The following is a 57,671-nucleotide window of genomic DNA, read 5'->3' as shown; positions in this document are numbered from 1 at the left end:
CATAAAATTCATCGTGTCCGCATAAGCTTTCGTCTCGAATTCGGGAACGAGCCGCCCCCCTTCGACGCCCCAATTGTTCGGGGTGCCGAAGTAGGAGCCGAGCGTCTTAAAAGCCCCGAATACGAGATCGTCGCGATCCGCGAGCCCGATCGTATCGGCGCGGCCGTTGCGGTCCGGATCGCCGTACGTGAATTGCCGCATGACTTCGTACAGCTCATCCAACGTCCCGGGCTTGCTCAGGCCCAGATTGTTCAGCCAATCCTCGCGAAGGATGACGCCCTGCCGCGAGGATGGACGCTCCGTATACAGGCCGTACAGCTTGCCGTCCACCGCCGTCTGCTTCAAGATGTCGCCGTTCAATCGCTTCAGGTTCGGAAACTCGTCCAAATAAGGGCCGATCTCCCAGAAGGCGCCGGAGCGGATCGCGTTTTTCATGATTATATAGTCCGTATACTTCACGAAAGTCGCCTTCTTGAGCGAATTCGTCGTCAGCGCCGTATTCATCTTGTCCGCGTAAATTTCATCCCGAACCCATTCGATCGACAACCGGGTGCCGGTCAGCTCTTCCAGACGGCGGATGACGTCCGCCGCCGGCGCGTTCGGAAAATGCAAAGGGGCCATAATCGTCACCGCGGGCCGGCTGTCGCCGTTCGAAACGTTCTCGTTCGTTTGCCGCAAAGAGCAGGCGGCGAGCACGGCCATCGCCGCAGCCAGCAGCATCCAGACGGCGAGCCGGCACCGAACAGCGGCGCGGCCGAAGAACCGTTCGCGCAACAAGGCCATCCCTCCTCGAATCTGTTCAAATGATTATCCGAACGTTTAATGATTATTGTCCCGCTGCAGCCCATGCCGTAAAATGGAGTAATCCCCGGAAGAAGGTGACTGGCGATGCGCGCTCCGAGCTTTCTGACCAAGATGACCGTCTTCGGCATTCTGTTAAGCACGTTGCCGGTGCTGTTCGTCGGCTTGTTCTCCTATGCGACTTCCTCGCAGGAAATTCAAACTCATGTAAATAGAGGAAAAACCCAACTTTTGATCCAAATTAATGCCAATGTAGAGCAAATTTTGACGACTGTCAATCACACGTTGAATCAGGTCATCAACTCCGCCGTCATCAAAACCGCTTTAAACGGGCCTTTGTCTGTAACCGATTTCAAGCTGTACGACAATGTCCGCGACGAGCTCCGGCATATGCAATCGTTCGATACCGAGCTGGAGGACGTCTTGCTCATCGACGAGCGCCACAACTGGATGATCAAAAACTCGGGCCTGTACCGGTTTGACGAATATGCGTATACCGATGAACTGTCCGGGCTCATTCACGGCCGGAGCGGCGATTCGTGGATGTTGACTCCTTCCCGCTGGTTCTACAGCGAAGAGAGCGCGAGCAGCGTCGTTTGCCCCTACAGCATCAGCCTGGCCAAGCGTCTCCCGGCGACCGGGCTGGCCCCTTACGGGCTGATCATGGCGAACATCCCCGCCTGCAGCCTCCAGTCGCTGCTTCAGAACGAGACGCAGAACCGGTCCGATTCGATCATGGTGCTGGACGACAGCTACCGCATTTTGCTGCATCCCGATCCTTCCCTCATCGGCCGGCCCGTGTCCGCGGCCGGGCTGGAGCGGACGGACGAGCTGACGCAATTGTCGGGCCATTTCAAAGCCCGCATCGACGGTCATTCGTATTCGGTCGCTTACTACAAGTCCCCCTACAACGGTTGGATATATTTGTCGTTCACTTCGATCGCCAACCTGACGAAGGAATCGAACAAGATCGGCTTGTACACGTCGATCGTCTGCCTGTTCCTGCTGCTGCTCATGATAGCGGCCGCCTGGCTCGGATCCCGGCGCATGTATTCGCCCATCCAGAAGCTGCTGAAGCTGATCGACGACCGGCTGCCCGGCGCCAAGCGGGAAGGCGCGAACGAATTCCAGGCCATCGGCGAGCAGCTGCACCATCTGTTCCAGTCGAATTCCCGTCTGGAGAGCGAGGTTCGCCGGCATCTCGAACAGGCGAGAGCTTTTTTCCTCGTCAGGGCGTACCAGGGCAGCGTCAAAAAAAGCGAATTGTCCGAGCAATTAACCCGCTTCGGGTACGGGCCGAGACTGGAGGAGTGGAACCGGATGGCCGTGCTTACGCTGCAGATCGATTCCCTGGAAGACACCCGCTACGACAAGAACGATTCCGACCTGCTTCTGTTCGCCGTCCACAACATGATCGAAGAGCTGGTGCCCGAGCAGCGCCGGTTCGCCCCGGTCACGATCGAGCAAACGGTCGTGCTGTTGTACGGAAGCGCTTCCGAAGATCCGGCGGAATTCAACGCCGCCCTTTACGAGCTGACCGAGCATCTCCAGCGCCAAATCCAGAACGTCCTGGAGCTGAAGGTGAGCATCGGCATGAGCCTTCCGATGAACGCGATCAAGCAGCTGTCCATCGCCTACCGCGAAGGGCTGGATGCGCTCAAGCACCGGCTGAAGCTGGGCGAAGGCATCGTCATTCAGTACGGGAACGTAAACTCCGGCAAGCATTACGTGAAGATCAATTACCCAACCCATCTGGAAAACGAGCTGCTGGACGCGATCAAGCTGGCGGACAAGGACAAAGCGAAGGAACTGCTGAACCGCCTTCTCCGCCCGCTGTTCACCGCCGACATGTCGCCGCAGGAGTATCACATTCCGCTCGCCCGCCTGCTGAATACGCTCCTGATGGTCATGCAGGAATCGGGCATCGGCTTAAGCCAGATTCGGCATGCGCAAGGCTCGCTGTTCGAGGAGATGCTCGAGCTCAATACCATGCCCGAGATCGAGGACTGGTTCTGGACGAGCGCGATTTATCCGATGATCCGGATTTTCCGGGACCGCCAGCAATCGCAGTATCAGAACATTTCGGAGAAAATCATCGATCTCGTGCAGCGCTATTACGACACCGACCTGTCTCTCGAGGAGTGCGCTTCCCGTCTGAACTACAACGCCAATTATTTGAGCAGCGTTTTCCGCAAGGAGACGAACGTCTCGTTCAGCGAATACCTGACCGCTTACCGGTTCGGGATGGCGAAGAAGTGGCTGGCTGAGACCGACATGCCGGTCAAGGACATCGCGCTGCGGCTGCGCTACAACAATCCGCAAAATTTCATCCGGTCGTTCCGCAAGCAGGAAGGGATGACGCCCGGCCAGTACCGGGAGAAGACGGCGAGAAGGGAATTTTCCGTTTAACCGGCCCCGCCCCTGTCCGTCACGTTTCCGTGATCGTGCCTCCGTTGACGTGCAGCACCTGGCCGCTCACGTACGAGGAATCGTCGGAAGCCAGGTAGACATAGGTCGGCGCCAGCTCGAACGGCTGGCCCGCTCGCTTCATCGGCCGATCGGTCCCGAACGTCGTCACGTATTCGGCGGAGTAGCTGGAGACGATCAGCGGCGTCCAGATCGGGCCCGGCGCCACCGCGTTCACCCGAATGCCGCGGTCGGCCAGCTGCAGCGACAACGAGCGGGTGAACGAGACGACCGCTCCTTTGGTCGAGGAGTAATCGACCAGCAGCGGCGCGCCCTCGTAGGCGGTAACGGAAGCCGTGCTGATGATGGAGCTGCCCGGAGCGAGATACGGCAGAGCCGCCCGGGTCAAATAGAAATGCGGGAAAATGTTCGTGCGGAACGTATTCTCGAGCTGCTCGTCGGAGATGTGCAGGACAAATAGACGATCGCCACGTCCGCGCCTTCTTTGGCGAAGGCGATCGAGACGGCACGGCCGATGCCGCTGTCTCCTCCGGTCACGATCGCGACCCGGCCCGCCAGCTTCCCGCTCCCCCGGTAACCGGGGTTGTCGGAGATGGGCTGCGGGATCATCAAATACTGCAAACCGGGCTGACGGTCTTGATGCTGGGGCGGAAAAGCGATAGGCACCTGCTTGCACTGCGTCGCATACCCCATGTATGGATAAGTCGGAACCAGCGGATATCCCTCCCGATAACATTCGTTGGCAGCAAGATATTCCGCAGCCGCCCAGATGTCGACAACAAAAGCGGCTGTCCGGGTATCGTTTTTCAGCCGGTCCCCCCATATGCGCGCGATTAAGCCTTATCCCCGTACCTCAGCTTCGCTTGTCAGCTTACCCGTTTCGTTTTGCGGCTCCCTCCCCGTACCTCGCAATGCGCAGGTCGTACTCTTCTGTGGAGCCTTCGTTTTGACACTCGCTGTCTCCTCTTATCCGATAGAACTCCGAGTCTTTGTTCGACGAGAAGAATGAAGTTGGCGCGGTTCCGACTGAGCAGCAGGGATAAGCTGGCAAAGTAGATCCATGTGCTATCCCCTCCCCCGAAGGAACCGATCGTAACGAACCCAAAAACCCTTATTCGCCTAAAAAACGCGTTTTTTCAATGGTAACGAATCGTGGTCACGCTATTACTCGGATTTGCTCCGATTGGTGCTTCTTTTCAAGTGATTAAGGGCTGTACGGTTCGTTACAATGACCAACGGGCCTCCGATCACAAAATAAGCACTGCACGGTTCGTTAGCCACAAAGAACCAAACCCGCCGCCTCGAAACTTATAAAAAAGCCGGGAAAAAGTCGCGAAACGCTTTCCGTTCCACGGCTTCCCCGGCTTTTCCCGGCTGTGCCTATCCGCTTATGTTACAGCAGCCCCGCATAAACGAGCCCGTTGCGAACCCCGCCTTCTTCAACGCGCGAAGTGACGTAATCCGCGAACGGCAGCAGTTCCTCGTGCGCGTTGCCCATGGCGATGCCAAGGCCGACCAACTCCAGCATCTCCTTGTCGTTGAGCCCGTCGCCGAACGCGACCGCATCCGCCGGGGTGAGCCCCAGCGCGCTCAGCAGCGCCAGAATGCCCTCCGCTTTCGAGCCGGTGCGCGGCAGCACGTCCATCGCCTTCGCATGCCAGCGGACGAACCGTAAGCCCGGCAGAGCGGCCGGATACAAGTGCTCCTCATGGCTCTCGCAATGAAGGAAAACCTGGAAAATGTCCTCAGACTTCCAGAAATTCGCGTCGACGCCCGGATGCTCGACTTTGAGCGATTCCACCGACTCGTACACGAACGGATGATTCTCCTGGTTGGCGTAATAAGCTTCCTTCCCCTCGAAAACGAGCGCATGCCCGTTCCGCGCGGACAGCTCGACAAGCTTCTCCAGGTCGGGCAGCGGAATCGTCCGGCGGTGCAGTTCCTTCCCCTTGTACACGACGTACCCGCCGTTCAGGCTAACCCAGGACTCGATGCCGAGCTGCTCCGCCAGCGGCTTGAAGAAATACGGCGCTCTCCCCGTGGCGATGACGGGCTCGACGCCGCTATCCTTCAACCGGCGAACGGCCTCGGCCGCGTCGCGAGGAACCTTCTTTTCCTCGTCTACGAGCGTCCCGTCTATGTCGAAAAACACAATTTTGTAAGACATCCTTCATTCTCCTATCCTTGGCTGTTGCAACAGCTTTTTTTGTCTCCTATCATCGTACAAATCGTCCGATCTGTAAACCGTTTTGCGGCGATTGGCCCGAGCACCTGCGCTGCAGCAGGAGAGCTTCGATCAAAATGATGACCGATCCGGCGCCGGAGCACGGCGTAGTCGGCTAAAAAAAACGTAAGAGACCCCGCTCGCGGGGCCTCTCCGGACTGTTGAAAAAACTTATTAGCTTTTTGTTGCCACTCGATTCGATTCTTTCATTCGATAGCTGAAGCGATAAGTCCCGGAGCCTACCGTCACGCGCAGCCCTTCCTCCGTCGGGGATACGGAACGGATACCTTCAGCGTCCGTCAATCCGCACCCGCTCTCCTTAACCGAATCGGCATCCGCTCCGTAAAGGATGACTTCCGCGCTTGCATTGGCCGGAATCGTCGCTTCTACCGCGACCTCGTTCCCAACCGCGCTCCAGCCCGATTCGATCTTGCCGTAGGGGGAGGATAGCGAAGCTCTCGCGTAAGCAAGCAGGCCGGACGAAATGCGCGGAGCGATGCGAATTCGCTTGTACGCCGCTTCCGTCTCGTCCAAGTCCAAACCGGCCACGTACCGGTACATCCAATCGCCGATTGCTCCGTAGGCGTAATGGTTGTACGAGTTCATATCGTCGCTCCAGAACGAGCCGTCCGGCTTGATGCCGTCCCAATGCTCCCAGATCGTTGTGGCACCCTTCGCAATGGAGTAGAGCCAGGAAGGGTATGTGTCCTGCAGCAGCAATCGCACGGCCGTGTCGTGATAGCCATTGTCCGACAGGGCTTGGCACAGATAGGGGGTACCGACGAACCCGGTACTCAGATGATAGTCGTTGCGAACGACCAACTCGTTCAAGTCCGCGGCGATCCGTTCTCGGGATTCGCCTTCGACCAAGCCGAAGACAAGCGGCAGAACGTGGGCCGTCTGAGTGCGGGCGGCCATCCGGCCTTCAGGTGTGACGTAGGTTTCGCGGAACTTGGCCTTAATCCCTTCCAGCAGTTCGCCGTAGACCCGAACATCGTCGTCTTGGCCGAGCACGGCGGCGGCATCCCGAAGCAGGCGAGTCGACAGCGCGTAATACGCGGTGGCCACCAAATGAACGGGCGTCGCTCCGAAGTAGCTGCCTTCGAACGCGTCCAGCGCGAGCCAATCGCCGAAATGGAAGCCCGTATTCCACAGATGCTCGTCATCGCCCTGGGAGCGGATGAACTCGACCCAAGCTTTCATGCTGCCGTATTGCTCGGCAAGAAGCCGCTTATCCCCATACGTCAGATAGATCGTCCATGGGCAGACGGTTGCCGCGTCCCCCCAAGCCGAAGACGTATAAGTTTCGTCGCCCCATTGCTCCGATGTATAGTCCCCGAGCGCGTTCGGAACGACGTACGGCACGCTGCCGGTCGGCCGCTGATCCGCTTTCAGATCGCGCAGCCACTTCGTGAAAAACGGTCCGACATGATAGTTGAAGGCCGCCGTCCGCACGAACACCTGTGCGTCTCCCGTCCAACCCAACCGTTCGTCCCGCTGAGGGCAATCGGTCGGCACGTCGAGGAAATTGCCCCGCTGACCCCAGACGATATTGCTCTGAAGCCGATTCACCATCGGATTCGAGCACTCGAAAGATCCCGTGGGCTCCATATCGGAGTGGATAACTTCCGCAACGAAGCGTTGAAGCAACTGTTCATCGTCTTCGAACGGATAACCTTCCACCTGAACGTACCGGAACCCCTGAAAAGTAAAATGCGGAGCGTACGTCTCGGTTCCGCCGCCCTTGGCGACATATTCGACGGTCTGCTTCGCCTTGCGCAGGTTGCCGACATAGAAGTTCCCGTACCGATCGAGCACCTCGGCGTGCCGCAGCCGAATCGCCGTTCCGGCCGCAACGTCCAGCGTTATCCGCATTCGTCCGACAAGGTTCTGACCCATGTCCAGCACAAGTTCCCCGGCGGGCGTGCGGATGACCCGCCGAGGCTTCACGGTCTCCGTGACCCGAATCGGCCAATTCTCTTGCGCGACCAGATGCGCGTAGGGAAGCTCGACCTCCTCGGTTCCATGCCAGTTCGCTGTCTCCTGGAATCCGGCCTCGCTCCAGCCCTGATGCTCCAGCCGCGCGTCGTACTTCTCGCCGTTATACAGTTCGGACCACAGGATCGGACCGGTCGAGCACTTCCATGACGAATCGGTCGCGATCCATTGTTCCGAGCCGTCTTCATATTGAACGTGCAGTTGCAGCAGAATCGCCCTTCGGTCGCCATAAATTTTCGTCTTGCCCAGCCATGTTAGCTCGCCTTTGTACCAACCGTCCCCGAGAAGCACTCCGATTCCGTTCTCCCCGCTGCTCAGGTATGAAGTCACGTCATAGGTTTGGTACTGTTGACGATGTCGGTAGCTGGTCCAGCCGGGAGCGAGAAGATCTTCGCCGACGCGGCGGCCGTTCAAATAAATCTCATAAACGCCGGCAGCCGTCGCGTAGATGCGAGCCGACACAATCCCCGTCTTCGTCTCAAACCTGGTACGAAGCAGGAAAACTTCCTTAGCATCCGGATCAAGGCTCTTCGAGTCCGGCGTTATCCACTTCGCTCTCCATTCTTCCGGCGAGAAAAGTCCGGTCTCCCACCAGTCCTGCTCGCTCCAAACGGATTCCCTTCCGAAGCCGTCCCACACCTTCACCCGGTAATGGTAGCGAGTGCGGGAACGGAGATCGGGTCCGCCGTACGGAATATGGATCGACCGGTCCGATTCGACGCGTCCCGAATCCCATAACGGCTCTTCGAAGTTCGCGTCAGGCCCCGCCACTTGAATCCGATAAGCCCGCTGAACCGTCCCCCGCATCTCCGAGATCAGCTTCCAGCCGAATCGGGGAATCCTTACATCCGTCCCCAACAAGCCCGTTCGATACTCGCAGGTCAAAGATTGCAATTTCAGTTCCTTCATATTGGCGGATCTCCTTTGGAAGTTAGGCGTTCGGGTAGACCATGACCTTCAGACTGCCGCTCTTGTTGTTCAGCGCCCTCTCCATGGCATCCTGCGTCCGTTCCAAGGGATAGCTGTCCGTGCATAACGGCTTGACGTCGGCGATGCCCGAAGCGAGAAATTCGATTCCGCTCGGATACGTGTTCGCGTACCGGAAGACGCCGTAAATATCGACTTCCCGGTCGGTAATGACATGGACATTAAGCGGAATCTCCGATTGCATCGGCAGGCCGACGACGGCCAGCTTGCCCCCGCGGCGCACGGACAGCAGCGCCGACTGCAGCGCCTTCGGATTGCCCGCCGTCTCCCAAGCCGCATCCACGCCGACGCCTCCGGTCCATCGCCGGATCGCTTCGACGGCATCCTGCTCGCGAACGTTGATCGAGTGGGTTGCGCCCAACTCCATTGCCGCCTTAAGGCGAAGAGGCTCCAGGTCGGAGACAAAGATTCGGCTGGCGCCGTACGCCTTCGCTGCGACGACGGCCATCAGCCCGACGGGCCCCATGCCCATAATGGCCACGGTCGAGCCCGGCTTCAGCCCCGTCCGGTTCGCGGCGTGGATACCGACGGAGAAAGGCTCGATGAGCGATGCTTCCTCATACGATAAGCGGTCGGGAATCGGGAACAGGAAATCTTCCCTCGCGATCACATATTGGGCGAAGGCTCCGTCCACGGGAGGCGTCGCGAAAAAGGCGACGTCCGGGCACAGATTGTACCTGCCCGATTTGCACGCGGGACAACGCCCGCACGTCGTTTGCGGCTCGACGGCCACCCGGTCGCCGACCCGAATCTTGGTAACGGAGCCGCCCACGGCGACAACTTCTCCGGCGCACTCGTGGCCGAGAATCATCGGCTTCTCCACGATGGCGTTGCCAATTCTTCCATGCTCGTAATAGTGAACGTCCGAGCCGCACACTCCCACCGCCATGACCTTGACCAGAGCCTCGCCGTCTCGCGGCGCGGGCACCGGCCGCTCTTCGAGGACTATTTTGCGGGGTTCCGTCATGACGGCCGCCTTCATGGTGACGGGAATACTCATCGGAATCACCTTCCATTTGTTCATCATATCCATTTCTTCGCGCCAATTCGCCGGAGTTCCGTCCAGACCGGCGCGCGAATTCGTCCGCTCGAAGTGACCTTCCGCCTTGCAGCCCGCCTTACGATACATCCCCCTTATTTTCACTGTAAGGATGATTCCATCTAATCTTAACCTCGGAAAGAGTATATTTCCTTTAGCAATTTGAGTGCACTTTTTTTAGACTCCTTGCCAAACTTTGCGGAACTCTATCTTGTCGCGGAGAGAGCGGAATTCTATTCCCTCCGGGTCAACGGCCAGCCTGCCGATTGGATTCCCGGCCAATCTTGGCCGGATCATCATAACGGCGCAGCGGATATTCGGCCGTTCCTTCGGCCCGGCGGGAATACGGTGACGTTGACGGCGGATCGCTTCGATGTTCTTCTCGAGGTCGAGCCGGTCTACCTCAGAGGCTCGTTCTCCGTTCGCGCGTCCGGCGGAACGTGGCTCGTGGAACCGCCTTTTCCCATAGTCGTCGGTTCCTGGACCGGCCAAGGCTATCCGTTCTATCCGGGAGCGTTCCGGTACTCGTATTCCGTCGCCGTGCCGGAGCAAGCGGCATCCGTTCATGCCGTGCTCCCGACCGCCTTCGAGGCGACCGGCTGCGCGATCTACGTGGACGGCCGGAGAGTCGGCCTCATCGGCGTCGATGACGGGGGCAGAGCCGATCTGTCGCCTTACCTGAAGGCCGGAACCCATGATGTCGCGATCCGCGTATGCGGCGGGCTCAAGAACCTGCTCGGCCCTCACCACGATCCCGACCGAAGCCGCCGGACCGCATGGCCGAACATGTGGCGGAAGGCTCCAAAGTTCGGCAGGCCGGCCGCGGAGAGCTACGACCTGATCGCTTACGGATTGGGCGATCACGTCCGCTTTGAAGCCGTTCTCAACTCATAATTCGGAAACGGAAAAGAAGAAGAGCGTCCGGACGACGCTCTTCTTTGTACATTTTATCGGCGTTCTATAGTATACTTTTTTTCGAGAGAGCGCTTACAGGAGGACTGCCGATGATTTACCGCAGCATTCGGGCGAAGCTGATTCTCGTCTTCATCGCCATTTCGGTCATCCCGATCTCGATCGTGACGATCGCCTCTTATAACAGCTATACGAAGCTCGTCGGCAAGCAGGTCTCGCTCGTCTCTTCCAATAACATTGACAATACCGTCGAACGGATCGATCATATTTTCCAGAATATCGACCGCATCACGCTGACCTTCCAGCAATTCTCGACCCAGCCCGGCGCCACGACGGTCGCCCAAGAGCTGAACAAGCTGAACAACAAGCCGAACATCAGCCAGTACGATCTATTCGTCGCCCGAACGAACATGCTCTTCTTCTTCAACAATCTGGTTCTGAGCAACAGTTACCTGAACGGCATCTATATCTTCCTGCCCGACGGCAACTCAATCAGCTACGGGATCGGCACCGACCTCGTCATCGATTATAAGCCTTTCCAGGACGAATGGTACCGGAGAACGCTGGAGAAGAACGGCGGCCTGTATATCAGCGACGCGGACACGAAGGAATTCATCATCAACGCCAAGCCGTCCATCACCTTCTCGCGGGCTCTTTACGACGCCGACACCCACAAGCTGCTCGGCGTGCTGATGCTCGACTGCGGACTGGACATCTTCAAGGGCATCGACAAAGACATCGTTCCGGATGTTACGAATATGTATCTGGTCAACGGCAAAGGAACGATCTTGTACGACAATTCACAGAACCGGATCGGCCAGAGATTGCCCGATTCCCTGAATGCCTTGATCTCGAACCGAACGGAAGGTTCGGTTCAAGAGACGAGGGACGGGATTTTGACGGTGATTCAATCGTTTCCGGATAACGATTGGAAGGTGGTCGCTTCGGTTTCCCTGTACAAGCTGTACAAGCAATACGGCGTGTCCAGGCAGCTTATTCTCTATATCTCCCTGACTTGCGCCATTATCTTCATCCTGCTCTCGGTTATTCTGTCCGGTCTGATCATGAAGCCGATCATCGAGCTGAGCCGGACGATGCGCAAGAACAAATTCCTGAATCTCGTCACGACGAAGAAGCATCTGAAACGGACCGACGAGATCGGCATTCTCTATAACGAATACAACAATATGATTCGCGACATCAACGATTACGTCAAAGAGATCTATCAGAACAAGCTGATCACGCTGGATTCCCAGATGAAAGCGCTGGAGGCCCAGATCAATTCGCACTTTCTGTACAACACGCTGGAGTCCATTAACAGTATAGCCGAGATCGAGGAGGTCGAGAGCATCGCCGTCATGACAAAAGCGCTGGGCGATATGTTCCGGTACAGCATCAAAACGGACAGCGAGCTCGTCGCGATCGACGAAGAATTGAAGCATGTGAACAATTATCTATCCATCCAGAAGATCCGCTACGAGAACAAGATCGACTTCCGCCTCCATATCCAAGACGGAATCGGCCAGATGAGAATTTTGAAGCTGATCTTGCAGCCGATTATCGAGAACGCGCTGTATCACGGGCTGGAGAACACGAAGAACAAAGGCACCGTCGCGTTAACCGCCTATACGGACGGCGAGCTCATCCGGTTCGAGATTGCGGACGACGGCGTCGGGATGAGTCCGGATCAGCTCGGCGAGCTCCGCAGACTGCTCCAGGATCCTCCCAACTTCAGCGAGCTCGGCCGCCGGGACAAACGGAGCATCGGACTCAAGAACGTCCATTCCCGCATCTCCCTTTATTACGGTCCGGAATACGGCTTGACGCTGGAGAGCGAGAAGGACAAGGGGACCAAGGTGATCGTCACCGTCCCGCAAATCGGATAGAGAGCGAGGCGCAACCGACAATGTACAAATTCATCATCGTGGACGACGAAGCGCTGATTAGAAGAGGAATGCTCAAGAAAATCCGCTCCTCCGATATCGGACGGGAGCTGGAATTCGCGGGAGAAGCCGATAACGGCGAGGACGGGCTCGCGCTCATCCGCAGCGCGAATCCGGATATCGTCCTGACCGACATGAGAATGCCGGAGATGGACGGCCGTTCGTTCCTGCAAGCGCTTCAGCAGGACTATCCGGACAAGAAAGTGATCGTCGTAAGCGGCTATTCGGATTTTGAGTATATGAAGGAAGCCATCTCCGCCAAGGCCGTCGGCTACTTGCTCAAGCCGTTCAGCCGGGAGGAGATCCAGGAGACTTTAAGTAAAGCCGTCCGGCTCATCGAAGCCGAGAGATCCGCGATGCAGAAAATGGAGATCAGCGAGCACGAGAAGGAAGAGATCAGCTACGGCGCCGATCTTCAAACGATGTGCGGCCTCATTCTCGGCAATCATCGCAAGGATAAGGCGCCCGTCTTCCGCTCGAACAAGATGCGAGCGCTCGCAGGCAACAAATGCTGCGTGCTGTTGACCTTGTACGCTTCGGACAAACTGGAAGCAGGACCGGAATTCCTTGACGACGGCCTTTACGTTCCGCACTCGCAGAACGATCGCATGGGATTTATCCTCCTGACGTCGTCCGGGAAGGAGGTCGAGCTGGAAGCATCGGCCCGGCGAACGGCAGAGCGAATTGTCGAATCGATGCCGCTCCATACCATCGTCGGCGTAAGCCGGGTCAAATCGTCTTGGAGCCAGTTGGAGGAGGCGTTCGGGGAGACGGTGGCGGCTCTGAACGGAAGGCCGGCCGGGGAAGTCGGCGCGCCGGTCGCGGTATATCAAGAGGCAAATATCCCCTCTTCGGATGAAGCGAGCTGGGATAAGATGGACGAGCTTCTCTTCTTCCTTGAATCCGGCAATGCCCGCCGAGTCGCCGAATGGACGGACAAGCTGTTCGCCTACTTCCGAAGCGTCCCCAGCCTGTCGCTGGCGGCGGTTAAAGATACGTGCCGGATTCTCATTCACGAAGTACGGAACGTTCTCCACCGGTATTTGTCCATTAACGGAAACCAGACATCCGCCAGCTTCGAGACCTTACTGGCGGCCTCGTTCGACCTGGAGTCGATCCGGGAGTACCTGATTCGGGTATTGCCCGACATCGCCGACATGTTGAACGAGCGGAGCGTCTATTCATCCGAACATGTCGTCGACAATATCAAAACATACGTCGAACAGAATCCCGACAAAGTGTTGACGTTGGAGAAGATCTCCTCCCTCTTCTTCCTCAACCCGAGCTATTGCAGCTTTCTGTTCAAGGAGAAGACCGGCATCAACTTCATCGACTATGTCAATCAAGTCCGCATCGGCAAGGCGAAGCTTCTCCTGCAGACGACCGACGACAAAGTGTATAAAATCGCAAAAGCGCTCGGATACGACAACACCAAATATTTTTTCCGCGTCTTCAAAAAGGTTGCGGGGCTCACCCCGGAGGAATACCGGCAGCAAGCAAGCCAAAAGGACAAACAAGCCTGAGAATCCAGGGCCTGTTTGTCCTTTTTTCGCACGGGAGTCGAATCAGCCTTTGACGGAGCCGACGGTCAAGCCGCCGATGAAAAACTTCTGCAGGAACGCGAAGATCGCGAGAAGCGGCAGCGCGCAAAGGAAGCATGCCGCGAACAGCACATTCCATGCGGTCGGGTTCGTCTGGTCGCCAAGGAATCCTAGCATCGCGAGCGGCAACGGAGACTCGGCCGTTTTCGTAATGAAGATCATATTAAAGAAATAGTCGTTCCAGATCCAGACGCCTTGCGTGATGACGACGGATACCGTCACCGGAAGAAGCAGCGGGAACACAATTTGCCAAAACCGGCGAAGCAGGCCGGCGCCGTCGATCAACGCGGATTCCTCGACCTCCAGCGGCACGCTGCTTTTGATAAATCCGGTGTACAGGAACGAGGAGAACGGAATGCTGCACGTGATGAACATCAGAATCGGAGTATACTGCGAACCCGATATATGGAGACCTTGCATCGTTTGCACGATCGGGATAATCACCATCTGGCTGGGGACGACCAAGCCGGACAAGAAGAAGAGATAAAGGAACTTGCTCAAACGATTGTTCAAGCGGGCGATCGGATAGGCCGCCATGGAAGTGAACAGCACCACGACGACCACGGAAATCACCGTCAACAGCAGGCTGTTCAGAAGCGCTTGCGGAAAATGCATTCTCGTAAACGCGGCCCGGTAGCTCTCCATCGTAAACTCGTTGAACAGCCGGAGCGGATTCGCCATGTTCTTGATCGAGCGGAACGAGCTCGACAAGGCGATGATGAGCGGCAGCAGGTTGACGAGCAGGAGAATCGAGATCCCGACATGGATCATGGTCTTCTTGGCGGCAGGATTCATGCGGAGACCTCCCTTTTGTTAAGCTGGAGAACGAAGATCGTCGTAATCAGGATGATAACGGCGAAGGAGACGACGGCCAACGCGGAGGCCAAGCCGAACTGCTGCTCCTTGAACGCCATCCGGAAAATATCGACCAAGAGCGTGCTGGTGGCGCGCCCGGGTCCGCCGTTCGTCATGATGAACGGATAGTCGAACGCCTTCAAGCCGTTTATGACGCTCAGCGTAACGTTGATCGTGATGGACGTGGCGAGCAGAGGAATGCGGATAAATCTCGTTATCTGCCAGGAGTTGGCGCCGTCGATCTTTCCCGCTTCCACCAGATCCTGCGGGACGGTCTGCAAGCCCGCCAGGAAGATGACGGTGCTCGTGCCGATATGCTTCCAGATCTCCACCGCCGTGATGGAATAAAGGGCGGAGTTGTAGCTGCCGAGAAGATTCAAGTTCGAGCCGTCAAGGCCAAACCAGCTTATAACTGTCGCGATTAAGCCGCTCTCGGGCATGTAGACGTAACTCCAAATAAATCCGACCACGATGGCGCTGAACAAGGTCGGAATATAGGCTGCTGTACGATAAAGGCCGGTGGCCCGGATTTTCATATTCAGGACAAATGCCAAGCATAACGCGATTACATTGCTGAAAACGACGAAGATGACGGTATAAATCAACGTGTTGGACAACGATTTGCCCGCGATGCCTTCTTGGAATAACTGAGAAAAATTGTCGAAGCCTATATAGTGGAATTCTTGCACGTATCCGTTGTAATCCGTAACGCTGTATTGGAATAGCTTCAAGATCGGATAAATCCAAAAGATTAAATACATAACCAGGGCGGGAACGACGAACCAATACATCGTTTTTTTCAAGACCGCTGAGTTCATGGTGGTTATTCCTTTCCCGTTCGAATTGGAAGGGGACCTATAAGGTCCCCCTGGACAGGCGATGCTCGGGCTCGAATTATGGATTCCAAAGCTGATCGAATTTGTCCTGCATCGCTTTCGTTACGTCCTCCGGAGTCGTGCGCTGTCCTCCAATGATCTCTCCGAATTTGACCTGAAGGATGTCGGCCACGCCGTTCGGCCACATTTGGTTCGCGAAGTAGATGGAGTTGCCGCTATTCTTGTACAGCTCGTAAGAGTCCTTATATAGATCGTTGGTAAGCGGCACGCCGTTAAAGGCGCTGATCGACGGATTCAGCTTCACCCATTCCTTGAACAGGTCGGATTGGTCGTCGAACCAATAATTCAGCACTTCCTTGACGGCATCCAGGTTCTTGGTCTTGGCGTTGACCCCCCACCCGGCAGCCGTCGCGACGGCTTGCCATACCGGCTTGCCTTTCTCGTTGCCTGGCAGCGGGAAGAAGCCGCGTTCGAAGTCGACCGCTCCTTTGGCCGTCAGCGTCGGGTAATCCCACGTGCCGTCGAACGTCATGGCCGCCTTGCCGTCGATAAACATCTGCGTCGCTTGCGGTCCGCCTAGACCGAGCGTGTTTTTGGCGATATAGCCTTTCTCGTACAGTTCCTTATACATCTCGAACGCTTGAACCCACTTCGAATCCGTGAACTTCCGTTCGCCCGCTTGAAGCTTGACGTCGAAATCCTTGTCTTCCGCATAGACGGTGTTCGCCGCCAGCTGGTACGCGCCGAACTGAATCCACCACGGGTCTTTGTCCCCCATAACGATCGGAGTCGTGCCCGCGTCCTTCAGCTTTTGGCAAGCGGCAAGGAAATCTTCCCAATTTTGCGGGACTTCGGTTATGCCGGCCTTTTGGAACAGATCTTTATTATAGTAAGTACCGAGCATGTCGATGCCCTTCGCGATGCCGTACACCTTGCCGTCATAAGACATATCTTCTCTCGCGCCGTCGCTGATCTTGCTCATGAAGGGCAAATCCGACAAGTCCGCCAGATAGCCGGCCTTCGCCAGATCGATCACGCTCGCGCCGCCGCCCATTCTCGGCCAAATCCGGAAGAAATCGGGTCCTTCGCCCGCAGCCAGCTTCGTCTTGATCGACGTGTTGTACTGATCGTCGGGAAGCTTCTGCACTTCCAGGGTGATGTTCGGGAACTTCTCGTGGACCATCTTCGGCAGCACGTCGAGCTCGAAGTCTTGGCCGTCGGCGGCTTTATTCCCGGACACGAGCATCGTCAACGTTATTTTCTTATCCTTGGAGTCGCCTCCCGCTCCGGCGTTGCCGCCGGCGGCATCGTTCGAACCCGAGTTCCCGCATGCGCTCAAGAGGGCAAGACAAGTGGCAAGCACTGTCGCGCCGGTTACAAACGTTTTCATTTTTCTCAATGAAATCAACCCCCTGCAAAGATGTCTTGACTTCTTCCTTCCGCTAGGACCCTATCGATACGCTGTGCACAGTCTTATCATAACCTTGCCCCGAGTGCATTAACTTTAGCACTTAAAGTATACTATCTTTAGAATCACTCCAAAGGGACGAACCCGTGCCTCGGGAAAGAAGAAGCGGGACAACAGCAAGCCTTCATGACAGCAACCGCACACAACCCAAAGAAGATCGCCCCCCACCTGGCCCAAAGAGCCAAGTAGAGGGCGATTGTGTTTAAACGGACGCCGAATGCTCACGAAAATCCATATGAGTCCATATTTAATAGTTCCGAACGTCCCTTTTACCTGCGGAACAAGCCGTAGCCGGGAAGCGGAACGAGCGGTTCGGCGTCGACCGTCAAGCCTTCCGACCGTCCGCGGAACGCGACGTCGACGAGCCAGCGCGTGAACGGCGCCACGTTCATCGTCTCCATCTCTTCCGGGCTGTAGAAGCCGGCGGCGTCCACTTCCACCCCGTCCGGGACGGGCTCGCCCGCGACGTAGTCCATGGAGAACGCCACGTACAAATTGTGCACGGCGCGCGGCTGATCCCGCACCGCCGCCACGCTCGCGACGACCGCTTCGACTCCCGTCTCCTCCAGCACTTCCCGGCATACGGTCTCGTCGATCCGCTCCAGCTGCTCGGCGTAGCCGCCCGGATTCGTCCAATAGCCCCTGCCCGGCTCCTGCGCCCGCCGCACGAGCAGCACTTTGCCGTCTCTCATCACCAGGGCGCCGACGCCGATGCTGTAATCGCCCCAATGCACGAAGCTGCACGAGGGACACGCCCTTCTCGGCGTGCCGCCAATATCGCGCGTCTCCAGCTCGCGTCCGCACGCCAAACAAAATTTCGCTTCCATGATCGGCAGATCACCTCGAGGTCCAAGCTGCGTTATCATCCGATTATACTGCGGAAGATCGCCTCTGCCTAGACTTCGGGAAGGCGGCTTGCCTCAGTGGGGATAGAGAGCCTCGAACTCCATGCCGCAAGGGCCCCCGTCCTCGTTCGCTTCCAGATCGACCGCCGTGCCGTCCGCGCGGAATAGCGGCCTGTAGAAATGGGAGATGCGCGCCGCCGATTCGTTGGCGTAATGGCAGATGAACGCCCGCCGGAAGCGGTCCTTCGTCTTGTTGCGGTAGGAGCCGTGAATGAGGTTCCCGTTAAAAAAGAGCACGTCCCCCCGCTCCATGACGACCGGCACCGCCTTCTGCTCCTTCGGCGGCTTGACGTAATGGGTCGTGAACGACTCCTTCGCGTCCGCCAATTCCGGACAGACGATGGCGTAATCGTTCGTCTTGGGCACGACGAGCAGGCCGCCGTTCTCCTCGTCCGCCGCGTCAATCGCCGTCCAGGCCGCGATACAGTTGCCCGGTTCGACCTTCAGGTAGAAGTTGTCCTGGTGAAGCGCCTGCCCGCGCGCTCCCGGCGGCTTGTAATAGAACATGCTCTGGGCGGCCAGCGCTTCTTCGCCGTACAGATCGGCAAGCACGTCCATGACCGGCGGATGAAGCATATATTTCTTGGACGTCTCGTCGAACCGGTGCGGGTGCATCACCCGCGGATAACGTCTCAGCGGATCGGCGGCTCCTTCGCTCAGGTCGGGCTCGAAATGGCCGGGGACGATCCGGTTCGCGATGTCCGCGAACGTCCGGTCGATCTCCGCCAGCTCCTCTTCCGCGAACAGGCCGCGGACGACCAGATAGCCTTCGGTATCGAATTTTCTCTTCTGCTCTTCGGTCAATTGTCGAAGCATGAGGGTTCCTCCTCGTCAGGGATATGCTCTAAGCTTAGCTCCATCCTCTTCCGAGAAGAATTCTCCATGCTGCCGAAAAGTCACACGATCCTGCTATCCTCTAGCCGGCTGCCGCCGATTCCGATATGCTGTTGTTAGCGAAAAGAAGAAGGGGGAGGCGCGCGTGAGGAACTTCGATCGTCCGTCGGCATACGGATACGACAGCGGGGGGACGCTCATCGCCGGCCATTTCCGCGAGCCGGATACGTATTCCGCCCATCGGCCCGCCGGCATGAACGATTGGCTTATCGCCTATACGCTCGGCGGCGAAGGCTACTTCAGCGTTCCCGGGCTGCAGACGCAGACGTGCCGCGCGGGGGACGTCGCGCTGCTGGGGCCGGGGACGCCGCACCGCTACGGGACGTCGCCCGGATGCACCTGGCACTTCGTGTGGGCGCATTTCTCCGCGCCGATGATCGAAGCGAACTTGCTTCCCGGCGAGCCGCTGCATATTCGGCCGGCCGGGAACGAATACGTGCGGCGAAGAATCGGCCGCGCGTTCCGGCGGCTGCTGTCGGATACGCGCGAGCGGGGCGACTACTGGCAGGAGCTGGGCGTCACGGCGCTGCGCGAAATTCTGATGCTGCTCGCCCGGAGCGAGCGGCGCAAGCTGGACGCCCGCGTCGAGGAGACGCTGCACCGGTTGTCGCTCCATATGCGCGAGCCGGTCCGGATCGGGGCGCTGGCCCGCTCCGTCGGGCTGTCGCCGTCGAGGCTGTCCCATCTGTTCAAGGAGAACACGGGCCAGTCCATCGTCGATGCGCTGAACCGGATGCGCATCCGCCAGGCCGCGCTGCTGCTCGAGCATACGGACCGCACCGCGTCGGAAGTCAGCTACGACGTCGGCTATTCGAATTACAACCACTTTCTCGCGCAATTTCGGAGACTGCACGGCATGAGCCCGAGCGAATACCGAAAGCGGGCGCGCTCGAACGGAAGCTAGAGCTATAAAAAAATCCCCGGAGGATGCCGCCTTGCCGGCTCGACTTCTCCGGGGATCCAATTGTCTCAGCTCAGACTCTTTGTCGCTTCCGGCGAGAAAGGAACGAGCTCGTCGGTGCGTCCGTCGCGCACTTTGGCCGCCCAGGCCGGATCGGCGAGAAGCGCGCGGCCGACCGCGACAAGGTCGAACTCTTGCCGCTCAAGCCGCTCCAGCAGTCCCTCCAGCCCGTTGACGTTCGCTCCTTTGCCTTCCGAGAACAACTGCGTGAACTCGGTGTCCAGGCCTACTGACCCTACCGTGATCGTCGGCTTCCCGGTCAGCTTCTTCGTCCACCCCGCGAAGTTGAGGTCCGAGCCTTCGAACTCCGGTTCCCAGAAGCGGCGGGTCGAGCAGTGGAAAATGTCGACGCCCGCGAGCGCCAGCGGCTCCAGAAACTTCTCGAGCTGCTCCGGCGTCGAGGCCAGCTTGGCTTTGTAATCGAGCGGCTTCCACTGGGACAAGCGCAGCACGATCGGAAAATCAGGGCCGACGGCGCGGCGGCAAGCTTCGATCACTTCGACCGCGAACCGCGTCCTCTCCACCAAGCCGCCGCCGTAGCGGTCCGTCCGCTTGTTCGTCTCTTCCCAGAAAAACTGGTCGATCAGATACCCGTGTGCGCCGTGAATTTCCACGCCGTCGAAGCCAAGCCGCTTCGCCTCGCCGGCGGCTCTGCCGTAGGCTTCGACCAGGTAGGCGATCTCTTGCTCGGAGAGCGGCTCGCCCGTCTTCACGTTCGGAGCGGAATAGCCGGAAGGACCGACCGGCTTCGTGTCCGATTCCGGGAACGTGGCCGGATTGCGCGACATGCCGACGTGCCAAATTTGCGGAATGATGCGTCCGCCCGCTTCATGCACTTCCTTGACGACCTGGGCCCAACCCTCCAAGGCACGCTCCCCGTAGAAATGAGGAACGTCCCGGTCGGCCGCGGCCGCGGGATGGTCGATGACGGTTCCTTCCGTGACGATCAGCCCGACGCCGTTCTCGGCGCGCCGGCGGTAGTAAGCGGCCACGTCCGGACCGGGCACGCCTCCCGGCGAGAAGCAGCGGGTCATCGGCGCCATGACGATGCGGTTGGACAACTCCAGCTTGCCGCCGGAGAAAGGTTGGAACAGCAGTTGAACGTTCGGAGACGTTGTTGGCATATGAAATCCCTCCTGGAGAAAAACTCGGAATAGTTTACCCATTCTCCATTATATATCTATATTTATAGATATGTAAATGCAACGGAGTGACCGACATGCACGATCGCGCCCGTAAGTTGGCCCGGGGAGATCGTTCTCGGAACCGATCGTAACGGACACACAGGCCGCTATTTGTCGAAAAATCACGTTATCGGCGATCTAACGGACCGTCATTCCGTTATCGCTCGGATTTTCCTCGAATAACGCTCCGCTTCAAGCGAATAAAGGCTTTACGGTCCGTTGCGCTTCCCCAAAACGCTTTCGGCCGCGAAATAAGGGATTCACGGTCCGCAAGCGCCAAAAAAAGCCCGGGATCTCCCGGGCCTCGTCGCTATCCGCTATAAATCCGCCTTCAGGCTGCGGACGAACTCCTCGATCTTGGGCTCGTTGCGGCGGTAATACGTCCATTGGCCGATTCTTCTCGATTCCAGCAAACCCGCCTTCTGCATCATCGCCAAATAGCCGGACACGACCGATTGCGCCAAGCCGCACTTCTCCTGGATGCTGCCTACGCACACTCCGCCTCGGAACTCGCATCCGGCCGGAAAATGCTGCGGCTCGAAGTTTCGTTCCGGATTCTTGAGCCACTGCAAAATGCTGAGGCGGGTTTCGTTCGACAGCACTTTCATAATAGTCAGGTTGCTCTGTTTGTCCATTCCCGACGACTCCGCTTTCCTAAGAAAATGGGGAGCAGCCCGCCCGCCGTTCGATCGGGCGTCCGCTCCTTTCATTATAACATTGCCGCCGGGAATTTCGCGACGGGCGGTGCGCTATCGCTCCCCGGCATGCTCCGCCACGATGCCCGGCAGCTCGCTCCAGGAGACGATGCGCGGAAAGTTGAGATGCCGGTTGTAGGAATTGTCCCTGACATATACCCGCAAAGTCAAGTCCGAGAGCGTATCGAGTACGGCGGGCTTGTCGTCGAAGTAATAGTCCAGACCAAGCTTGCGGATGATATGAACCTTCTCCGTATCGCCCATCCCGCAATAGAAGCGGCCCTCCTCGACCGGGAAGCCGGCTTGAACGATCCAGGCTTTCGTCCGCTCGCAATGCTCGGCCGTCCGCGCGGTAATGTAGTACACTTCGTGCCCCTGGCGCACGAGCTGCTGCAGCGCCTCGACCGCACCCGGAAAAGGCGGGCAGTCCGTATAATAAATTTCGTCCCGGAGGCTGTTCCACATCCGGCCGCCTTCTTCGGCCGACAACCCGAACAGGCTGTGAATGGGCACGCATGTCAGCTCGTGGAACCGCTCCGGCTCGACGGCCCGGTTCAGCTTCTTCTGGTACAAGCGAAAGGCGTGTTCCCTCAAATTAATCAGCGTATCGTCTATGTCGAACCCGAATTTCATGCCTTCTCTCCTTGTCCCGCATATCGAACTGCTTCCATTGTACCAGAACGGGGGGCAAAATGCCGGGTGGAAGGCGTCAACCGATTCAGCCCTTGACGGCGGAGCTGGAGATTCCTTGAATGATATATTTCTGGCCGATCAGAAAAATGGCGATCATGGGCAAAATCGCCGCCGAGGCCGCCGCCATCATCCCGTTGTAATCGACGTTGTTCTCGAGAATGAAATTTTGCAGGCCGAGCGGAATCGTGTACAGCTTCGGACTTGTCAGAAACACGAGCGCATTCTCGTAGTCGTTCCATTGCCAGGAGAAATCGATGATCGCGAACGTGGCGAGCGCGGGTTTGGCGAGCGGCAGGTTGAGCCGGGAGAAAATTTTGAAATGCCCCGCCCCGTCGATGAACGCGGATTCGGTGATCTCCTTCGGAACGCCCATGAAAAATTGCCTGAGCATAAACACGCCGAAAATCGAGAACATCCCCGGAAGAATAAGCGCCCAATGGGTGTTGTAAATGTGCATCCAGTTGAAGAGAATGAACTTCGGCACGAAAATGACCTGCGGCGGAATCATCATCATCGACAGATAGACGAGGAACAGCGCGTCGCGCCCCTTGAATTCGATCCGGGCGAAGCCGTACGCCGCGAGGGAGGACATGAACACGGCGCCGATCGTTCCAATCACCGACACCTTAAGGGAATTCAGGTAATACGAGACGAAGCTGTAGCTTCCCGTCCAGATCCGGACGTGGTTGCTCCAATCGAGCCGGGAAGGCAGCCAGCGGACGAAAACTTCGCTCGGGGTCTGGAAAGACGTGCTGATCATCCACAGGAACGGAAGGATCATGAACACCCCGGCGACCAGCATCGCAATCGTTGCTGGCAGCTTCACCTTCGGATTGCCGGCCGAATCGCTCATCCGGCATCGCTCCTTTCCAATTCGTATGTCCTTCGGCGCTTTCATGCGCGATCCGTGACGTTGCGTTCGAATTGCTTAGTAATGCACCCAGCGCTTCTGGCCGATCCACTGAACGACGGTGACGGCCATGATGACGGCGAACAGAAACCAGGAGATCGTCGAGGCGTAGCCCATCTCGTAATAGCTGAATGCCGTTTTGTAGACGTACAGGGACAATATCGTCGTGCTGCTCCCCGGTCCGCCCTGCGTAATCGCCTGGATCAGCGCGAACGACTTCATCGTCATGATGAGTCCGGTGACGAGCAGCAGGAACGTGGTCGGACTGACGAGCGGCCAGACGATCCGCCACGTGATCGTCCGGGTCCGCGCGCCGTCGATCCGGGCCGCCTCCAGCTGCTCGGGCGATATTTCCTGAAGCGCCGCCAGATAGATGATCATGTTGTAGCCGAGCATGAACCAGATCTGGACGACGTCGATGGCGTACATCGCCGTGTCCGGGTCGGCGAACCAGCCCGGCGGCGAGGCGACGCCGATCCCGCGAAGAATCTCGTTGATCGGGCCGTTCGTCGGCTGGAACAGCAGCATCCAGACGAATGCGACGGCAACGCCGCTGGAGACGTACGGGAGGAAAAACATGCCCCGAAGCAAGCCTTTGAGATAAACGCTGCGATTCAGCACGAGCGCCGTGGCGAACGCCAGCACGAGCGATACGGGGACGGACAGCAGGAAGATGGCCGTATGCCGGATGGCGCCGTAAAACTGCTCGTCATGGAACAGACGCCTGAAGTTGTCCAAGCCGGTGAACGACACGTTCGGGTTGGAAAATTGGTAGTCGGTGAACATAAGACCGAAGGAGAACAAGGCGGGCAGGATGAAGAACAGCAGTATCCCCAGCATGTTCGGCAGGATAAACGCGTAACCCATCCAGCCCTGCTTCCGTATCCAGCTTCGCTTTCTCACGGTATCGCCGCCTTTCGAATGCCCGTTCCGGGCGTAAAAAAGAAGAAGGAAGCGCGCGTTCCTTCTTCTCTCACGCCGCGGAACCTTATTTTTGCTGAAGCAACTTGTTGTGACGATCCGCCATGTTCTTAAGCGTCGTATCGAGATCCTGCTTGTTCAGGAAGTACTTCTCGTACTCTTCCTTCCGGGCGTCGATAACCTGCTGCGGAATGTCGAGCTGGAACGATTCGAACTTGCCGAACACGACATTGTCGAGCGACTCCCGGTCGTACTTGTCTTCGACGCCCTTGAGCAGAAGGTCGATCGCCTTCGCGCTGTCGACGCTCTTGGAGGAAGGAATCCGTCCGCCGCTGGCCATCGGCAGCATGCCGCCGTCCGCGTACCATTTCACGAACTTCCACGCGGCTTCCTGATTCTTCGACTTGGCGTTCACCGACAGCATGTCGCCTACACCGCCGGCGTATTTGTAATTTTGCTGATCCGCGGAGATGCGCGGAATCGTCGCGAAGGCGATCTTGAAGTCGTGCGGGTAGTCCTTCAGGTTGTTGGCGTTGCGGAAGATGAATTCGCCCGCGTTCAGCATGGCGGCTTCGCCCTTGAGGAACATCGTGTCGACCGGCATTTTGCTGGTGAGCTGCTCGCCGTATTCCGGCGTCGATTTATCCTTGTACATCATATCGTGGTTGATTTGCAGCCACTGCTTCCACAGCGGGTTGTCGAAGTTGGACGTGCCGTCGGCTTTCGTCACCCCGAGACCCGCGATCGTGCCGTCGATGGCGGCCGTGAAGCTCGCTTCGTGCTGCAGGAACCCGTAGACGCCCGGTTTCGTCAGCTTGGCGGCGTATTGCTCCAGGTCCGGCCAGGTCCAGTCCAGAGGCGGCACCGGGAGACCGGCTTCGTCGAGCATGTTCTTGTTCAGCCAGATGAACGACATATTCTTCTTGGTCGGAACGCCGTAATACTTGCCGTTGATTTTCCACTGCGCGGCATCCGGCCCCATCTGCCCGTCGATGTCGTAATCCGTCCGGGCGGTCAGATCGGCGGCCACCCCGGCGTCCACCCGCTTCTGCAGCCGGCTTAGCACGTAGCTGAAGTACAGGTCGGCATCCTGTCCGGTCATGAGCGCCGTGTCCAGCTTCAGGTTGCCGGCGTCGTCGTTGACGTACCGGACGTATTCGACCTCGACATCCGGATTCTCCGCGTTCCACGCGTCGACGACCGCTTGCGGGCCCGCTTCGGCGGGAACGGCTCCCCACAATTTCAGCTTCACCTTCTGCGCCGGCTTCCCGGAGGACGCTCCGGCCGTTCCCGGCTGGGCGTCGCCCGTATTCCCGTTGCTTCCGCATCCGGTGAGCAGAACCGCCGACAGCGCGACGGCCAGCGCGGGCGTCCACCATCTTTTCCCTCTCATACGCTTAATCCCCCTTGCACTGATGTCTCGCATTACGATTCCAACTGTACCATCCGGACGGCGAAGAGGGGATGAACGCCTTTTGGCGATTCATAGAACGAATTTTAGCCTTTATTCGGACAGCCTCCTCCGGTATTCGCTGGGTGTCGCTCCGCACCATCTTTTGAAAACCTTGATAAAATAATTGTCGTTCTCGAAGCCTACCTGCCGTCCGATCTCGCTGACCGTCCGGTCCGTCTCCGCCAGCAGCATCTTGGCCGCCTGGATTCGGCGCTTCTGAATGTAATGGGTCAGCGTCGTTCCGGTCTTCTTCTTGAACAGATCGCTGACGTAGCTGGCGTCCATCCGGATCCAATCGGCCAAGCCCTTGAGCGTAATGTCTTCGGCGTAATGCTCTTCGATATGGCGGATCATCCGGTTCAGCTCCGGGTGATCCGTCGGCTCGGCCTTGTCCGGAAACCACTTCTCGACCTTGCGGAGCCGCTCCCGCCGTTCCAACTCGCCCGCCACCTTGTTCATCGTTTGCCGAAGGCCGCCCGCGTCCATGGACAGCTTGAGCATGTAGCTGGACGCTCCATACTCGACGGCTTGACGCGCGTATTCGAATTCGCCCATGCACGTCAGCATGACGAAGCGGCATTCGAACCCTTCCTCCCTCGCCAATCGCAGCAGCGTCACCCCGTCCATGACGGGCATGACGATGTCGGTGATGACGACGTCCGGGCGCAGCTCGCGGATCAGCGCGAGCGCCTCCTGCCCGTCGGCCGCCTCCCCCACGATCTCGAACGGGACCTCCGCTTTGCCCATCAGCTTGCGCAGACTCGCTCTTGCGGGCTGCTCATCCTCAACGATCAGCGTTCGCCACATATCGGATTTCCCCTTTCTCATACGGCTTCGACAGCAGCAGCGGGAAGTGCATGACCGCGGTCGTCCCTTCGGCCGAAGACTCCAGCGCGAGCCCGGTGGGCTGATTTTTGAACAGGAGCTCCAGGCTTTCCCGAACGTTCTGCACGCCGATCCCCTTCCGTTTGCGCGGCCGCTTCGATTGCTTCGCTCGTTCGATGCCGATGCCGTTGTCCGCCACCTCCAGATAAAGCTGGGAGCGGCGCGCCGTTGCCTTGATCGCGATCCGTCCCCGGACTGTGGCCTGCCGGAAGCCGTGAAGAATGGCGTTCTCCACCAGCGGCTGAAGACAAAACTTCGGAACGAGCGCGTAAAGAAGCTCTTCGCTCACTTCGTACGCCAACTCGATGCCGGGGCCGAACCTCGCGTTTTGGATTTCCATGTAGGAATCGATGAGCGTCATCTCGTCTTTCAGCAAAATAAGATCGACTTCCGTATTCAGCGTCGTTTCCAGAATTTTGCCCAGCGACACGCAAATGTCGTAAATGTCGTCCTGGTCCCTCTCGAGCGCGATGCTCTTGACCGTGTTCAACGTGTTCAGCAGAAAATGGGGATTCATCTGCGCCAGCAGCGCCTGGAACCGCACGAATTGCTTCTGCCGCTCCTCCAGCTTGAGCCGTTCCAGCAGCGCATGGATGTCGTCGATGATCGAATTGAAGCTGCGCGTCAGCGCCAGAATCTCGCCTCTTCCTTGTTCGGGCAGCTTCACCTTCAGATTGGCTTTGACGGATGTTTCCATCCTTTTTTGAAAGCGCTTGAGCGGAACCGTAATCGTCGAGGAAATCAGATAGGTGAGCATGACGAACAGCAGCAAAATGACCGCGAACCCCAGCAGGAAACGCTGCTTCTGCCGATCCACTTCCTTGAAAAGAAGGGACAGCGGCACTTTCTTGACCAAGTAGCCGTTCAGCTCCGGGATATGGCTGTACGTATACAGCGCGCGTTCCCGCTGCTGAATCAGCGAAGACGTCGCCGCGGAGCTGTCCGAACTACGGACGATGGCGGCCGATACGGACGGTTCGAACGGCTCCCCCGCGACCGACTGCAAAATCGGCTTCCCGGAGGAATCGAGAAGGAAGTAGGCGCCTTCGCCCTGGCGGTCTTTGGTCGTGCGGTAGAACCATTCCTCGTAGTCGATGCTGAAGCGCCCGTAGGCGAAGGGCCTCAGCGAATCGTCACGCAGAAGCTCGTACAGGCTCAGCATGTTCCGGCTCGTCGTGCGTTCCCTGACGACGTAATTGGTATCCGCCGGGTTCCAGAAATAACGGTCTCCGTCCTTGCGCTGCAAGGCCTTGACCCAGGGCTCGTTTTTCAATTCCTCGTAGTTTAAGGGATTGCGGGGGGAGAAGGAGGTGTAAACGTGCCCGTAAAAATCGATCAAGGTGTAGTAAACGGTCGTCCCCGTAAGGAAGAAGCTGTTCTCGATGCCGGCAAACTTGTTCTCCACGATCGCCTTCCGCTTCAAGGTGTCGTATTGCTCGGGATGCTGCAGCGCCGAGCGCAGCGTCTCGTCCTGCTCCAGCAGCAGCCCCGTCTTCATGACCAGACTCATCGCGTCGACGAAGCTCTTCTGGATCTCTTCCAGCTGCTCCATGTTCTTCGTCGCGGCATTTTCCTGCAGCACCCGTTCCGTCTCTCCGAAATTGTAAACGACGAGCCCGGCGATCGGTGCGAGCACCAGCAGCAGAAACGCCAGCAGAATCCGGTTTTTGAGCGTCTCGGGCGTCAGTCTTCGGATCCACTGCCGCATAAGCCCCCTCCTTCGCGCGATCAAGCGATGGTTTGATTCTAATCTAAAATATAAAACAAAATGCCATAACGCTTTCAATATTAATCGAACGAACTCATTTCGACAGCATTTTTCCGTATCATCAAATCGATCTTGCAGCGCGGTCTGCGACAGCTCCAAGGAAGCCGATGGCCGTCGCTTGCCCATAATCAAAAAATGGCGACGCAGGATCAGCTCCCTAACGTCGCCATTTTCTTTCAAGCGCCTATATCTCGGCTGTCTGGTTTCCGGCCGGCTTATTCCCTTTGCGCGGCGGCAATGTCGCGAACGAACGCTTGCGGATCGTCGACCGCCAGATAGAAACCGTTCACTTCGCGCGGCAGGAACAGCAATCCGTCCATCGTCTGCGGACGCTTCAATTCGATCCGCACATTCGGAGTGCCGAGCAGCGGCGTCGCGAAGCGCTTGCGTTCGGCTGCGTCCGGCTCGAACGACAAAGCCGCGGAGACGGCCGCGATGCTGTCGAGCGGCACGTCCGCCTGAATGCGGAGCCCGTAACGGAGGCGAATCGTTCCGGCGGTCAACCGGATCGGACAAAGCGCCGATGCGCGGCAGTCCGCCCAGAGAAGCGCGACGATCCAGACATCCGCAGCCGTCAGAACCCAAGCGGCGATCGGCGACCATTGCTGCACGAGCAGATGAAGGAAGACCGCTTCGAACACGACGATATGCGTGATCAAGCCAGCGTAGAGCGTCAACGACGTCTTTCGATGGTAGGAGTACGCCGGCGTGCCGTCTGCCGCTTCGGCGGCGCGCTTCCGCTTCCAGGAAAACAGGAGGTAATAGACGACGCTGACGTCATGCTGCACCAAGGAGGCGATTCTGGAAGCGCCGAAAGCTTCCTTAGCCGCTATGCGGAGCGCCTCGCCCATGTCGGGCTCGAAACGCTTCGTACGCCTGAAGCGTTGGACGAACCGATACAACATTCGAAGCTCGTAACCGATCAAGGCGATCTCGACGGCTGCGATCAGCAGTTCTATCGGCCACACGACGTCCCACACCTGGCCCCGGAGCGAGGCGGGAAGCACGAGCCATGCCACCACTGCGCCCGCGATCGTGAAGGGAGCCGCTTTAAGAACGGATTTTCCTTTGCACCGCGCCACCAACAACCAGTACAGCAGCGGAATGACGATCGCGAAGTCGAAGACCACCGCGTACCCGAGAACGCGGTCCGTATCGGCCGAAGGAAGCGAAAGCACGGCAGCCGAGTCGAAGAGCAGTATGAAAGCGGCCAACCAGATGAACCAAAGCGCGGAACGATTTCTTCCAGCGAGAGCCATCGCATTGTCCTCCTTGGAATAGCTTGCTTTCATTATAAAGGAGGAACCTTTTGCTCGAATCTCTCCCTTTTAACAAATTAGGGAATTTTCCAATGAAATCGGATATGTTTGGGCTTTACCAATCAAATAGCCCTCCGTAAGTCGTCGACGTTCGCTTCGCATTCAGTTTAAAGGGAACGCCGAACAAAGGGAAGACCGGATGCCCGAATTCGAACACCCGGTCTTCCCTCTACTCCGGCTCAGGCGGGCTTTGGCTGGGTCGCACGCTCCAGCAGCCAGACGGCGGCCCACACCGCCGCCGTGGCGAGCGCCGTCCCGAGGAACGATCCTCCGGCGTGCAACAGCAAAGCCGGAATCCATAGCAGGCTCAAATAAAAATGAGCTTTGCGTAGCCACTTGTTGCGGACGCGCTTGATCAGGAAGCCGTAGCCGGCCAGAGCCAGCAAGATGAGAAACGAGGCGAGCCCTGTGTAGATTTTGTGGTCGTTAAGCTTCGTGACGAGAAAATACGATCCGTGCGCCGCGATCAGAAGGAGCGCGGCCCAACCCGTAAACGGATGGACGCGGTAAAGAAGCTTGGCCAGCTTCTTCACAATCGGCGACGGGGAGACGAGCTTCTTCTTGAACCTCAGCCAGGTGAAGCTGACGGCCCCGCAGACGACGGCCAACGTTCCGAACAGCGTAAACGGATCGAGTCCTTCTTCCCGCTCCCCGCCGGGAGGCCGGGCCCCTGCCGCCGGCATGTTCGGCGGATGCCCTCGGCCGCGGGAAGAAGCGTAGAAGGAATAAACGATCAAGGCAATGCTCGCGAAGGCGACAAGGGCCGCCGGTATGAACGCTTTTCTGGAATGATTCATGGCAGAGACAACCGCCTTCCTGGCTGTAAGCTAAGAGCCGTTCTCTCCGCTTATTCTAACGTTCGACTCTTAACTAAAAATAAAGATCATATTAAAGTTTGCTGAAAGCGGATAACCGGCAGCGGAGCCATTGTCGTGAACGCGCGTTTATGCTAACATGGTTGGGTCTCGAAATCCGCAGTGTCGCAAAGACAACCAGAGGTGGCTTGCATGGTAACGAATCGCGAACTCGGCCTGTTCCGTCTGACCTGGCCGATTTTGCTGGAAAATTTGCTGTTTATGCTCATGAGCTCCGCCGACACCTTGATGCTCAGCGGCGTGTCCGACGAAGCGGTGTCGGCGGTCGGCGTCGCTTCGCAATTCATTTTTATCGCGGTTCTCATCATCGGCGTCATCAACAACGGCGCGGACGTCGTCGTCTCCCAATATCTCGGTTCCGGGCGGAGAGTCGAGGCGTCCAAGATCGCGGCGCTGACCGTCACGATGAACCTGCTGGCGGGAATCGCGCTCAGCCTGCTGTTCGTCGCGCTTACCGAACCGCTCATGCGGGCGATGAACCTGGAGGGCAAGACGCTGGACATGGCGGTGTCTTACCTGCATATCGTCGGGGGATGGATTTTCTTCCAGGCGGTTATTAACGCGCTGTCGGGGATTATTCGCACGTACGGTTACCCGAAGGAAGCTATGTTCGTCTCGCTCGGCATGAATGTCGTTCATATTGTGCTCAACTACGTCCTCATTTTCGGGGCGGCGGGATTGCCTGCGCTCGGAGTGGACGGCGCGGCGCTGTCGACGGTCATCAGCCGGGGAACGGCGGCCGTCGTCTTCTTCTGGATGATGTACCGGATCGTGGACGTGCGCATCGGTCTGAAGGATTATGTGACGTTCGTCAAGGAATACATGGAGAAAATATTCAAGATCGGCATCCCGACGGCGTTGGAGCAAGTGCTGTATCACGCCTGCCAGTCCGTCTTTCTCTATTATGCGACGTTTCTGGGCGAGACGGCGCTCGCTTCCCGCCAGTACGCGATGAACATTTCGTCGTACGTGTTCCTCTTCAGCGTCGCATGCGGCACGGGCACGGCGATTCTGGTCGGCCGGCTCGTCGGAGCCGGGCGCAAGGAGGACGCCTACCGGCGGGTATGGGCCAGCGCCCGCTGGTGTCTGCTCATCACCGTGGCAATCGATCTCGTCGTCATCTTCTTCCGCCACCCGCTCGTCGGCCTGTTTACGGACGACCCGGCCATAGGGAAGCTGACTGCGCAGATGATGACGCTTAGCATCGTGCTGGAGACCGGCCGCTCGCTCAATCTTCTGCTCGTTCCCGCCCTGCGGGCGTCCGGCGACGCGAAGTATCCGGTTTACTGGGGCGTCGTGTCCATGGTGTGCATGAGCTTGCCGCTCGGCTACCTCTTCGTCTTCGTGCTCGACATGGGACTGGCCGGCGTGTGGCTCGCCATCGCCGCGGACGAATGGACGCGCGGCATTATCATGTTCTTCCGCTGGCGAAGCCGGGCATGGGAGAACAAAGCCCTGGTCGGCGCGGCGGCGGCTTCGCGGCCGGGCGCCGCTGCCGAAGCCGGGTAAGCCGCCGCTTAAGAGCCGCGAGAAATCGAATAAAATGTCGACAAGACGTCGGTTTTGGGCCGAAAGGCAAATCCGGCGTCTTCTTTTTGCCCGAACGGCCGCAACCTTCGCATAAATTATTGTATATTAAGAAGAGATAGAAGTAGGAAAACATTCCTACGCTATTTTTGCAGTGAAAGGAAGTGCTTAGAGGTTGGATACGAACAATCGGAACGACGCGCATTTAAGCCAGCTTGCTTCCATCGGCCAAATTGCGGCAGGGATCGCTCATGAGATCAAAAATCCGTTAACGGCCGTCAAAGGCTTCTTGCAGCTGTTAAAGGAACGCAATGAGAAGCATTACATCGAGATCGCCCAATCGGAGCTGGAAAATGCCATCGGCATCTTGCAAAACCTGCTTCAGGTATCGCGCCCCGACGGGGAGGACGAGCCGTTCGAATCGATCGACTTGACGGTGGAGCTGGAGTCGCTCATTCAGCTGTTCCAGGATCAATTTTATCGGGTGAATTTGATCAAAGATATCCAAGATCCCGGCAACTTCATCTACGGCAAGCGCAATCAACTGAAGAAAACGTTTTTTAACCTGCTCAAAAACGCCTTCGAGGCCATCCCGGGAAAAGGCACCGTTACCGTGGGACATAAAGCGACGGAGAACGAAGTTATCGTATACATAGAAGACAGCGGCAGCGGTATTCCCAAGGAGAAGCTCGGCATGCTGGGAACGCCTTTTTTTTCGACGAAGGAGAACGGCACCGGCATGGGCCTTACGCTCGTGTTCTCCGTCGTTTATCAGCATAACGGCGAAATCAAGGTCGAGAGCGAGGAACATGTAGGAACGAAATTTACGATCGTCTTCCCCAGAGGAACCGGCGTTCAGCGGAAAAGCGAGAGGGTCCGTTTGGATTCGAACGCGTCCCAGTCTTCCAGCTTGGCCGATTTTTTTATCCAAAACCGGGAGACTTTCGAAAAGCGACTCCTTATGGAAGCGGTTAACGCCCAGGACAAAATCGACGAAATGATGAAGATCGGCAATATCGACCTGTTGGCCAACGCCTACAAGCTGGTCCTCTACATCGTGCAAGGCAAGGAGTACGAGACGGTATCCTTCGCCAAGGCGGAAGGCGTGAACTGGGCCAAGCATTCGCTTAACCTCGCCTTCAAGCTGGAGTGGATTCAGGCGGTGCGCCGCGTCATTTGGGATTTCCTCTACCGTTACGACCGAATCAACGATCATTTTACCGACAAAGAACAGTTTTACGTCATGGAAAAGCGAATCAACGAGCTGCTCGATCTGTTCCTCAGCCACTTCTTCATGAGTTACTCCCAGGTGAAGGACGATTTGGCCCGGGCGCACAAGGAGATGGCCGAAGATTTATCCGTGCCGATTATTCCCCTTACGCCTTCGATCTCCATCCTCCCTTTGATCGGAACGGTCGACAAGACCCGCTCGGACATCATCGAGGAGAAGGTGCTGTCCCAGATCGGCAGCAGCCGAATCGAGAAGCTGGTCATCGATTTGTCCGGCGTCATCGAGATGGAGCCCGACATCGTGAAGAGTCTGATCGGCCTGATCGACGGGATCAAAATGATGGGCTGCCAAACCGTCATTACCGGGCTGAGGCCGGAAATCGTCAGGACGATGATTCGATCGGGCTTGTCCTTCGAAAGCAAGGCGACAACCAAAGGGACGCTGCATCAAGCTCTGGTCGAACATCTGGCGCCGTCCCCAATCGCTCATTAGCCTCCTAAACGTTCAACTATCGGGACGCTTCTTGTTTGTCCCTTGAGACCTACTCGACTCAGCAAGACGGTTTTGCCGTCTTGTTGGGGGCGGCGAGGGGCGCAGCAGGCTTCTGCCCTGAGCTAACGGTGTTGGCCAAGCCGTTCTCGCCCCCCCGGAAGCTTCCGGGCGTCTGGCCGACGACCTTCTTGAACACCTTGTAGAAATGCCGCGGGTTCAAATACCCGACGCTGACCGCCACCTGCTCGAGCGGCATGGCGGGCTGGCTCCTCAGCAGCTCTTTGGCTTTCTCCAGCCGTACCTGCCGCAAATATTGGACGAACGTCATGTCCGTCTCCCGCTTCAGCACGCCGCACACGTAATTCGGATGCAGCCCGAGATGCTCCGCCACCTGCTCCAGCGACAAATCCGTCATATAGTTGTCCTGAATGAATGCCTTGAATTTGCGGATCGCGGCATGATGAGCCTGCTCGGAATCGGCCGCAGTCCCGGCTGCATCCGCTTCGGCCGTTCGGCCGGCGCTTCCGCCGCGTCCCTTGTCTCCGACGATGTCCAGAGCCGTCTTCCGGAGCAGTGCGGACAGCTCCTTCCGGTCGATCGGCTTGAGCAAATAATCGGCGACCTGGAGCCGGATAGACTGCCGCGCGTATTCGAACGTGTCGTAGCCCGTCAAGACGACGAAGCGCATGTCGCGCTTGCGCTGGGCCTCCCGGATGAGCTCCAGGCCGTTCATCTCGGGCATCTGAATGTCGGTGATCATCAGGTCCGGCTTGTGGCTGTCGAGCATCTCAAGCGCCTCGATGCCGTCGGAGGCGCACACCACATCCGTAAACAACGTTTTCTCCTGGCCGATCATATACTTTAATCCGGTCAGAATGGCCGGTTCGTCATCCACCAGCATAAGCTTCAGCATGATGCAGCCTCCTCGCCGCGGTTTTGTCCAGCCGAACGGTGAATCGCGTTCCCTCGTTCTCCGCGCTGTCGACCGAGATGCCCGACCGTCCGCCGTAAAACGAACGAATCCGCTCGCTTACGTTGATCAGCCCGATGCCGCCGGTGCCGGATGAGACGGGCTGTTCCCCGGCGCCGGCCAGACGCTCGCGCAGAGCGGCCAGCTTCTCCTCCGGAATGCCCGCCCCGTTGTCGGACAGCCGTATGACGACCGCATCCGCCGCGTCGCGGACTTCCACGCGGATCCGCCCCGGCCTTCTCGACTTGCCCAATCCGTGCAGAATGCTGTTCTCGACGATCGGCTGCAGGATGAACCGGGGGCAGGGGAGGCCGAGCGCGCGGTCGTCCGTCTCGAATTCGACCGTGAGCCGGTCCCCCATCCGCTGCTTATGGATCGCGATATAGTGCCGAATGTGGTTCAGCTCCTCGCCGAGCACCGTCTCGTCCTTGTTGCCGGAGAGGCTGTAACGCAGCAGCTTGCCGAGCAGGAACGACATCTCCGCCACCTCGTGATCCTCTTTGACGAGCGCCAGCATCCGCATCGTCTCCAGCGTATTGTAGATGAAGTGCGGTTTGATCTGCGCCTGCAGCATTCGCAGCTCCGCCTCCTTCTTGAGCAGCTCCGTCCGATGCACCGCTCCGATCAGCTCGTCCACCCGCCGCACCATCGCATTGTAGGACGAGATCAGAAAGCCGAGCTCGTCGTTGCCGCTCTCTTCCGGGTAGAGCGCCAGCTGCGGGCCCCGGACACGCTTCATGTGGCGCGAGAAGCGAAGGATTCTGCGGGTCAGGGAGGACGCGATCAGAAAATAGAATAGCGACAAGATCGCCAGCAGAGCGACGCCGGCGGCGATCGACCAGCCGACGTTGCCGTTCAGGCCGAAGACGCTCGTGACCTTCCGCACCGCCACGACGCGAAGATGCCACTTGTCGACGCTGAAGGCGTTCACCAGGTACGCATGGCGGCGAACGAAGAAGCTGGACATGCCGGAAGGGGCGACTCGGCCGGCCACGTCCGCCAATTCTTCGCCGGTCCAACCGGCCATCGGCTCGGCGTAGACGATGCGGCCGCCGTCGTCGACCATGAAGATGCCCGTCCCACTCTCCCCGCTCTTCAGCGTGGCGAACAGTTGGTCGAACAGCCGGTCGGTGGCCGTAATTTGCAGCAGTCCCAGCTCCTGCACGTAATTGTCCGTATACAGCTTGTGCATGTACGTCAGAACCGGCAGCTTCGTCTTCGCTTGCGGCCGGAACGTCCACAAGCCCTTGTTCGGGGCCAGCGCCTTCGCCTCCGCCTCGTGCGCCGGATCGGTAAAGGACCGGATGTCGACAATGTCGGGAGCGAGCTCGAGCACGTCCGGATTTTCCTTGTAAATGCGGATGTCGCCGACAATCGGGTTCGTGAGCGAGGCGAACGAGAACGTCGGGCTGATCTCCTTCAAATAGTTGTATACCATATCCACGTCGGTCGAATACGCACCGCTCAGAAATTCCGTCAGCTTGGTATTGTTCTGGAACAGCGGATAGACGGATTCGAGCTTGGACAACTCGACCTCCAGATTGCTGTAGGCCTGGGCCGTAAACTGCTCCTTGCCGTTCTTGTACTCGCTTAGCATATTGCCGTACATCTGGCGGTAGAAGACGTAGCCGAAAATAACGAACGGAATGCAGATGAGCAGCACGTAGCCGATGAACAGCTTCGTCACGATTCTCGTCTGCTTCCGGCTCCGGTATTTCTTGCAGATCGGATTCATCAGATGGCACCGCTTTCATTTCGCTCTCGCCCTATTATACCATCCCGCGTCGTCTCTCCCATCTTCTCGTCCCGCCCCAATGCGAAAGAGCCCGACGCGGCGATGCCGAAGCTTCGCCGCTCGTGGCCCCGGGCCGCCATCGCCGCCGATGGCCGGCCGCTTGACGCTCTGCTCTGCCTTTATTGCTGGAACTGCTGCTTCACCTGGGCGTACTTGTCGTTCGCCCACTTCTCCAACTTGGCCATGCCGATCTTGTCCGCCTGGGCGACCATAGCCGCATAAGCCGTCTTGGCGTCCTCCTCCGACTTGGCCAGAAATACTTTGGTCTCCTCGTTCTTCATCATGTTCGTAATATTGGTCTCGATGATTTGCTCCTGCGAGTCAGGATCCGGAACGACGAGACCGATCGCCGAATTGAACGTCGTCAGCGCACCGCGTAATTTGGGTGCTCGTCACGACGAGGTCGGGCAAATCGCCGGACGCGATCATGAGCGGCAGCTGCTTCTCGTCGGTCGCTACCGTTATGTTCAGCTTGACGCCGGTCTTCTTCGTAATCTCTTCCGGAACGGAGCCGGACCAATCCTTGAGCGGCCACCACGGCTGATCGACGAACAGGTTCAATTCAACCGGCTGCGCGCTCCCGCCGGAAGCGGAAGCCGAGGCGGAACCGGACGGCGCGGAGGCTTCGTCGTTCGATCCGCACGCGGTCAGCGCGCCGAACGCGAGCGCGGCTGCGGAAGTTAAAAGGGCGGTTCGTTGCAGCGCTTTCAACATCTCTTGTACATCCCCTTTTCATAAGTTTAACATGTATAAGAACCGGCGGGTAATCCGCTGGGAACGGACGCGCCGCCGAGCCTTATCAGCCTTTGACGGAACCGAGCATCATGCCCTGAACGAAGTGCTTCTGCAGGAACGGGTACACGCACATGATCGGGAACACCGAGATGACCATCGCCGTGACCTGCACGGAGAACTGGGTGACGCCGAGCTTCGAGGTGAACTGCGCCGCTTGCGAGTCCGAGCCGATCATCGTCTGGTTGACGACCTCCATCATCCGGTAAGCGAGCGTCCGCAGCGACTGATCCTGCACGAAGTAGGCGGAATCGAGCCAGGAATTCCATTGGCCGGAACCGAGGAAGAGCGCCATCGTCGCCAAGAGCGGCAGCGAGACCGGAAGAACGATTTTCAGGAAAATGAACGTCTCTCCCGCTCCGTCGATCCGCGCCGACTCGGCAAGGTCGGATGGAATGTCCCGGAAGAACGAAATGGCGATCATCAGGAAGAACAAGTTGAGCATCGTCGGGATGACGTAAACGCCGAACGTATTGAGCAGCCCGATGCCGCGCAGAACGACATAGTAGGCGATCAGGCCGCCGGAGACGTTCATGGCGACGACGACGAGCAGGAAGTAGAGCTTGCGCAGCACCAGATCCGGCTTCGCCAGGCCGTAGGCGACGAGCGAGGTGAACAGGACGCTCAGCGCCGTTCCGACGACCGTCCGCAGCGCCGTGACGCCGAATGCGTCGATCCACTTCGGATCCTTGAAGAAAAAGGTATAGTTGCTTAGCGTGAAGGCGCGGGGCAGCAAGTACAGGCCGCCCTTCGCCGTGTCCTCTCCGAGGTTGAAGGAAGCGATCAGCACGTAATAGAACGGATACAAGGTGAGGAACGCGATCATGCCGAGCAGCGTATAGTTGACGCCGTCCACGATCCGGTCTTCAGTCGTTTTTCTGCCGTACACGGCTTGTCCTCCTTTGCTCTGGGGTGTGGCTGCTTCGCTTAGGCGGCGTCAGTACAGGCCGGATCCGGAAAAGCGCTTGGCTGCGGAGTTGGCGGACAGCATCAGCACAAGCGCGATGGCCGACTGCACGAGATCGATCGCGGTCGCGAACGCGAATCGGCCTTGCGCCAAGCCGACGTTAAACGCGTAGCTCTGCAAGATTTGCGACTTGTCGCTGTTGAGCGGATTGCCGAACAGAACGGCTTGCTCGAAGTTCGAGCCGGCCAGCCCGCCCCCGAGTATGTTGCCGATGGCCAGGATGAGCATGACGACAATCGCGCTCTTCATGCCCGGCAGCGTAATATGCCAGATCCGCTTCAGCCGACCGGCGCCGTCCATGGCCGCCGCTTCGTACAGCTGCGGATCGATGCCCGCGATGGCCGCCAGGAAGATGATCGTCCACCAGCCCGTCTCCTTCCATACCGCCGAGACGACCGCCAGGCTCATGAAGGAATCCGGATCGGTCAGCACTTCGAGCGGCTTCTTGATCAAGTGCAGCGACATAAGCAGATCGTTAACGAGACCCGAATCCGCCGAGAAAAGCGCGGTGGCGATGCCGGAGACGACGACCCAAGAAATGAAATGCGGCAAATAGCTGGCCGTCTGCACGAAGCGCTTCACAGCCGAGCGGCGCACCTCGTTCAGCATGACGGCGAGCAGCACAGGAACGGGGAACGAGAAGACGAGCTTCAGCAAGCTCAGCTCGATCGTGTTGCGGACGAGCGTCGGGAAATTGTAGTCCTGAACCATCTCTCGGAAATAGGCCAGCCCAACCCACGAACTTGTGAAAATGCCTTGAATGCCCATCGTGATGCGATAATCCTTGAAAGCCATCAAAATGCCGAACAGCGGCGTATACGAAAAGACGAGCAAGAAACCGATGCCCAGCAGCACGAAAATTTGAAAGGGCAGCTGCTTGCGGAATTGCCTGAAGAAGCCGTCCGGGTCCGAGGCTCGCGGCTTCGTCTGTTCCGGCGTCGACACGGTTGCTGTTAGCGGCTTGCTCACGCCGGCTCCACCTCCTGTCATGCGATGACCTCATTATAAAATCGCTTACATTCGTTGAATACGGATCATTATTAACGTCCGGAGTGTCCTTTTTTAAGGTGCGAAGACGGCAAAAAGACCATCGCCCAAAGCGCGGGAGCCCGTTCGCTCCCATGCCCCAAGGATGGTCCGCTTGACTTATGCTGTTGCGATCTGCCGGTTCAACCGATCAGGTTAAAGTCCGTGAAGTCCTGCTGACGGGCGGCGAAAGCCGATTACCGCCCGTTCGGGTAGACAACGACTTTCAAGCATTCGCTCTTATGGTTGAGCGCCCGCTCCATCGCTTCCTGCGTTTGATCGAGCGAATATTTGTCGGTGACGAGCTTGCCGGCGTCGACCAGGCGACGTCGACGCCTTTCCCGTTCGTGAAGAAAGGAACCGTCTCGCTATGTCCGTCTCCTTCGGGATAATCGAATTCGCATCCGGGGCCCCAATGGGTAAGCGCGCCGTGGACCCATAACAGCTCATGTGATCCGGCCGAAGCGAATCGATATCGAAGTAGATGATTCTCATTGCGCTATTAACTCCTAGTATTTTAATGTGATTTATAAGATATTCCAAATTCTATCTCGCCTTGCGCTGCGGGACAAGGTTGAAGTTTTCTCAACCTTTTTCGGGGAAGGGAAAAAGCGAACGGCAGCCTCCGCCGCTTCAGGCGCTTCGGGCTGCCGCTTGACTGTTTGCTATTTACCGGCCGTGAGGTTATTCCCAGTCCGCCATGCCGCAAAAGTCCCGGCGGACATTCCGCCGGGACTGGCAAACGAGGCTTGCAACGCGTTTATTTCTTCACCGTGCTGTTGTATTGCGCCAGCTTGTCCGTAATTTGCTTCGCGGCGGCGTCGAGCGCGGCCTTCGGCTCCTGTTGGCCGTTCAAGGCGGATTCGATGGCGCCTTCGACGATCTGCCGCGCTTCGGGGAACACGCCCATGAGCGCGCCTTGCGTCGCGGTCGAGTCCGCGGATGCGTGCAGCTGGTCGACCGCCGTCTGGAACTGCGGGAACTTGGCCATGTTATCCTTCAAAATGGGCTGGTCGTACGCCGCCTTCGTGATCGGGAAGTAGCCCGTATTCACGTTCCAGTAGGCTTGCACTTCCGGCGTCGTCACATATTTGATGAACTCCCAGGCCGCCTTCTGCTCGTTCTCCGGCTTGTTGTTCAGAATGTACAGGCTGGCTCCTCCCACGACGACGCCGCCTTCCTTGGCGTCGGCCGGACGCGGCAGAAACCCGGTGCCCACCTCGAACTTGCCGCCGACCGAATCGACGATCTTGCGCAGCGATGCGGTGGAATCGATCGTCATGGCGATTTGCCCGGCCGCGAAGGCGGCGTCCGTGTCGTCCGTCTTGCGCCCGAGGTTGGAGACGACCTTCTCGTCGATCATCTTTTTCCACCAGGTCAAGGTGCGGACGCCCGCTTCGCTGTTGACGAGCGACTCCGTCGCGGGAGACGTTCTGCCGTTGCCGTTGTTGACGTAATCCGCGTTCTGATTGGCGAACAGCTGCTCCATAAACCAGCCGTAAATGGCGATGGAAGCGCCCTTCTTCCCGTTCTTGCTGAGCGCCTTCGCGGCCTGCTCGAATTCTTCGAACGTTTTCGGCGGCTTCTCCGGATCCAGACCGGCCGCCTTGAAGGCATCCTTATTGTAATAGAGAATCGGATTCGAAGTGTTGAAGGGCATGGCGTTCAGCTTGCCGTCGATCGTGTAGTAGCTCGTAATGTGGGGTTCCAGTCGGCTCAGGTCGTACTGATCCTCGTCGATGAACTTCTGCATCGGAGTGATCGCCCCGGAGTCCGCCATGAAGCGGCTGCCGATCTCGTAAACCTGCACGATGTTCGGGCCTTCGGATGAGCCCATCGACGCTTTCATCTTGTTCAGGCTGTCGTCGTACGTTCCTTGATACACCGCCTGAACTTGAATGTCCGAGTGGCTCGCGTTGAAGTCGGAGACGATTTTATCGATCGCCTGCGCCCCCGGGCCGGTCATGGAGTGCCACCAGACGATTTTTACGGGGCCGGCGCTGCTTGCGGACGGTTCGCTCGAAGCGGCCGATTCGCTGCTGCCGGACGAGGAATTGCTGGCGGAAGCCAGGCTTTCGGTCGGCGCGCTGCCGGATTCGGAGCCTCCGCCGCCGCAGGCGGTCGCCGTCAACAGCAAGGCGGCGGAGGAAGCGATAAGCAACCCTTTCGAATGAAGCTTCTTCATAGTAAGGTACTCTCTCCCTTGTCTACTTTTTTATCAATCAACTGCTTCTCGCAGCGGATCGCTTCCGTTAGACCGATTAACCCTTCAACGCCCCTACGGTCATGCCGCGCACCAACTGCTTCAGACCGAGAGCGAGCAGCAGCAGCGAGGGCAGAATAACCAGCGTAATGCCCGCGAACACGAGATTCCACGAAGTCGTCTCCTGGAACTGCAGCATCGAGACGCCGATTTGGACCGTTCTCATCTTGTCGCTGTTCGTCACAAGCAGCGGCCACAGGTAGGCGTTCCACATGTTCAGGAAGGAATAGACCGCCAGCGTCCCGAGCGCGGGCCTGGACAGCGGAATGACGTGCGAGACGAAATAACGGACGTGTCCGCAGCCGTCCATGCGAGCCGCTTCGAACAGCTCGGCAGGCAGCTGCATGAAAAATTGCCGCAGCAGGAACGTGCCGAAGGAAGCCGCCAGGAACGGCACGATCAGGCCCTGGTACGAATCGAGCCATCCCCAGGCGCGCACGGTCAGGTAGTTGGGAATGATCGTCACTTCCCACGGAATCATCATCGTCGCCATGAAGAGGGCGAACAGCAGGTTTTTCCCTTTAAAGTTCATTCGCGCGAAGGCGTAAGCGGCCATGCTGGAGGTGACGAGCTGGCCGATCATGACGACGCCCGAGACGAGGAAGGTGTTGCCGATAAACGCCGCAATCGGGACGAGGCCGAACACGTCGATGAAATTTTGCAGGTAGAAGCTGCGCGGGAACAGGCGCGGCGGATACTCGCTCGCTTCCGCCGGCGTCAGCAGCGCGGTCGCGAACGTGTACAGGACCGGGTACAGCACCGCCAGCGCACAGACGGCGAGCACCGCATACAAGACGGCTTCCGGGAGAAGCTTCCGAATCCGCGTCATTGATAATGCACCTTCTTCTCCAGCCATGCGAACTGCACGAGCGTCAGAATGAAAATGATCGCGAACAGCACGAGCGCCTGCGCGCTGCCGGAACCGAAGCGGAAATTGACGAACGCTTCCTGATAGATGGAATAGACGAGCACGTTCGTGCTGTTCATCGGGCCGCCGCGGGTCAAGATGTTGATTTGCCCGAACGACTGGAACGAACCGATCACGGAGACGACGGCGAGGAAGAACAGCGTCGGCGAGAGCAGCGGCAGCAGAATGCGCCCGAACAGCCGCAGCGGGCCGGCTCCGTCGATTCTGGCGCTCTCGTAAATTTCGTCGGGAATGCCCCGCAAGCCGCTGGACAGAACGATGTATTGGAAGCCGAGATTCATCCATACGGTCATGATCGACACGGAGACGAGCGCCCACTTGGGGTCCACGAGCCAGGACACCGGAGCGATGTGCAGAAGGCTCAGAAAATAGTTCAGCGTACCGAGGGTGGGATGGTACAGAAACATCCATATGACCGAAGCCGAGCCGACGGACAGCACGACCGGCAGCGAGAAGGCGAATTGGAACAGCTTGATCCCTCTCGTCTTCCCGTTCGTCAGCGCGGCCAGAACCAGCGCGAGCGCAATGCCCGTAGGGACGGTCAGCAGCGCGAACAAGGCGGTCACTTTCAATCCTTGCAGAAATTGCGGATTCCGAAACAAATACGAGAAGTTATCCCATCCGACATATCCGGCGACGCGCCCTGTCGGATCGGTGGTGTGAAGGCTCAAATAGACGGTTTTCAGCATCGGATAGAAGAAGAAGATGGCGAACAAGAGAAGCGAAGGACCTAAAAAGGCGTAGGCCAGGACGTTCTCCCTCCATTTCAATCCGCTCAGCGTTCCCGTTCGCCGAAGCCGCACGGCCCGGGCGCGAACCGGATCGCGGGGCAGACTCAGGCTTTTTTCCAACCCGTCCATCGCGTTTGCTCCTTTCGGGGTAAAGACTCTCCGGCAACCAAGCCAGGCAAATATCCCCATCTAGCATAGGCGATGTGTATCATCAGGGAGTTTCGTCTGTATTAACTTTGGGTTAACTTGTCTTCCTATTTAGTGGGCTGTCGATCACGCTTGTCTACAAAAAGGGCAACTTGGCGGTTCATCTACCCAATTTCCGACACCCCTCGCTCGGGCAGCTTCAATTCGAACATCAATCGCTTACGGTTGTCTAAAGATTTACGCAGCGCAAAAAACAGCCGCTTCCTCTAACGGCTTAACCGTCAGGAGAAGCGGCTGTTTGGCCATCGTGGAACCGACTCAGGAATAGCTTACCGAATACGAATTGCAGGTGAACGACGCATTCGGCGACGAGGTGATCTCAAATCCGAACTGGACCCGGTTGACGATTTCATTGCCGATCCAGCCCTTCGATTTGATCCAATTCAAAATCGCAAGCACATCGACGGTTCCGGAGTTGGTATTGCTCGTGCGGACGAACGAAAAGACGTCATTGGAGCCGTTGCTGCCTTTGTACACGTTCCAGGTATGTCCTCCGACGCTGACATTCGTGTAGGCAGGAACCGGATTCCCGTTAGCGTCCCAAGAAGAGGCAATAGGACTGACCGCTCCGTATTTGTTCATCCACAACATGATTTCATGCGCGTTATTGCCCGCCCAGATGTCGTAGGCGGATTCAAAGCTCGATCCGCTGGTGGGAACGGTTACATTAAAGGAACTGGTGAGGCTGTGAAGCGAAGTTAGCTGAGTGTTGATTTCCTTCGTGCTGTTGGGATAAGATTTAACGCCTCCGGTATTGGGCTGATTCGAGGTCACGCCCCAGTTGCTGTAGGAGTTGGCCCAAATGGTCTGCGGACCGGCGCCGCTGCCCCAAACATCGTTATAAACCGTGTAACCGCCGTTGGACCAGCTTGCAAAGTTATCCGAGGAGCTCCAGACAGCGGCAAAAGCCGTGGCGGCAATCATCAGCGAGATCAGCCCGGCAACCAGCAGCGATACAAATTTCCGCTTCATTCCCTTCATGATCCTAATCCTCCCGTTTTGGATTGGGTCTATCCCTTGCAGCTGATGCCAAGATGAACATGACCGTATATGGCCGACTTTTTAAATGTCACCCCCTTGCAAGGAATACGAAAATTGAAAAAAAGACTTGGCAAACAAATACGCTAGGAGCAACATTCCATCTCTTTGTAAGCGCCACCAAGTCTTTGCAAGCGAATTATATCATGTTGATTTTGGCAAAAATACCAGATGAATCCGACCAAGAATACCCTAATAACTAGCGCTTCCGCGTTCCGAATCTATCGACTTGCGGATGAACTCCGTCTCGCGCTTGGCGTGTTCGCCCCCCCCCTTCGCCAAGCTTTATATTGCGAGATGCGTACCCAAGCCCGCGGCGATAAAGCTATTGCCACGAACGGCGTCTCTGCCCAATAATGGAGAGGAACCTTCATAAAGGATGGGGAATCATGGATTTCAAACCGTTATCCCAATTTATCGACCGCATCACCTCCTGGCGCATCCCATGGGCGGAGGTGCTTGTCATGCACCGCAACGAAACGGTTTTCCGTTACCGCACCGGCTACGCCAACCTGGAAGAGCAAATCCCGATCGACGATCGGCGGATCATCAATCTTTACTCCATGACCAAGATCATGACGTGCACGGCGGCGCTTCAGTTGGTTGAAAAAGGCGCGATGCTGCTGAGCGATCCGCTGTCGGCCTATCTGCCGGAATACGCCGAAATGACGGTACGGAAGACGCTGCCGGACGGCGGAATCGCGATGGAGCGGGCGGAGAGGCCGATCACGGTGCGCGATCTGTTCGCCATGACGGCCGGCTTCTCCTATGACCTCGGAGCGCCTTCCATTCGAGAGGTCGTGGAACGCACGAACGGCAGGGTGCCGACCCGCGAATTTGCGGCGGCGCTCGCGAAGGAGCCGCTGCTGTTCGAGCCGGGCACCCGATGGAATTACAGCCTGTGCCATGACGTCCTCGCCGCTCTCGTCGAGGTCGTGGACGGGAGGCGATTCGGCGCGTATGTGCGGGATGAAATTACCGGGCCGCTCGGCATGCGCGACACGGGCTTCGATCTGTCGGAGGAGCAGCGAAGCCGTCTGGCTCCGCAGTACGAATATAATGACGCGCTGGGGAAGCCCGTACGCAAGGACGGCAACGGGTACCGGATCGGGACGGAATTCGAGAGCGGCGGGGCAGGGCTATTGTCGACCGTGAGCGACTACGTTCTGTTTCTGAACGCGCTGACCAATCGCGGAACAAGCCCGGATGGCGTGCGCATTCTGTCGCCGGCGGCGGTAGACCTGATGCGGACGGATCATCTGACCGAGAGTATGCGTGACGACTTCTCCTGGGTGCAGCTTGCCGGCTATGGCTACGGGCTGGGCGTCAGAACCCATATTTCCAAGGCCGGCAGCGGATCGCTGAGCCCGCTCGGCGAATTCGGCTGGAGCGGCGCGGCCGGATGCCTGGCGATCATCGATCCGGATTCGCAGCTGACCGTTATGTATGCGCAGCATTTGCTCAACAATCAGGAGCCCTACGTGCATCCGCGGTTGAAAAATATCGTGTACGCCTGCCTGTAAAGCGACAGGGGGCAGCTTGATTTTTGTCCAATGAAAATAAAGGGTTTGACCGGTTCTTTTTATTTCACTATCGTACCCGTTAGCGGAAAAGTTAGAATCACCCCGAAAGAAGAACATTCAAAACAGGTCTATCTTCAATCAAAGAATTTTCCGTCACCGGCGCCTGTTTTGACGTGGGAGCGAAAAGGAGAAACATTTCACTAATTTCCATCGTCTAACAAATATGTTTATTATCGATTAATTGATGGACGGAGAGGAGACAAGGTCGATGGATAAGGGATGGGTACCGACGCTGCCTGCCGTCGTACTCGTAATGATGGTAGCCGGCTGTATGGGGCAACCCAACGCAGCCGAACAATCGCTGCAGTATGCGCCTGCAACTCCTATTTCGAATCAGTATTCGCCCCAGGAAGCGTCTGTCGAGGAGGGCGTTGGAAAAAATGGGGCGGACGCTCCCAAGCCGGCTGACGAGGTCTCTGAAGCAGAAGAAACACGTGCGCTTGAGCCGAGTGCCCACGCACCCGAAGCGGCGAAGTTATCGATTGTGGTCGGTGACGACGTCAAGTTGGAAACCACATTGGAGCACGAAACGGCGACGTTCGATGGAACGGAATACACGATCGAGCCCTATGGCGTGACCTTCGCGTTGCGAACGGATATGGGTGAACCTGTTGTAGAGGGCGAGAGAATCGTTTTTTCGACAGATTTGTTGGGAGAAGCAACCATATCGTATGAAGTGATGGAGAATACGTCTTTGAATGAAGCAGTGGACAAGGAGCTGCAAGATCACGAGGACTCTTTCTACGGTGAGTTTGTCGAGACCACCTCGAAAAGCGGCCTGAAGGGCAAACAGAATAATTTCAAAGATGAATCTGTCTATGCCGGCGTTTCTTTCTACGAGTTCGATCGACATGTTCTCCGGATCGAGTTTCGATCTCCGATGGACGCCGTCGACGCAATGGTTCGAATCGTAAATGAAACTGTGGATTCGGTAAAGATGTGAAAATAATCTGCCCGTTAGCGGAATTCGTATCTTCAATGACAGCTGCATCAGAGAGATTGTATATTTTCTAGCTCGGCGACCGTAATAAAGGTCATATTCAGATATGCTGAAGAAGAAAAAGCTGTTGGAGTAGGCGCCCCAACAACTTTTTCCAAAAACAGCAAACGAATTTCAATGCTCTCACCAAAGGTTTGGAGCACTTTTCATATTTTCAAAGAGCGGTACTTTCGAAATTCAGGTTAAATAACAATCGTTAATCATAGATTCGGGTCAGAAGTTCTCCCAGTTCTTCCATAGCTTTTCGCTCCTGATCGCCATCAATCTCGAGCGTCACTTCGGCATTGCAGGCAAGTCCGAGGGACATGACGCCTAAGGAGCTTTTACCGTTTGCCCTTTTGTTGTTATGGACAAGAAATATTTTGCAGGGATATAACGTCGCTTTGTCGACAAATATTTTCGTCGGACGCACATGAAACCCTTGGGGATTGATGATTTTAAATGTATGCGCGATCATGGATCTTACTTCCTCTCGTTTATATTCACTCCCGCGGTTCATCCAAATAGAAAACTCCGCTTTCTTGGATCATTCGAAGCATTTCCTCCCGAGAGCCGGCATGAATGAGTTTATTGACTTTCTCCCGTGATTCAATCAATTCCGACACTTGAGCAAGAACGGATAAATGTTGAGAACCGCACCCTGCCAAGGCAATGAGAAGATAGACCGTATTTCCATCACCAAAGTCAATACCTTTAGGATATTGGGCAAAAGCGATTCCCGGCTTTTTCACTCGGGGACTGTTGACGTCGATCCCGTGCGGAAGGGCCACACCGTGCCCCAGATACGTTGAAAGTACATATTCACGCTGCTTCATTTCCTCGATGTACAATCTATCCGCATTTCCCGCTTCGACTAGAGCGGTCCCCACTTGTTCAATGGCCTCCCACTTATCCTTTGCTTCCATGCGGATAAGAATATGATCCAAGGTTAATCTCATAGGCTCTGCATCTGCCGCATCTTGCCATGCATTCTTATTCTCCTGATGCCGTAGCCGTGAAATCAGTTCCTCATAAAAGGCGTCTTCATCAAACGACGTCAGGGAAAGATGCTCCGCAAACGGCGCCGCCTTCCTCGCGCGAGAGGTTAAACGATTTTGCGTGATCACCAAATCGGCATCTTCCGGAATCGCATCTACGGATGCATGATTCACCGGGATATCCAAATTCGCTTGTTTCAGTTTTTTTCGCAGCATGGCCGCCCCCATGGCACTGGAACCATATCCGCCGTCACATGCAAAGACAATTTTTTTGATCGGCTTCACCGACTTCTTGTCTTCGTCCGGATTTTTGGAAATGCCGGTTTCACCCGGCTCATGATGATCGGCTATCTTTGCTTGTTGAACTAGAAGGCGAGTAACAAGATCTTGATAAAATTCGTCTTCATCAAACGAAGAAAGAGAGAGATGCTCGGCGTAAGGTGCCGTTTTGACCGCACGATGGGTTAATTGGCTATGCGTGATCACCAAATCGGCATCCGCGGGAATGTCATCCACTGAAGCGGGATATACCGGAATGACCAGATCAGCTTGCCTTAGCTTTTTCCGCAGCATCGCAGCCCCCATGGCACTGGAACCGTATCCGGCATCGCATGCAAAAACAATTTTTTTAATCGGCTTGATCTCTTGCTTATTTTTTTCTTGTATTACGCTCATGTCCCATTCATGGTTAGGCTGAATCAGTTCATCTAGTCCTACTTTTTCCCGGGAAAGTACGTACATCGAGCCTAGGAAGCTGACGAAAGCGGATGCCGCGACCACCGCGAATACAGCCATGTAGGATCCTTTAGGAGTCATCATCAGGACGACGAGTATACTGCCGGGGGAAGGAGTGGCAACCAGTCCCGCTTTTAGCAGATAAGCCATCAAATCCCCCGTCATTCCCCCGGCAATCAAGGGAATAATGACCCAAGGTCTCATTAGCGCATAGGGAAAATACACCTCATGAATGCCGCCCAGCACCTGAATGACCAGAGAGGATTTGACCGCCTCCTTTTTTTTCCCTTTCAAACGCAGAAAGTAGGCTAACAAAAGGCCAAATCCGGGTCCGGGATTCGCTTCCAGCAAAAAAAAGATGGACTTTCCGAACACTTTGGTTTGCTGAATTCCCAAGGGCTCTAAAATTCCGTGGTTGATGACATTGTTAAAAAATAAAACCTTGCCCGGTTCAATAATCAAAGCTACTAGCGGCAGAAGTCCCGATTCGGCCAAGAGAGCCGCCCAGGTAAATACGAAATGCACCCCTTTATCAAGAAATGGAGTAATGAATAAGATGCCAAGGGTCATGCAGCATACCCCGATAAGACCGGCAACTACATTATACACCAACAGTTCAAAGCCTACAGGTATCCGGTCCTCCAGCCATTTGTCCGTTTTGCTGATCAGGAAACCGATGAACGGACCGATGGCCATGGCGGGCAGTATCAGCGGATACGAATCAGTGCTCTCCGCCGCCATCCCCATGATGACAAAGGAGGCGACCACTCCTCCCCTTTTGCCTCCGATGATTTTGCCGCCCGTATAAGCAAAAAGAACAGGAATAAAGTACTGAAGGATGTGGTTGACCACCTGATAAAAATGAGGATTCGGCCACCAACCGGAGGGACCGAATAAAACCCGCATCATCCCTAAGGCAATCAGCCCGGATATGTTTTGATATACGATTGTGCTTAAGAAACGGCCTATTTGCTCGAGTTTCATCGGCTTCCTCGCAACAATGCGTTGGTTTTTTCCAAATACCCTTTCCCTAAAACGGCTTTAATCCCTCTCTTAACTTCCTCAAAATCACCATATTTCAATGTTGAAACAAATTCTTCTTCAATCAAAACCGAACTCACTTCGCCCATGAGCTCGAGATGTTCTTTAGGCGCTTGGCGCGAAGCAAGTAAAAGCAGGACTGTACGTACAGGAATCGGTTGATCGTCATTTCCCCAGTTCACGTCGTTCCGTAACCGAAAGACGGCAATACACATGCTTTCAACAGCATGGCTGCGGCAATGGAAGATGGCAAACTGCTCTTTCCTGAGAACCCATCCGCCCAACTCTTCTCTCTTTTTCAGCTCCTTCTGAAGCAGTTCCCCTTGCACCCCTGAAAATTTGGTTTGCACGAATGTCGCCGCTTCTTGAATGAGCAGTTCTTTCGTCAGGGCTTGCACATCTTGAACGAGGAAAATGTTTTCCAAAATATGGGTCATCGCTTCTCCATATCGATTCATTTTGCTGATGGTATCTTCAATTTCCGTATTGTCCTCCACAACCGCTTTCTTCCTTTCTGCCCGCTTCAAATTTTTTAATTGGCTTTTCATCAATTCAAGATCCTGGGGAAGAAGAAAGGGATTCACCACGATAACCGGATAATGGAGATATTGAAAAGGTACCGTGGAGATAATCAAATCGACGGATACCCCTTTCTTCATCCACTCCTCAATATGAAGGAGAGAAACAATATCGACGACATGAACATGAGGCAATTCTTTCTCAATTTGCGTAGCCAGCAATCGTGAAGTCCCGATCCCGCTCGTACATACCAGCAAAACGCGATGCCGATATTGGTCAAACTCCTGCCTTCTTACGACAGCCGCCCCAAAATGCATCGCGATATAGCCTACTTCTTCTTCTGGAATGGAGCACTGTGTTTGTCCTTCCAAATAGATAGCGGCTTTCCTGGCGGCCGCAAATATGTCCGGATATTTTCCTTTAATATGCTCCAACAAAGGATTGCGAATATCCATATGAAGCTTGATCCGTTGAATCGCCGATTCCAAATGCGTGCCTAAATGCTGGATGAGGGCCAGATCATTTTCCAAGGATAGCTTTAGCTCGTCCCCCACGATACGTACCATTTGATGCACATAGTCATCAATATCGTGAGGGAGCGTTGAATTAGAACGAATCTTTCTCGCTTTCACACCTAATAAATGAAGGGTAATATACCCGACTTCGCTCTCGGGGATAGTCATTTCCAATAAGGAGCTAAGCTCTTGAACCATTCGATGAGCCCAATGATATTCCGGAGTATCCTTCAACTTTTGTACCGTATCGAAGTCGATCGTAATGTGCTCGCCGTGCTTTAAACGCTGCACCGCCAACGCGATGTGAACGATTAATCCCACATAAGCGCTATCGGTCCATTCATATCCCCGATGAGCTACACTTTGAACCACTTGTTCAATCTTGCTGATGGAATCCGGATCGATGAAATGCAACAGGCGATTCCTGATCGAGATTTCCAATTTCATTCTGTTTGTAAACGAATACGTATACGAGGACAGCATATCCATTAATTGATCTTGGGAAAAATGCTGATAGAACAAATCGATGATGGCCTTGCGAATGTTTTGTTCCTTTCCCTCCAAATATACGCCTAATCCCGGTTTTCGCACGAGTTGAATCTGATGCTTTTCAAACCACGGTTCGATTTTCAGCAAATCGTTGCTAATGGTAGCTTCGGTGACCTGAAATTTATTACTAAAATAATAAAGCTTGGTAGGCTCCTTCATGGTCAGAAGCAGTTGCATGAGAATACTTTGACGTTCCTCAGGCGTGAAAATTTTATGGGATTTGCCTACCGTCAGAAACCGCACAAAATTGGCCTTCGCCTCTTCGTTACCTTCTATGGATAAACCGACGCCGGTTTTTTTCACGGAAACAAGACCGTATCGATTCAGGACATCATCCAAACCATCGAGTTCTCTTTGAATGGTCCGGATGCTGATCTGGAGCGCATCGGATATCGCCTTTAAAGTGATAAAAGATGGAGACTGGAGGAGGAATAGTAGAATTTGCTGCTGTCTAGAATTCAAGGATAAATTCTCCTGCGCGTCCACCACAATCACTCCTGAAAACGTTTTTATGATATTTATAACCAAATAAGATCCAATATCAATCCGAATTGGAGGAGCCGAAGATTAAATCAAACAAAGCCCCGCAAGATCAGGGCTTTGTCGACAGTCTACTGCCGCTTTGCCAGCGGCCGCTTTTCTTCTTACAACTTAATTTGCACTTTCAGCAAATTCGGATCCTTTGGCTTAGCCAAGAAGTCAACCGCTTCCTCTAAGGAAATGACTTTGGAAATTAAGGGGATGACATCGATTCTTCCTTCTTTGATCCACTGGAAGGCGGGCAAGAATGTGTAGTTAATGGCCATAGACCCGATGATGGTCCAATCCTTGTTATATAATTTGAAAGGATTCAATTGGATTTTGGCATGCGGAGCCGTAACTCCAAACTGCAAAAATTTCGCTGTCGGGCCCATGTATTCAAGCGCTTTTTCGATCACAGCCGGAATCCCCGTGACATCGACAACCACATCGAATCCGTGGGGATAGGCACCGCGGCTCAATACAGTGTCCATATCTTTGCTGAGAACGCCTTTGGTCGCCCCGAATTGCAGTGCCAAATCTAATTTATCCTGGGATACATCCACGACCACCAGCTCCGAGGCCCCTGCTCTCGATATCGATTGGATCAATTGTTGGCCCATCGCGCCAGCCCCGAACAGAATCACCCGGTTTCCCACCTGAAGCTGCAGGCGATTCATTCCGTGAACCACACAAGCCATGGGCTCGATGAAAGCCGCCTCTTCAAAGGACATCGTATCTGGAATTTTGACCACATTGCGTGCGGGAACCGACACGTATTCCGCCATGCTTCCATTCACGGTATTTCCCAACGCCCCCCAATTTTCACATTGATTTCCGCGATGAGTTAAACAAAACTCGCATGCGCCGCAGAATAGGGAAGGATCGGCGCTGACCCGATCGCCAGGCTTAAAGCCGACAACGCCTTCCCCCAGTTCAAAAATGGTTCCCGAGAATTCATGGCCGGGAATAATGGGATAAGGAGAAATGAATTCGCCTTCAAAAATATGGAAATCTGTGCCGCAAATTCCCACATTCTCGACTTTAATCGTTACTTCACCCGGCGCCGGTTTCGGATAAGGCACCTCTTTCACAACAGCTCGATGCGGCGCTTCGATGACCAATGCTTTCATTTATAGTTCCTCCCCGGGATAGATCATAATCTTGATGCTGCTTTCTTTTTGCGTTCTGGCCGTTTCAACCGCTTCCTTGATTTCGTTTAAGGAAAAACGGTGGGTAATGACCTTCTGAACGTGGTGTTGACGCCGGCTTAACGCTTGAATGGCGAGCGGATACGTCTGGGCATAACGAAAGACGCCGTACAGATCAAGCTCCGCATCAATCAATGCCGGAATGTCCAGTGGGATCGAATCCGAGGCCGGCAATCCCACGAGCACAATCCGTCCGCCTCGTTTCACGAGGCCAACGGAATCCGATATGGCTCTACCGCTACCGGATGTCTCAATAAGGACATCCACTCCTTCCCCCTCCGTCGACTCGTCCAATCTTTCCTTTACCGAACCGGCCGACGGATCGAGCACCCCGGCAGCGCCCATCTCCAAGGCCAACTCTCTTCGGCGCCCAACTATGTCGCTGCCATAAATTTCGGTGACGCCGAACAATTTGGCCGCTTCCATAGCCAGCAGACCGATCGGTCCAAGCCCCGTTACAAGCACACGGTCGGAAGGCTTCACCTGCGCTCTCCGTATCGCGTGAATTCCTACCGATAACGGTTCCAATAAAGCCCCTTCTTCAAAGCTTAACGATTCGGGCAGCTTAAAAAGAAAATCGCATCGGACCGCGACATATTGTGCCCAAGCTCCATGATGAGGGGGAGTGGCCATAAATACGACATCAGGACACAAGTTGTATCTGCCGGATTTGCAGTATTCGCAGCGGCCGCAGGTAACGCCGGGCTCGACGGCCACCCTGTCACCCACCGCAACGCGAGTTACTTCGTTTCCGATCTTCACCACGGTACCCGCCAGCTCATGCCCGAGAATGATCGGCTGCTTCACCTCGTATCTGCCGATTCTGCCATGCTCGTAATAATGCACATCCGATCCGCATATTCCGATGCAGTGCACTTGAATCAACGCTTCGTCCGGACGCGGCTCGGGGATCGGAACTTCCTTGATCCCGATAGAAAGAGGACTATCCAGCACCGCCGCCTTCATCGTTTGCTTCTCCACGCCATTCCCTCCGATGCATCCAATTATTCAGGTTATTGAAACCGGCTTCGGGCACGTTATCCTTTTACCGCTCCCATGGTCAAACCGCGAACAAGCTGACGCTGCGTAAACCAGCCAAGCACAAGCGCCGGCAATACGGCCACGGAAGCCACAGATGACATTTTGGCCCAGAACAGCCCTTCCTGCGTCATAAACGAGGCCATGTATACCGGCATTGTCACTGCACTCGTGGACGTCAGACTGACGCCTATGAAAAATTCATTCCAAACAAAAATCAAGCACAATAATGCCGTTGACATGATACCGGGGCGCACTAGCGGCAGCGTGATTTTAAAAAAACCTTGCAGTCCTGACGCGCCGTCAACGCGATACGCCTCGATCGTATCATAGGGTACGTCCTTGAAGAACGAACGCATCATCCAAACGACCAGCGGCACGTTCATCGCCGTGTAAAGCACGATTAAAGCGATTAAGGAATCCAGCAAATGCAGCTGCTTGATGATTAAATAAAGCGGGATAATAATTCCGACAGCAGGAAGCATCTTCGTCGAAATGAACCAGAATAAAATATCGTCCGCTTTCTTTAATTTCAGTATGGCAAGCGCATATGCAGCCGGCACGCCAAGCGCCAAAGCCAAAAATGTGGATAGGATGGAAACGACCGCCGAATGCCCCAAGTAGGATCCCGCTCCGGATTCCAGAATCATCCTATAATTATCCAACGTCGGTGTAAAAATAATGGAAGGAGGCATAGCGACGGCATCCCCCTCGTTTTTGAACCCTGTCAGCAAAATCCACAGGACGGGAGCGAAATAAATCAGCGCAAGCAAATACGTAATCGATGTCAGCAGCGAAGGAAACAACTTTCTCACGACAGCCCTCCCCCGAATGTTCTTCGCATAAATTTAAATAAGATCGTCATGAAAATCGTCGTCAGCACAACCATAATTACACCGACTGCCGAAGCGCCACCTACGTCCCACCCTTGAAATCCTAAACGGTACAAGTAGAACGACAAGTTTGTAGAAGCATAGCCGGGTCCGCCGGAAGTGGTCACATAAATTTCGCCGAACGTTTGCATGATAAAGATTAATCCGAGCAGTAAAGCTACTTCTATATATCTTAACAAGTGCGGTATGGTCACATGAAAGAATTGCTGCATCTTCGTTGCTCCGTCCAGGAGCGATGCCTCCATCAAGTCAGGTGAAACAGACTGCAGCCCTGCAAGCAGCACCAGCATAAAGAACGGTATCCATTCCCATGCTACCACGAAAACGATAGTCGTAAGCGGCCATTGCCCCAACCAATCCGTAGGCGAAACGCCCAGCTTTGAAGAAAGATACGCCATGAAACCGAAATTCGGGTTCAGCAAGACTGTTTTCCAAACGATGCCGGAAACGGCAGGCATAATAAAAAAGGGCGATACGAACATGGTACGAATAATACCTTTGCCAAGGAAATCACGGTTCAGCAGCAGCGCCAGCGCCATACCGCTAACCAGGCACATCCCTAAGCAAAACACGGTAAACAAAAACGTGTTTTTCAACACTTCCCAAAACTCAGGCCGCTTCACAATGTCTACAAAATTGGAGATCCCGGAGAACGTAATCCCCATATCCGGCCTCATTAAATTCCAATTGTGCAAGCTTAAATAAATCGTAACCAAGAAAGGAATCTGTGTAATTAGAGCCAAAAAGATGATGCTGGGCCAGAGCAGCCCTCTCGCTATGAGCGGGCTATCTCCCGACCGTTTGGCTGCCGTTTTGGAATATGATGTCATATCGGCTCTGCTCCATTCTACCGAATTCATTCGCCTCTCACCAGTTTGAATGTAGCGGGAAGAGAAACCTGAACGAAAGCTCCTCTTCCCTAAAAACGAATATTATTTCTTATACTTGCCTTCTACAGCCACCTTCTCAGCCAGCTCTTGCGATTTATTCATCGCCTCTTCGACACTGATGATGCCGGTGAGTGCGGCGGAGATGTTCTGGCTTACATCCGTTCCAAGCTGCTGGAACTCGGGAATATTAACGAATTGGATGCCCTGGTAAGGTACCGGGTCTTTGGTCGGCTTGCTGAAATTGGCGGCAAGCAGAGATTTCAGCACGATATCGGCAAAAGGCGCCGCTTCCTTGTATTTGGGATTGTCATAAGTCGATTTGCGCGTCCCCGGAGGCGCAACGACCCAACCTTCGCTTTCGCCGACTTTATTGATGTAATCTTTGCTGGTAGCCCAAGTAATAAACTTGAACGCCGCATCTTTATTTTTGCTGGACTCTTCGATGGCCAGGTTCCATGACCACAGCCAACCGTTGTTGTCTTTCGCCGCTGTCGGCGCCATTGCATATCCGATTTTCCCGACAACTTGCGAGTTTTTCGGATTGTTCAGGAAGCCTGCGGCTACAGTAGCGTCATACCACATTGCCGCTTTGCCCGTAGACATCAGGGTCAGAGCTTCAGTGAAACCGGTTGTCGTCGCGCCAGGCTCACCCGCATCCTTCAACAAATCCGCATAAAACTTAACGGCTTTCACCGTTTCCGCACTGTTCAGCTTGGCATTCCAATTCATGTCGTACCAAGAGCCGCCAAACGCATTAATGATCGTATCGAGCGGCGCCATCATTTCTCCCCAGCCCGGCATCCCCCGCAGCACGATTCCCGGCACATTGTTGGCGGCCTTCACCTTTTTGGCGATTTCGGCGACCTGATCCCAGGTCGGGTTATCGGGCATCGTCACTCCGGCCTTCGCCAACATATCTTTGTTGTAGTAAAGCATGCTGCTTTCACCGTAAAAAGGAAGCGCATACAACTCATTGTTATAAGACAGCCCGTCGCGAATCGCAGGGAAAATATCATCGAGATCATATTTCGCCTTTTCATCGGCAGGCATCTTGTCGAAGTAAGAGGTCAACGGTTCGATCCACTTGTTCTTGGCCCAGATCGAAGCGTCATAATTGCCGATGGTAACAATGTCGAACTTCCCGCCGCCTATGGAAACATCGGTCGTCACTTGCTTACGAAGGTCGTTCTCCGGCAATACGGAAAAATTGACCGTAATGCCCGTTTCCTTCTCGAAATCTTTGGCCAGCTTTTGCATCACGACCATATCGGGATTGTTCACCGTCGCCACGGTCAACTCCACTTTCTTGCCGCTGCTTGCAGGTGCGGGGGTACTTTCGGCATTGTTGCTGTTCTTGCTTGGCGCTTGAGTTGCCGGAGACCCGCAAGCGGAAAGCGCCAACATCGTTGTCAGTGAAAGTAGAGCCAGTGATGTGTTTCTTTTTTTCAACCTTATTCCCTCCCTGTTTTTGTTTGGGACCCCTGCTTGCTCTCAATAGCATGATCATGCCAAAATTCATTTTTCTGATCCCCGGTTCTTATTATAAATTGACAAAATCCCTAGGTATATGAATAGATATATAACTTTGTCAGCAAGCCATTCACGTCATAATTAAATAATGCGGCCAATCATGTTAGTTGAGTCCGTATAATTGTGTAAAATGAAATATCTCCTAAAAAG

General features: G+C 55.9%; 46 protein-coding genes and 2 pseudogenes (1 of these 48 running past the window's edge). 9 read left to right on the top strand and 39 right to left on the bottom strand.

The window, feature by feature from the left end; genetic code table 11:
* Window positions 1-783 carry the 5' portion of an extracellular solute-binding protein gene (locus G485_RS0105315; protein WP_240489068.1) on the bottom strand. Its footprint begins 759 nt before the window's first position, so 783 of the gene's 1,542 nt are visible here — the first part of the coding sequence; it begins with the start codon at window positions 781-783; its stop codon lies beyond the left edge, outside the window.
* A 105-nt stretch (window positions 784-888) separates the two neighbouring features.
* On the opposite strand from G485_RS0105315, the gene G485_RS0105310 reads away from it, so the two are divergent.
* The gene (locus G485_RS0105310) at window positions 889-3,210 is read left to right on the top strand and encodes a helix-turn-helix domain-containing protein (RefSeq protein ID WP_027091699.1); all 2,322 of its coding nucleotides are present in this window, start codon (window positions 889-891) and stop codon (window positions 3,208-3,210) included.
* A gap of 19 nt (window positions 3,211-3,229) precedes the next feature.
* Here G485_RS0105310 and G485_RS25180 read toward each other — a convergent pair.
* The 4 genes and pseudogenes from G485_RS25180 to G485_RS0105290 all read right to left on the bottom strand — a co-directional run bounded on the left by G485_RS25180 (window position 3,230) and on the right by G485_RS0105290 (window position 9,437).
* A pseudogene (locus tag G485_RS25180) lies at window positions 3,230-3,942 on the bottom strand (SDR family oxidoreductase).
* Window positions 3,943-4,621: 679 nt separating this feature from the next.
* Window positions 4,622-5,395: a Cof-type HAD-IIB family hydrolase gene (locus G485_RS0105300; protein ID WP_027091698.1), complete on the bottom strand. Its 774-nt coding sequence runs from the start codon at window positions 5,393-5,395 to the stop codon at window positions 4,622-4,624.
* A gap of 231 nt (window positions 5,396-5,626) precedes the next feature.
* Window positions 5,627-8,359 (bottom strand): alpha-L-rhamnosidase, encoded by a 2,733-nt coding sequence (locus G485_RS25175; RefSeq protein WP_035154864.1) that lies wholly within the window; start codon window positions 8,357-8,359, stop codon window positions 5,627-5,629.
* 22 nt (window positions 8,360-8,381) lie between these two features.
* Window positions 8,382-9,437, bottom strand: a complete 1,056-nt coding sequence (locus G485_RS0105290; protein WP_051318044.1) for an NAD(P)-dependent alcohol dehydrogenase — start codon at window positions 9,435-9,437, stop codon at window positions 8,382-8,384.
* Window positions 9,438-9,824: 387 nt separating this feature from the next.
* Here G485_RS0105290 and G485_RS0105285 point away from each other — a divergent pair, with 387 nt between their 5' ends.
* The 3 genes from G485_RS0105285 to G485_RS0105275 all read left to right on the top strand — a co-directional run bounded on the left by G485_RS0105285 (window position 9,825) and on the right by G485_RS0105275 (window position 13,854).
* Window positions 9,825-10,370, top strand: a complete 546-nt coding sequence (locus tag G485_RS0105285) for a hypothetical protein (protein ID WP_156922136.1) — start codon at window positions 9,825-9,827, stop codon at window positions 10,368-10,370.
* 110 nt (window positions 10,371-10,480) lie between these two features.
* Entirely contained in the window at window positions 10,481-12,274 is a 1,794-nt protein-coding gene (locus G485_RS0105280) for a sensor histidine kinase (protein ID WP_027091695.1), read from the top strand.
* Between the two features lie 20 nt (window positions 12,275-12,294).
* The gene (locus G485_RS0105275; protein WP_027091694.1) at window positions 12,295-13,854 is read left to right on the top strand and encodes a response regulator; all 1,560 of its coding nucleotides are present in this window, start codon (window positions 12,295-12,297) and stop codon (window positions 13,852-13,854) included.
* A gap of 42 nt (window positions 13,855-13,896) precedes the next feature.
* On the opposite strand, the gene G485_RS0105270 is transcribed toward G485_RS0105275, so the two are convergent.
* From G485_RS0105270 to G485_RS0105250, 5 genes are all read right to left on the bottom strand, one after another.
* On the bottom strand, window positions 13,897-14,727 hold the full coding sequence (locus G485_RS0105270) for a carbohydrate ABC transporter permease (protein WP_027091693.1): 831 nt from the start codon (window positions 14,725-14,727) through the stop codon (window positions 13,897-13,899).
* Complete coding sequence (locus G485_RS0105265) at window positions 14,724-15,605, bottom strand: carbohydrate ABC transporter permease (RefSeq protein WP_027091692.1); 882 nt, start codon at window positions 15,603-15,605, stop codon at window positions 14,724-14,726. Before G485_RS0105265 ends, G485_RS0105270 begins: the two co-directional genes overlap by 4 nt.
* 76 nt (window positions 15,606-15,681) lie before the next feature.
* Complete coding sequence (locus G485_RS0105260; RefSeq protein WP_051318040.1) at window positions 15,682-17,013, bottom strand: ABC transporter substrate-binding protein; 1,332 nt, start codon at window positions 17,011-17,013, stop codon at window positions 15,682-15,684.
* A 347-nt stretch (window positions 17,014-17,360) separates the two neighbouring features.
* Window positions 17,361-17,918 (bottom strand): NUDIX domain-containing protein, encoded by a 558-nt coding sequence (locus G485_RS0105255; protein ID WP_027091690.1) that lies wholly within the window; start codon window positions 17,916-17,918, stop codon window positions 17,361-17,363.
* 93 nt (window positions 17,919-18,011) lie between these two features.
* Entirely contained in the window at window positions 18,012-18,812 is an 801-nt protein-coding gene (locus tag G485_RS0105250; RefSeq protein WP_027091689.1) for a phytanoyl-CoA dioxygenase family protein, read from the bottom strand.
* A gap of 163 nt (window positions 18,813-18,975) precedes the next feature.
* Between G485_RS0105250 and G485_RS0105245 the strand changes: the two genes are divergently transcribed.
* Window positions 18,976-19,794 (top strand): helix-turn-helix domain-containing protein, encoded by an 819-nt coding sequence (locus tag G485_RS0105245; RefSeq protein ID WP_027091688.1) that lies wholly within the window; start codon window positions 18,976-18,978, stop codon window positions 19,792-19,794.
* A 65-nt stretch (window positions 19,795-19,859) separates the two neighbouring features.
* Here G485_RS0105245 and G485_RS0105240 read toward each other — a convergent pair whose 3' ends face one another.
* From G485_RS0105240 to G485_RS0105195, 10 genes are all read right to left on the bottom strand, one after another.
* Window positions 19,860-20,975, bottom strand: a complete 1,116-nt coding sequence (locus tag G485_RS0105240; RefSeq protein ID WP_027091687.1) for an NADH:flavin oxidoreductase — start codon at window positions 20,973-20,975, stop codon at window positions 19,860-19,862.
* A gap of 377 nt (window positions 20,976-21,352) precedes the next feature.
* Window positions 21,353-21,670, bottom strand: coding sequence for an ArsR/SmtB family transcription factor (locus tag G485_RS0105235; RefSeq protein WP_035154861.1), 318 nt, complete (start codon window positions 21,668-21,670; stop codon window positions 21,353-21,355).
* Window positions 21,671-21,784: 114 nt separating this feature from the next.
* Complete coding sequence (locus tag G485_RS0105230) at window positions 21,785-22,363, bottom strand: 5' nucleotidase, NT5C type (protein WP_027091685.1); 579 nt, start codon at window positions 22,361-22,363, stop codon at window positions 21,785-21,787.
* A gap of 85 nt (window positions 22,364-22,448) precedes the next feature.
* The gene (locus tag G485_RS0105225) at window positions 22,449-23,276 is read right to left on the bottom strand and encodes a carbohydrate ABC transporter permease (protein WP_027091684.1); all 828 of its coding nucleotides are present in this window, start codon (window positions 23,274-23,276) and stop codon (window positions 22,449-22,451) included.
* Window positions 23,277-23,351: 75 nt separating this feature from the next.
* The gene (locus G485_RS0105220) at window positions 23,352-24,236 is read right to left on the bottom strand and encodes a carbohydrate ABC transporter permease (RefSeq protein ID WP_027091683.1); all 885 of its coding nucleotides are present in this window, start codon (window positions 24,234-24,236) and stop codon (window positions 23,352-23,354) included.
* 85 nt (window positions 24,237-24,321) lie between these two features.
* The gene (locus G485_RS0105215; RefSeq protein WP_027091682.1) at window positions 24,322-25,647 is read right to left on the bottom strand and encodes an ABC transporter substrate-binding protein; all 1,326 of its coding nucleotides are present in this window, start codon (window positions 25,645-25,647) and stop codon (window positions 24,322-24,324) included.
* Between the two features lie 111 nt (window positions 25,648-25,758).
* The gene (locus G485_RS0105210) at window positions 25,759-26,514 is read right to left on the bottom strand and encodes a response regulator transcription factor (protein ID WP_027091681.1); all 756 of its coding nucleotides are present in this window, start codon (window positions 26,512-26,514) and stop codon (window positions 25,759-25,761) included.
* Window positions 26,492-28,300 carry a sensor histidine kinase gene (locus G485_RS0105205; protein ID WP_027091680.1) on the bottom strand — a complete coding sequence of 603 codons (1,809 nt, stop codon included), beginning with the start codon at window positions 28,298-28,300 and terminating at the stop codon, window positions 26,492-26,494. The genes G485_RS0105210 and G485_RS0105205 overlap by 23 nt, the downstream gene beginning before the upstream one ends.
* A 275-nt stretch (window positions 28,301-28,575) precedes the next feature.
* Window positions 28,576-29,619 carry a hypothetical protein gene (locus tag G485_RS0105200; protein ID WP_027091679.1) on the bottom strand — a complete coding sequence of 348 codons (1,044 nt, stop codon included), beginning with the start codon at window positions 29,617-29,619 and terminating at the stop codon, window positions 28,576-28,578.
* Between the two features lie 239 nt (window positions 29,620-29,858).
* Complete coding sequence (locus tag G485_RS0105195; RefSeq protein WP_027091678.1) at window positions 29,859-30,476, bottom strand: hypothetical protein; 618 nt, start codon at window positions 30,474-30,476, stop codon at window positions 29,859-29,861.
* Window positions 30,477-30,686: 210 nt separating this feature from the next.
* Between G485_RS0105195 and G485_RS0105190 the strand changes: the two genes are divergently transcribed.
* Window positions 30,687-32,063 (top strand): MATE family efflux transporter, encoded by a 1,377-nt coding sequence (locus G485_RS0105190; protein ID WP_035154855.1) that lies wholly within the window; start codon window positions 30,687-30,689, stop codon window positions 32,061-32,063.
* 193 nt (window positions 32,064-32,256) lie between these two features.
* The gene (locus G485_RS0105185) at window positions 32,257-33,804 is read left to right on the top strand and encodes an ATP-binding protein (protein ID WP_027091676.1); all 1,548 of its coding nucleotides are present in this window, start codon (window positions 32,257-32,259) and stop codon (window positions 33,802-33,804) included.
* A gap of 58 nt (window positions 33,805-33,862) precedes the next feature.
* Here the strand turns inward: G485_RS0105185 and G485_RS25170 are convergent, their stop codons facing one another.
* The 11 genes and pseudogenes from G485_RS25170 to G485_RS0105130 form a co-directional block, all read right to left on the bottom strand.
* Window positions 33,863-34,717 carry a response regulator transcription factor gene (locus G485_RS25170; protein WP_084423120.1) on the bottom strand — a complete coding sequence of 285 codons (855 nt, stop codon included), beginning with the start codon at window positions 34,715-34,717 and terminating at the stop codon, window positions 33,863-33,865.
* On the bottom strand, window positions 34,692-36,509 hold the full coding sequence (locus G485_RS0105175; protein ID WP_027091675.1) for a sensor histidine kinase: 1,818 nt from the start codon (window positions 36,507-36,509) through the stop codon (window positions 34,692-34,694). Before G485_RS0105175 ends, G485_RS25170 begins: the two co-directional genes overlap by 26 nt.
* 179 nt (window positions 36,510-36,688) lie before the next feature.
* Window positions 36,689-36,853: a hypothetical protein gene (locus tag G485_RS29725; protein ID WP_156922134.1), complete on the bottom strand. Its 165-nt coding sequence runs from the start codon at window positions 36,851-36,853 to the stop codon at window positions 36,689-36,691.
* Between the two features lie 37 nt (window positions 36,854-36,890).
* On the bottom strand, window positions 36,891-37,283 hold the full coding sequence (locus G485_RS0105165; RefSeq protein ID WP_027091674.1) for a hypothetical protein: 393 nt from the start codon (window positions 37,281-37,283) through the stop codon (window positions 36,891-36,893).
* 85 nt (window positions 37,284-37,368) lie between these two features.
* The gene (locus G485_RS0105160; RefSeq protein WP_027091673.1) at window positions 37,369-38,250 is read right to left on the bottom strand and encodes a carbohydrate ABC transporter permease; all 882 of its coding nucleotides are present in this window, start codon (window positions 38,248-38,250) and stop codon (window positions 37,369-37,371) included.
* 48 nt (window positions 38,251-38,298) lie between these two features.
* Entirely contained in the window at window positions 38,299-39,297 is a 999-nt protein-coding gene (locus tag G485_RS0105155) for an ABC transporter permease (protein ID WP_420805728.1), read from the bottom strand.
* 254 nt (window positions 39,298-39,551) lie between these two features.
* A pseudogene (locus G485_RS29720) lies at window positions 39,552-39,677 on the bottom strand (NAD(P)-dependent alcohol dehydrogenase); the annotation flags it as partial.
* Window positions 39,678-40,114: 437 nt separating this feature from the next.
* Window positions 40,115-41,539 carry an ABC transporter substrate-binding protein gene (locus tag G485_RS0105145; RefSeq protein ID WP_027091670.1) on the bottom strand — a complete coding sequence of 475 codons (1,425 nt, stop codon included), beginning with the start codon at window positions 41,537-41,539 and terminating at the stop codon, window positions 40,115-40,117.
* 76 nt (window positions 41,540-41,615) lie between these two features.
* Window positions 41,616-42,446: a carbohydrate ABC transporter permease gene (locus tag G485_RS0105140; RefSeq protein ID WP_035154851.1), complete on the bottom strand. Its 831-nt coding sequence runs from the start codon at window positions 42,444-42,446 to the stop codon at window positions 41,616-41,618.
* Window positions 42,443-43,405, bottom strand: a complete 963-nt coding sequence (locus G485_RS0105135) for a carbohydrate ABC transporter permease (RefSeq protein ID WP_027091668.1) — start codon at window positions 43,403-43,405, stop codon at window positions 42,443-42,445. The genes G485_RS0105140 and G485_RS0105135 overlap by 4 nt, the downstream gene beginning before the upstream one ends.
* 336 nt (window positions 43,406-43,741) lie before the next feature.
* The gene (locus tag G485_RS0105130; RefSeq protein ID WP_205620116.1) at window positions 43,742-44,464 is read right to left on the bottom strand and encodes a GH12 family glycosyl hydrolase domain-containing protein; all 723 of its coding nucleotides are present in this window, start codon (window positions 44,462-44,464) and stop codon (window positions 43,742-43,744) included.
* A 446-nt stretch (window positions 44,465-44,910) separates the two neighbouring features.
* Here G485_RS0105130 and G485_RS0105125 point away from each other — a divergent pair, with 446 nt between their 5' ends.
* Window positions 44,911-46,044 (top strand): serine hydrolase domain-containing protein, encoded by a 1,134-nt coding sequence (locus tag G485_RS0105125; protein ID WP_027091666.1) that lies wholly within the window; start codon window positions 44,911-44,913, stop codon window positions 46,042-46,044.
* A 268-nt stretch (window positions 46,045-46,312) separates the two neighbouring features.
* On the top strand, window positions 46,313-47,047 hold the full coding sequence (locus G485_RS0105120) for a hypothetical protein (protein WP_027091665.1): 735 nt from the start codon (window positions 46,313-46,315) through the stop codon (window positions 47,045-47,047).
* Between the two features lie 253 nt (window positions 47,048-47,300).
* Here G485_RS0105120 and G485_RS0105115 read toward each other — a convergent pair whose 3' ends face one another.
* The 8 genes from G485_RS0105115 to G485_RS25160 all read right to left on the bottom strand — a co-directional run bounded on the left by G485_RS0105115 (window position 47,301) and on the right by G485_RS25160 (window position 57,440).
* Window positions 47,301-47,561, bottom strand: a complete 261-nt coding sequence (locus G485_RS0105115) for an HPr family phosphocarrier protein (RefSeq protein WP_027091664.1) — start codon at window positions 47,559-47,561, stop codon at window positions 47,301-47,303.
* Window positions 47,562-47,586: 25 nt separating this feature from the next.
* On the bottom strand, window positions 47,587-49,800 hold the full coding sequence (locus G485_RS28235) for a PTS sugar transporter subunit IIA (RefSeq protein WP_051318038.1): 2,214 nt from the start codon (window positions 49,798-49,800) through the stop codon (window positions 47,587-47,589).
* Window positions 49,797-51,902: a BglG family transcription antiterminator gene (locus G485_RS0105105; protein ID WP_156922132.1), complete on the bottom strand. Its 2,106-nt coding sequence runs from the start codon at window positions 51,900-51,902 to the stop codon at window positions 49,797-49,799. The genes G485_RS28235 and G485_RS0105105 overlap by 4 nt, the downstream gene beginning before the upstream one ends.
* 182 nt (window positions 51,903-52,084) lie before the next feature.
* Window positions 52,085-53,092, bottom strand: coding sequence for a zinc-dependent alcohol dehydrogenase family protein (locus G485_RS0105100; RefSeq protein WP_027091662.1), 1,008 nt, complete (start codon window positions 53,090-53,092; stop codon window positions 52,085-52,087).
* Window positions 53,093-54,136, bottom strand: coding sequence for an NAD(P)-dependent alcohol dehydrogenase (locus G485_RS0105095; RefSeq protein WP_035154847.1), 1,044 nt, complete (start codon window positions 54,134-54,136; stop codon window positions 53,093-53,095). It lies immediately after the preceding gene.
* A 71-nt stretch (window positions 54,137-54,207) separates the two neighbouring features.
* Window positions 54,208-55,023 carry a carbohydrate ABC transporter permease gene (locus tag G485_RS0105090; RefSeq protein ID WP_027091660.1) on the bottom strand — a complete coding sequence of 272 codons (816 nt, stop codon included), beginning with the start codon at window positions 55,021-55,023 and terminating at the stop codon, window positions 54,208-54,210.
* A complete protein-coding gene (locus tag G485_RS0105085) occupies window positions 55,020-55,961 on the bottom strand; it encodes a carbohydrate ABC transporter permease (protein ID WP_027091659.1) in 942 nt (313 codons plus the stop codon). Before G485_RS0105085 ends, G485_RS0105090 begins: the two co-directional genes overlap by 4 nt.
* Window positions 55,962-56,033: 72 nt before the next feature.
* Entirely contained in the window at window positions 56,034-57,440 is a 1,407-nt protein-coding gene (locus G485_RS25160; RefSeq protein WP_240489067.1) for an ABC transporter substrate-binding protein, read from the bottom strand.
* Between the last annotated feature and the right edge of the window lie 231 nt (window positions 57,441-57,671).

It is taken from the genome of Cohnella thermotolerans DSM 17683 (genome assembly GCF_000429825.1).
GTDB classification, from domain to species: Bacteria; Bacillota; Bacilli; order Paenibacillales; family Paenibacillaceae; genus Cohnella; species Cohnella thermotolerans.
Note: the sequence above shows the minus strand (reverse complement) of the source record. Positions and strands in the feature narration are given on the sequence as shown.

Bases quoted from the DNA above. Each gene is read 5' to 3' on its own strand.
- G485_RS0105230 (WP_027091685.1), bottom strand. From the start codon at position 22,363: ATGAAATTCGGGTTCGACATAGACGATACGCTGATTAATTTGAGGGAA.
- G485_RS0105140 (WP_035154851.1), bottom strand. From the start codon at position 42,446: ATGACGCGGATTCGGAAGCTTCTCCCGGAAGCCGTCTTGTATGCGGTG.
- G485_RS0105270 (WP_027091693.1), bottom strand. From the start codon at position 14,727: ATGAATCCTGCCGCCAAGAAGACCATGATCCATGTCGGGATCTCGATT.
- G485_RS0105225 (WP_027091684.1), bottom strand. From the start codon at position 23,276: ATGAGCGATTCGGCCGGCAATCCGAAGGTGAAGCTGCCAGCAACGATT.
- G485_RS0105190 (WP_035154855.1), top strand. From the start codon at position 30,687: ATGGTAACGAATCGCGAACTCGGCCTGTTCCGTCTGACCTGGCCGATT.
- G485_RS0105205 (WP_027091680.1), bottom strand. From the start codon at position 28,300: ATGCGGCAGTGGATCCGAAGACTGACGCCCGAGACGCTCAAAAACCGG.
- G485_RS0105135 (WP_027091668.1), bottom strand. From the start codon at position 43,405: ATGGACGGGTTGGAAAAAAGCCTGAGTCTGCCCCGCGATCCGGTTCGC.
- G485_RS0105280 (WP_027091695.1), top strand. From the start codon at position 10,481: ATGATTTACCGCAGCATTCGGGCGAAGCTGATTCTCGTCTTCATCGCC.
- G485_RS0105275 (WP_027091694.1), top strand. From the start codon at position 12,295: ATGTACAAATTCATCATCGTGGACGACGAAGCGCTGATTAGAAGAGGA.
- G485_RS0105255 (WP_027091690.1), bottom strand. From the start codon at position 17,918: ATGGAAGCGAAATTTTGTTTGGCGTGCGGACGCGAGCTGGAGACGCGC.
- G485_RS0105310 (WP_027091699.1), top strand. From the start codon at position 889: ATGCGCGCTCCGAGCTTTCTGACCAAGATGACCGTCTTCGGCATTCTG.
- G485_RS0105175 (WP_027091675.1), bottom strand. From the start codon at position 36,509: ATGAATCCGATCTGCAAGAAATACCGGAGCCGGAAGCAGACGAGAATC.
- G485_RS0105215 (WP_027091682.1), bottom strand. From the start codon at position 25,647: ATGAGAGGGAAAAGATGGTGGACGCCCGCGCTGGCCGTCGCGCTGTCG.
- G485_RS0105115 (WP_027091664.1), bottom strand. From the start codon at position 47,561: ATGATCGCGCATACATTTAAAATCATCAATCCCCAAGGGTTTCATGTG.
- G485_RS0105210 (WP_027091681.1), bottom strand. From the start codon at position 26,514: ATGTGGCGAACGCTGATCGTTGAGGATGAGCAGCCCGCAAGAGCGAGT.
- G485_RS0105240 (WP_027091687.1), bottom strand. From the start codon at position 20,975: ATGCCAACAACGTCTCCGAACGTTCAACTGCTGTTCCAACCTTTCTCC.
- G485_RS25175 (WP_035154864.1), bottom strand. From the start codon at position 8,359: ATGAAGGAACTGAAATTGCAATCTTTGACCTGCGAGTATCGAACGGGC.
- G485_RS28235 (WP_051318038.1), bottom strand. From the start codon at position 49,800: ATGAAACTCGAGCAAATAGGCCGTTTCTTAAGCACAATCGTATATCAA.
- G485_RS0105300 (WP_027091698.1), bottom strand. From the start codon at position 5,395: ATGTCTTACAAAATTGTGTTTTTCGACATAGACGGGACGCTCGTAGAC.
- G485_RS0105290 (WP_051318044.1), bottom strand. From the start codon at position 9,437: ATGAGTATTCCCGTCACCATGAAGGCGGCCGTCATGACGGAACCCCGC.
- G485_RS0105195 (WP_027091678.1), bottom strand. From the start codon at position 30,476: ATGAATCATTCCAGAAAAGCGTTCATACCGGCGGCCCTTGTCGCCTTC.
- G485_RS0105260 (WP_051318040.1), bottom strand. From the start codon at position 17,013: ATGAAAACGTTTGTAACCGGCGCGACAGTGCTTGCCACTTGTCTTGCC.
- G485_RS29725 (WP_156922134.1), bottom strand. From the start codon at position 36,853: ATGATGAAGAACGAGGAGACCAAAGTATTTCTGGCCAAGTCGGAGGAG.
- G485_RS0105125 (WP_027091666.1), top strand. From the start codon at position 44,911: ATGGATTTCAAACCGTTATCCCAATTTATCGACCGCATCACCTCCTGG.
- G485_RS0105130 (WP_205620116.1), bottom strand. From the start codon at position 44,464: ATGAAGGGAATGAAGCGGAAATTTGTATCGCTGCTGGTTGCCGGGCTG.
- G485_RS0105200 (WP_027091679.1), bottom strand. From the start codon at position 29,619: ATGGCTCTCGCTGGAAGAAATCGTTCCGCGCTTTGGTTCATCTGGTTG.
- G485_RS0105145 (WP_027091670.1), bottom strand. From the start codon at position 41,539: ATGAAGAAGCTTCATTCGAAAGGGTTGCTTATCGCTTCCTCCGCCGCC.
- G485_RS0105235 (WP_035154861.1), bottom strand. From the start codon at position 21,670: ATGGACAAACAGAGCAACCTGACTATTATGAAAGTGCTGTCGAACGAA.
- G485_RS0105165 (WP_027091674.1), bottom strand. From the start codon at position 37,283: ATGTTGAAAGCGCTGCAACGAACCGCCCTTTTAACTTCCGCAGCCGCG.
- G485_RS25170 (WP_084423120.1), bottom strand. From the start codon at position 34,717: ATGCTGAAGCTTATGCTGGTGGATGACGAACCGGCCATTCTGACCGGA.
- G485_RS0105085 (WP_027091659.1), bottom strand. From the start codon at position 55,961: ATGAATTCGGTAGAATGGAGCAGAGCCGATATGACATCATATTCCAAA.
- G485_RS0105100 (WP_027091662.1), bottom strand. From the start codon at position 53,092: ATGAAAGCATTGGTCATCGAAGCGCCGCATCGAGCTGTTGTGAAAGAG.
- G485_RS0105095 (WP_035154847.1), bottom strand. From the start codon at position 54,136: ATGAAGGCGGCGGTGCTGGATAGTCCTCTTTCTATCGGGATCAAGGAA.
- G485_RS0105265 (WP_027091692.1), bottom strand. From the start codon at position 15,605: ATGAACTCAGCGGTCTTGAAAAAAACGATGTATTGGTTCGTCGTTCCC.
- G485_RS0105120 (WP_027091665.1), top strand. From the start codon at position 46,313: ATGGATAAGGGATGGGTACCGACGCTGCCTGCCGTCGTACTCGTAATG.
- G485_RS0105250 (WP_027091689.1), bottom strand. From the start codon at position 18,812: ATGCTTCGACAATTGACCGAAGAGCAGAAGAGAAAATTCGATACCGAA.